We start from the raw sequence: 57,671 nt of genomic DNA on the forward strand, positions 1-57,671 counted from the left end.
AGATCTTCCGGCGTGAACGGGCGCTCGTTCCAGATGTCGTAGTAGAAACCTTCCTCGATTACCGGGCCAATCACCATCTTGGCCTCGGGGAACAGCTGCTTGACCGCATGGCCAACCAGATGCGCACAGGAATGACGGATGATCTCGACGCCCTCCTCGTCCCTGGGCGTGATGATTTGCAGTTTCGCATCGTGTTCGATCCGGTCGCTGGCATCGACCAGTTTTCCATCGACCTTGCCGGCCACGGTGGCCTTGGCCAGTCCGGCGCCAATCGACGCTGCGACTTCCTGCACGCTTACGGCGCTTTCGAACTGTCGAATGCTGCCATCTGGAAGAGTGATATTGATCATGGGATTCTGGTCTCCGGAAACGCAAAAGGCGCCGAAGCGCCTTTTATTTCATGCATTGCTTCGCGTCAGGTTCAATCAGTGGGCTGAGGTTCGCGTCATGGTGATCGTGTTCGTTTGAACTACGGCTCCGAGTGGGTACGACAGAACGTCTGATTCTAGTAACGCGGGTTTCCGTACCACATGCGAAAAAGCCGACATGTCTTTTTCGCTTCGCCGGTCTTTCCCTCGTAACCGGCTACGGTTGGTGGGCGCGACAGGGATCGAACCTGTGACCCCTACCATGTCAAGGTAGTGCTCTACCGCTGAGCTACGCGCCCCTGAATGCGGGGGCGCGCAGACTAACCGACTCTGCGGCGGTGCACAAGTCGGGACTGCCTGGTCGGGTGAAATTGGTTGGGCTCGCCAGTCATTCCCTGCAGCCAGAGGATCCGGCGACTGGCCCCGATCGGGAGTGGGGAATGGGGAGTGCCTGCTGTTCTGGCTATGGAAAGGCAAGACAAGCTGTACAGGAGCGGTTGAAGGCCGAAAAGGCGAGTTCTAGCCACGCGCCGCTTTTACGATTCCCGATTCCCAATTCCCGATTCCCAATTCCCAATACCCTATTCCCTATTCCCTACTCCCTACTCCCCACCCTTCACCCCAACAACCCCTGCTCCCTGAGCCGGTGGAGCTGGTCGCGGGCGCGTGCCGCTTCTTCGAACTCGAGGTCCTGGGCGTGCTTGTACATCTGCGCTTCAAGCTTCCTGATGCGCTGCGCGATCTGCTCCGTGGACAGCGTGCTGTATTCGGCCGCTTCCTCGGCGGCGCGACGCGATTCGGCCGAAATCTTGCCCCAGCGGTCGCGCTTTCCACCGCGACTGGACTCAGCCCGCGCACCTTCCATGATATCGGTGATCTTCTTGCTCACGCCCTTGGGCGTAATGCCATGCTCGAGGTTGTATTCGACCTGTTTGGCCCGGCGCCGGTCGGTTTCGTCAATCGCGACCTGCATCGAGCGGGTAACCCGATCTGCGTACAGGATGGCCTTCCCGCGCAAATTGCGCGCCGCGCGGCCAATGGTCTGGATCAGGGATCCCGAAGAGCGCAGGAAGCCCTCCTTGTCGGCATCGAGGATCGCCACCAGCGAAACCTCGGGCATGTCCAGGCCTTCGCGCAGCAGGTTGATGCCAACCAGCACGTCGAACTGGCCCAGGCGCAGGTCACGCAGGATTTCGACGCGTTCGACCGTCTCGATATCCGAGTGCAGGTAACGCACACGAATGCCGTGCTCTCCCAGGTACTCGGTCAGGTTTTCAGCCATGCGCTTGGTCAGCGTCGTCACCAGCACACGGTCGCCCATGGCGATGCGAGCGTTGCATTCAGAGAGCAGATCATCGACCTGGGTGCGTACTGGCCGAATCTCGACCTCGGGGTCGATCAAGCCGGTGGGTCGCACGACCAACTCGATGACGCTGCCTTCCGATTTCTCGATTTCATACGCGCCCGGAGTCGCCGACACGAAGATGCTGCGCGGCGCACGGGCCTCCCACTCCTCGAATCGAAGCGGTCGGTTGTCCAGCGCCGACGGCAGACGGAAGCCGTACTCGACAAGATTTTCCTTGCGCGAGCGATCACCCTTGTACATTCCACCCAGCTGCGGAATGGTCACATGCGATTCGTCTACCACGAGCAGCGCATCCGGCGGCAGATAGTCGAACAGGGTCGGTGGAGGCTCGCCCGGTGCGGCGCCGGTCAGATGACGCGAATAGTTTTCGATGCCCTGGCAATAGCCGATCTCGGCCATCATCTCGATATCGAACTGGGTGCGTTGCTGCAGACGCTGCGCCTCGAGCAGCTTGTTCGCCGCATACAGTTGCTCAAGACGCTCCTTGAGCTCGACCTTGATCGTCTCCACCGCATTGAGCGTGGCCGCTCGCGTGGTGGCGTAGTGGGTTTTCGGATACACCGTGTAGCGCGGCACCTTGCGCAGTACCTCACCAGTCAGCGGATCGAAAATGGACAGATTCTCGATATCGCCATCGAACAGCTCGATGCGCAGGGCCTCGGTTTCCGATTCGGCCGGAAACACATCGATCACCTCGCCGCGCACGCGATAGGAGCCTCGGCGCAGCTCCATGTCATTGCGCGTGTACTGCAGTTCGGTCAGGTGACGGATCAGCTTGCGCTGGTCGGTATGCTCGCCGCGCGCCAGGATCAGGCGCATCTGCAGATAATCCTCCGGCTTGCCGAGACCGTAGATCGCAGAAACCGTGGCGACAATCAGGGCATCGGAGCGCGACAACAGGGTCTTGGTCGCAGAAAGGCGCATCTGCTCGATGTGATCGTTGATCGAGGCGTCTTTCTCGATATAGGTATCCGACGAAGCCACGTAGGCCTCGGGCTGGTAGTAATCGTAGTAGCTGACGAAGTACTCGACCGCATTGTGCGGAAAGAACTCCTTGAACTCGCCGTAGAGCTGCGCAGCCAGGGTCTTGTTCGGCGCCATCACCAGGGTCGGTCGCTGGACCTGCTGGATCACGTTGGCAATCGTGTAGGTCTTGCCCGATCCGGTCACCCCAAGCAGGGTCTGCCGGGCCAACCCCGCCTCGAACCCGGACACCAGGCGCTCAATCGCCTGCGGCTGGTCGCCGGCAGGGCGGTAGGGCGATTCAAGCTGGAAGCGATCGGTCATTGAGTCAGGAATCGGGAATCGGGAATCGGGAATCGTTGAACACGATACCAACCGTGAGGAGATCGTGCCGCGCCATGACATTTCAAGACTCGAACTCGGCTCCTGGCGAGCCTGGCCTACGTCGACAATCGACTTTTTCCTACAAGCCTCCACGGTAAATGACCATCGTCGCCGATCCGGAGTCTGCCTAGCATTTCAGCACCCCGTCCTCCTCGGAGCTGCCATGCACATTCAACCCAGGCCAGCCGCTGGCGTCACCCTGATCGAGTTGGTCACTGTCATCTCCATCATTGCCGTCCTCTCCGTGATTGCCATGCCGGCACTGGGTAGCCTGAAGCAGGCAGGTGCCTCGCGATCAGCACGCAGCGCCTTGTCGGTGGCCATCAATCAGGCCCGCATCAGCGCAGCCATGCGCAGGCAGCAAGTCGTTGTCTGCCCATCGGCGGACCAGGCATCCTGCGACCGCAACCTGCGCTGGCATCATGGCTGGCTGGTTTTCCTGGATGGCAATCGCAATGGCGAGCACGAGGCCGATGAGGAAATCATTGCCCTGAACCAGGCACAGCCAACCGGCATCGCCATACTCGGGAGCCGTGGTCGCCACCGCATCCGCTACCAGCCCGACGGCACCTCTGACGGCAGCAACCTGACCCTGACCATCTGCGACGGTCGTGGCACCGGCGCCGCGCGCAGCCTGATCCTGAACAACTCCGGTCGTCTGCGCAGCGGCGTTCCTTCGCCCGATCAGGCTGCGGCAGCCTGCTCGGCGATTGGCAGCTAGCTGTCCTGCAAACCAGATTGGGCTTGACGATCCACCGCGATCCCGCGAAAATGCGCGGCTCCGCCCGAATAGCTCAGCTGGTTAGAGCACTTGACTGTTAATCAGGGGGTCGCTGGTTCGAGTCCAGCTTCGGGCGCCATCATTCTCGAAGAGCCGCGAGCGATCGCGGCTTTTTTTTGGAATCTGAACAGCTGTAATGAGTTGGTCGAACCGCGGTGTCATTGTCAACCTGGCGGCGAAGACGTCGCAAGGCTCTGCCAAAGTCGTCAGCAAGGACGTTCGAGCTCAGGAATTATTGACCTGATTCCCGCAAAATGCGCATCAAGGGGAACCGACCATCAAGGCGACCTGCCCACGCCTCTTCAATCAAAACTGTTGCGAAATAGGGTGGTGTTGATGATCGCACTGGAAAGAAACTCGAAGAGCCTGGGACTAAAAATATCCGGCGAACCATCATCGTTGAGATCGGCTATGACCATGTTCTCGCCGCCATGGGCCCCAGAAATCGCCCCCATATCCGTGAACCTTCCGCTGCCAATTGCATTGAATACGTGGATGCCATCAAATCCTGCGGCAACAATCTGAATCTGACCATTTCCATATAGGTCTCCAGCCTCAATTGATGAGGTGTGCGAAGCCACTGGAAACGAAACCACTCGTTCAAAGCCACCCACGCTATTGCCATAAAAAACGTCGACTCTTGGAATCGACCTGTCCAGCAGCGCGACATCCAAACGTCCATCCAAATTGAAATCATCGACGGCCAAGGAGGAGTGCGAGCCATTCGTCCCAACGTAATCAGGCGGGAGAAACGTTCCATCACCGACACCCTTCAGCAATGCGAATGTCGCAAACGTAGAAAATGCAGATACAACTACATCTAATACTTTGTCACCATCTACGTCCTTGATCGCAATGCCCCACGGCAGAAAATTTGGCAATGAATAGTCCATTCGGGCCGCAAATGTTCCGTCGCCCATACCCAAGAAAACAGAAAGGGCCTCGCCACCGGTACTGATGGCGACAATATCAGAACTGTCATCGCCATTGAGATCCGCTGCCTTCACGACGTTGGGATATGCGCCAACTTCGTACTCAACCGGCTCTGCGAAGGTTCCATCGCCATTTCCCAGCAGCACTGACACTATATCGGTGGGATCATCGGACACGCTGCTGATCACCAAGTCCAGATTCCCGTCGGCATTGAAGTCGCCAGAAGCAATTCCTCGCGGCTCTTTGTTGAGGGCAATTTGCGACATCGGAATAAAGTTGCCATCGCCGATACCTAGAAGTATTGAAACCTCCCCCTTGACTGCGGCATTTGTAACAGCAATATCAATCCCGTCGGCTCCATCAAAGTCGCCAACGACACATCCCCATGGGGCGATGCCAGCGTCAAACTCCGGGCCGAGGACGAATGGCAATCCCGCGTGTGCACGCGTTTGCAACAATGTCAGCGAGATGCCAAGCGCACAAGAAAGAAGTCTAACCATGAGTGTAGCTCCCTCCGAAATGATCAATCCTTGAGGCGAGTATAGGTCACCTCCAATGCTCCCAAGAAATTGATTGAGAATTATGTATTGGTGTTTTTTCGGTTACATCAGCTTTGGACGCGGACCAAGAACGAGATGCGTTTCAGGCACAGGATCAGCCTAGCCTCGCCGAGAGCGCACAGCACACCTCGCCTGCATCCCTTTGCTAGAGCCAAGTTGGCAATGAGCGGTCTGCCTCCACGGTCACCACTAGGCGACGGCCCACTCGCTGCGACGTCAAGCAATGCAACTCGGACGAAGCAATTCCCAATCGGACAGTCCAAATCTGACTTCACTGCCAACCAGTAGATGGCTTGTCACTCTCGGAAGAGCTTGGCCGGCCCCCTTTCACAGGTTCGATCTATCAGGACTGCCCGAGTTTGACAGGCATGGAACTTCTTTCTTCGTTCGCAAGTCACTCCAAAACGCGCGAGAAATGGCACATGCATGACCAAAGTAACCCTCATGACCTTTGCCGCATCCAATAAGGTTGGTGGCCGGCGCATGCTGGGGCTGGAGCGGAGGAAATGCCATGCGACTGATCCAAGCATCGATACGAAATCCGATCGCCATCGGAGTGGTGGTCCTGCTGATTTGCGTGTTTGGATTCATGAGCCTGGGCAACCTGCCCCTGCAACTGTTTCCGGATATCGAGCGCCCCAACATCTCGATCTTCACGGGTTGGCGTGCGGCCTCGCCGGAGGAAGCCGAGGCCGAGCTGCTCGAGCCGCAGGAACAGGTCCTGCAGGGATTGCCCGGTGTCGAGGAAATCGAGGGCAACGCCAACAACGGCGGCAGTTTCATCAATCTGACCTTTGCGGTCGGCACCGACATGAACGCGGCCCTGGTCGAAGTCATCGGGCGCATGAACCGCGTTCGCTCCCAGCCCCAGGACGCCGATCGCCCGATCATCCAGCTCGGCGGCGGACAGAATGATTCCAACGACTCGCTGTCATGGTTTTTCGTCCAGTTGCTGCCGGGCACCGAAGGGCCCGTGGAAATCCATCGGCGCTACATCGAGGACGTCGTCAAACCGCGCATAGAGGCGGTTCCGGGTGTCGCCTCGGTCAATGTCAACGCGGGGCCGAATGACGACATCCGGATCACCGTGGACCTCGCAAAGGCAGCAGCCCTTGGTGTCAGCATCCCGGACATCGCGCAAAGCGCCACGCGCGCCACGGATGTTTCCGCAGGCCGAGTCGGTGTGGGTCGCCAGCAATACACCCTGCGTTTTACCGGCCGCTACAAACCGGAAGACCTCGGCGAGCTGGTGCTGGCCTGGCGCGATGGCAAGCCGGTCAAGCTGGGTGATGTCGCAACCATCGAGAAGCGACCACCCGAGCAGCAATTCTTCGTCTACCAGAACGGCAATCCGGCAATCGGCCTGCAGGTGCTGCGCTCTCCGGGAGCCAACGTGCTCGGCACCCTCGAACAGGTCAAGGAAGTGGTTGCCGAGCTGCGCGAGGGCACGCTGAAGGAACATGGGCTCGGCATCGAACAGAGCTATGACTCCTCGCTGTTCATCCATCGTGCCGTCAACCTGCTCACCGAAAATCTGATCATCGGCGCCTTGCTCGCTCTGGGCTGCGTGTTCTGGTTCATGCGCGACTGGCGTGCGACCCTGCTGATCGCGCTCGCAATTCCGGTTTGCCTGCTGGCCACCTTCGGCGCACTCGACGCCGGCGGACGCACGCTCAATGTCATCTCGCTGGCGGGACTCGCGTTTGCGGTAGGCATGGTTGTCGAAGGAGCCATCATCGTCTCCGGCAACATCATTCGCCTCAAGGAAAGCGGCATGACCCCGGTCGAGGCCGCGATGAACGGCACGAAAGAGGTCGTTCCGGCCCTGATCGCATCGACCGTCACCACGATCGCCGTGTTCCTGCCGGTGTTGTTCCTCGCCGATGTGGAAGGTCAGATCTTTGCCGATCTCGCGCTGACCATCTCGATCGCGGTGACGCTTTCGATCATCGTCGCCATTACTGTGCTACCCGCAGCCGCAGGTGGCTGGCTGAAGGCCAAGAAGCTCAAGTCCGGCTACGGCGACGGCTGGCCACGATTGACCAACCTGCTGCTGCGCTGGACCAACAGTCGGCCCAGGCAGATTGGCTGGGTCCTGGGCTTGCTGGTCCTGCCTCTCGCAGCCTGCTGGGTGTTCCTGCCGAAACTCGACTACCTGCCACCGGTCAAGCGCGCTGCCATCGACGTGTTTTTCAGCTTCCCGCCGGGCATGAGTCCGGAAGTCGTCAATCGTGAGATCGGCAACGAGCTGATTGCGCGGCTGCAACCGTACATGGACGGCAAGAAGCAGCCGCAACTGAAGAACTACTACCTCTGGCTGTGGCCCGGCGGCGGCACCATTGGTGCGCGCGTCGTCGAAGAGGATCGCATTGGTGAACTCGAGACGATCATGCGCGACGAGATCATCAAGGGTTTCCCGGATACGCGCGCCTTCGCGACCGAGGGCGAGTTGTTCGGAGGCGTCGGTGGCTCGGCGCGTTCGGTGGCCATCCACCTGCAAAGCGATGACACCCGCTCGCTCGAGCGCGTCGCCGAGGAAGGACGCAAGCTGCTTGAAGAAAAGTTTCCGGGAGCGAACGTCCAGGCGAACCCGAACGCCGACAACACGACGATGGACTTGCATGCCATTCCGAACGATCGGCGCATCGCCGAAGCCGGCTGGGATCGTGCCGCCGTGGGCACGATCGTGCGCACGCTCGGTGATGGCGCCTGGCTCGGCGAATACTTCGACGGTCAGAATCGGCTGCCGATCATCCTGCGCGCGGATGGACGCGAGACGGTCGAAGAGCTGGCCGAGGCGCCGCTTGTGACACCGAACGGTCAGATCGTATCCCTGGGTGAATTGATTTCCCTGGAAAAGACACCAGGGCCTGGCGCCATTCGCCGGCTTGATCACCGCAGGACCGTGACCCTGACCATGGATCCACCGCAAACCCTGTCGCTGGAAGACGCCCTGGCAACGCTCAACAGCGAAGTCGTTCCGGTGCTCACGAAAATGATGCCCAATGGCGGCAGCATCCGACTGGCAGGCAGCGCAAATCGCCTGCAGGAAATTACCGCAACGATGGTCAAGAACTTCGCCCTCGCGCTGTTCGTACTGTTCCTGCTGATGGCAGCGATGTTCCGCTCCCTGCGCGATTCGCTGGTCGTCGTGCTCACCGTTCCCGTCGCCCTTGTCGGTGGCGTGATCGGCTTGCGCATACTTGGCGTCATCGCCTTCCAGCCGCTCGATCTTCTGACCATGATCGGCTTCATCATGATGGTCGGCATCATCGTCAATCATTCGATCCTGCTGGTGGACCGGACCCGTGTCGCCCAGGATCAGGGCTTCAATCTGGAAGACTCGATCGGCCAGGCGCTCAACCAGCGACTGCGCGCGATTGTTGCGAGCACGCTGACGGGAGCCCTCGGCGCCCTTCCCATGGCGGTCAATCCCGGCCCGGGCAGCGTGATCTATCGCGGACTCGCAGCCGTGATCGTTGGCGGCATCGTGGTCTCGATGGTGTTTTCGTTGCTGCTGCTTCCCAGCCTGATGCGCCTGATGGCCGGATGGCGCAAGGCACCCGCTGAAGCGTCCGCACCTGCCGACTCCCGCTCTGTTCCACGCGCCGCCTGAACCCAGGCCAGGATCCCCCATGAATACTCGATCATTGATCATCGCTCTCTCAGCCTCCATTGCGCTGTTCTCCTCCACGATGCAGGCTCGTGCCCAGGGCCCTGCCCCGCCCGCACCTGTCGTTGAGGTCGTCAGCGTCGAACTCACGCCGATCGCCCCCCAGCGCTGGGTGCCCGGCAGTGTGGTCAGCCGCGACGATGCACGCCTGGCCACGAGTGCCAGCGGACGCCTGGAGTTCGTCGCCGAAGTCGGAACCCGGCTCAAGGCCGGCGAACTTGTTGCACAGCTGGAAGACCAGGCCGCAAAACTGCGTCTCGAGGACGCGCAAAGCGAAGTCGCACGGATCAAGGCTCAGGGCGAACTGGCGAGACGCCAGCGCGAGCGTCTGAAAGCGCTGGTATCCAGCAACAGTATCGCGGCCAACCAGCTTGATGAAGCCGAGGCTCAGGTAGCCCAGCTCGATGCGCAATTGCGCCAGGCAGAAGTACGCGTGCGCAGCGCTCGCTACGACCTCAAGCAGACCAGGGTTGTGGCGCCATTCCCCGGCATCGTCACCGAACGCCTTGCCCAGCGCGGCGAGTTTGCCGCCACCGGCACCGCAATCGTGCATCTGGTCAATGTCACGAATCTCGAGGCCAGCGTGCAGGCTCCGCTGGCCATGTCTGCCTTGGTCAAGCCGGGCATGGAATTGTCCGTGCGCGATGGCGACAAGACCTACAAGGAACGCATTCGTGCCGTGATTGCGGTGGGCGACGATCGATCACGCCAGTTCGAGATTCGCATCGCCATGACCAGTCCCGTACTGGTGGGCAATGCGGTGGAAGTCGCCCTTCCCGAACGCGAGGCGGAGAACACCCTGGCCGTGCCTCGCGACGCCCTGGTCGAACGCCCCAACGGCACCTACGTCGTGCGCGTCTCGGACGATGGCAGCAGCGAACGGATCGAGGTAACGATCGGAGCCAGCGACGGTTTCTTCACGGCGGTCGACGGTGATCTGTCCGCCGGCGACAGAATCGTCGTGCGTGGTGCAGAACGGCTCGGTGACGGCCAGAAAGTTCGCGTGGCGTCGTCATCCGGCGGCGCAAGCAGCCCGACAGCAGCATCGGCGCGCTGAAGCGGAGCGGCAATCCGTCCCGGACAGGTCAGATCGTAATCAGTCGGCAGCGATGATCCGGTAACACGGCTCGTAGGCGGCGCCGCCGGGCAGTTTCATGCGCTCCTGAGCGACGAAGCTGGCCAGCAGTTCATCCAGTGCCCGCATGATCTGGTCGTCGCCGCGAATAAGGAACGGACCGTGCTCTTCGATGGCGCGCATGCCCTCGATCTTCACGTTGCCTGCGACGATCCCCGAAAAGGCGCGGCGCAAATCGGCGGCAAAGTCGTGTTGAGCCTGATCACGATTGAGGTTCAGCCCTGCCATGGCCTCGTGAGACGGTCGGAACGGGCGCTGCAAGTCTTCATCGATGCTCAACGCCCAGTTGAAGAAAAAGGCATCCTTGTTCTCCAGGCGATACTCGCGAACCTCCTCGATGCCCTTCGCGATTTCGCGTGCAACCCGTTCCGGATCATCGATGATGATCTGGTAATTGCGTGATACCTCGTCGCCGAGGGCGAGGCGCAGGAAACGGTCAATCTGCTCGAAATACGCGGCAGACTGGCGTGGTCCGGTGAAAACCAGCGGGAAAGGAATGCCGGCATTGGCAGGATGCAGCAGGATGCCGAGCAGGTAGAGGATCTCTTCGGCGGTACCGACACCCCCCGGAAAGACGATGATCGCATGCGCCGTCCGCACGAACGCCTCAAGCCGCTTCTCGATGTCCGGCATGATGATGAGGTTGTTGACGATCGGATTGGGCGACTCCGCGGCGATGATGCCGGGCTCGGTAATGCCGATATAGCAGTTCTTGCGTCTGCGCTGCTTCGCATGGGCGATAGTGGCGCCCTTCATGGGCCCCTTCATGGCGCCAGGACCACATCCGGTGCAGATATCCATGCCGCGCAAGCCCAACTGATAGCCGACCAGCTTGGTGTAGTCGTATTCCTTTCGCGAGATCGAATGCCCTCCCCAGCAGACCACGAGGTTGGGATCCACGTCGGCGCGCAGCACGCGTGCGTTGCGCAGGATGTCGAAGACTGCGTGGGTGATGCCCTCGGATGTCTCGAGATCGAAACTGCCGGCTTCGACCTGGGTCGATACGTAGACGATGTCGCGCACGACGGCAAAAAGCAGTTCGCTGATGCCGCGGATGATCTCGCCATCGACGAAGGCGTGAGCCGGCGCATTGATCAGCTCCAGGCGCACACCGCGATCCTGCTGCACGACCTGGATATCAAAATCAGAGTACAACTCGATCGCCGCGCGCGGATCGTCCTTGGCCTGCCCCTGACTGAGCACGGCCAGTGCGCAACGACGCAGCAGCAGATGCAGGCCACCGGCGCTGGCATCGCGCAGTCGCGCCACTTCCTGGCGAGACAGGACATCAAGTCCGGCAGTGGGCGCAATCCGCGCGTTGACCGTGGCTACGGGAAGTGGCTGAAGCTCTGGGTGTTTCATCAATTTCGCCTGCTCTATCCATGAAGTTGTTTCGCAAGCCGTGGCAAGCCTGCGGCCGACTAGCATCCGCGAAGCGTGGCGATCCGGTCAACACGCAGGCTTCTGCAGCACGCACAAAAAAACCGGCGCCCCCTTGGGACGCCGGCTTGATTTCGACTCAACCGCTCCGATGACTCAGAACGTGTAGCGCACCGTAACCAGTACCGACCAGCGCGACTCGGCCTGGTTGTCCTGCAGCGGCAGGTCAGTCGGGGTGATCAGGTTGTAGACGTACTTGCCGGTATTCGGATCGACGCCGGCAAAGTTGGCCAGCGACTGCCTGTATCCGCCGGTACGATTGTTGAACGGAGCGCTGTAGATCTGCCCCCAGTTCTTGTTCAACAGGTTGCCGACATTGAAGATGTCGAAGCGGATCTCACCCTTGTTGCCTTCGAAGAAGCCCGGGATCTCCTGGCGGAAACTCATGTCGAGCTGGTTGATCCACGGCGACGAATTCGCATTGCGCTTGACCACATCACCCCGATGATCGCTCAGGTCCTCGTTGCCATCGATGGCCGCGAAGAACGTATCGATCTGGGCTTGCGTCGTTCCCGGCGTGTACAGCACGTCATTCTGGTCCAGCGGCACGTAGAACAGGTCGTTGCCGCTGATGCCGTCGCCGTTGGCATCGTTGTTGAACGTCCAGCTGTAGGGCTGACCGGTGTAGCCGTTGAATACGCCCGAGATGCTCGTCACGTAGTCACCGAAGAAGCGGTGCTGCCAGGTCAGGGCGGTCAGGAAGCGGGCTTCAATGTCGTAGTTGGAGCGCTCGGCGATATCCTCGTTCGGATTGAACGTGGCGTTGTTCTGGAAGTTGCTGTAGGCCTGGCTGGAGGTACCCGGATTCACCTCGGTGGCGCGGCCGAAGGTCAACGATGCCGAGCCGAACCAGGTATCCGAATAGGACTTCTGCAACGACAGGGTCAGGTATTGCGCCTTGCCGTTGCTTGTGTTGGTCAGCAGGGTCGACGCACCGCTGAACTCGGGGTTCGCACCGAAGCGCTGGTTGCTGGTATAGCCGCTCGGGTTGTTGGCGCCGACCGGATTGCCATTGCTGCCAATCCATAGATCCGGGGAGTTGTTGCCCCAGTAGTTGATGCGGCCGTCCGGCAACAGGCCGTTGCCCGGGCCGAGGTTGATCGCTTCGTAGCGGATCGCGTTCTCGACGTCCACATAGGCGAACTCGATCGTTCCGACCAGATCCCACCATGGCAGCTCGCGATCAAAGCCGAGGCTGAACTTCATCGCGGTCGGCAGGTTGAAGTCGGGATCGACGACGTCGACCGTCTGCTGTCCGCCACTTGCACCGCAGTTGCTCGGCGGCTGCTGGGTGAACGGGTCCGGATTGAAGCCGCTGCCAGGACCGCAGAAGTAGGTATCCAGGGTCAGGCCATTGTTGGTGTACGGATTGCCCAGCCAGACGCCAGGAGTCACGCCCTCGGTGATGCCGAAGCCACCGCGCAGCTGGGTCAGGCGTTCGGTCTCGAAGTTGTAGTTGAACGAAACACGCGGCTCGATCACGCCATTGCCGTTGACCGTACCCTGGTTGCTGTAGCCGAACGCCTCCTCGAACGACGCGTTGTAGACCGGCTTGCCAGAGACCAGCGGAATGTCATAGCGCAGGCCGTATTGCAGCGAGAAGTTCGGCGTGACCTGCCAGGTGTCCTGCACGAACAGGCCCCACTGGTCGAGACGATAGGCAGCGGCGATGCTGTTGATGTCGCCGTTCGACGGCAGATACAGGGTGAAGCCCGAGAAATCGCCTGCGGCAAAATCGTCGATGCTGGCGAAGTTGTAGGCACCGAACTGGGTGCGTCCGAACAGATTGAAAATCTCGTCGCGTTGAAAGTCCGCACCGGCCTTGATGGTGTGGTCGCCCAGGTACCAGTTGCCGGCGAAGAAACCGGAGTAGGTATCGACGTCCAGCACGTTGTAGTGGCGGAACTGCTCTTCGCCGAGGTTCACGCCGACATTGGAATTGTCGGGTCCGAGACGCACGTTGATCTGCGGCTGCTGGGCAATTACGGTCGGCGTCGAGTTGTAGTTCGAGTAGGAGAACGAGCCTTCGGTGGAGAACGTATCCGTCCAGTCGCTGTACAGGTTCAGCACGTAGCTTTCAAAGTCGCGTGACTGCGTGTACCAGTAGCTCGAGAGTGACAGCGTGCGCGAATTGAAACCACCGAGCACAGGCTGGTCGCTCTTGGTCTTGTTGTAGCGGAAACTGGCGCGATGCTGGTCGCTGATGTTCCAGTCGAGCTTGGCGAGATACAGCTTGCTGACCTGGTTGGCATCGGAAGCCTCGAGATTACCCGGCGTCAATCCGTAGCCATTCGCGATATCGATGATCTGGTTCAGCTCGTCCTGCGTGATGTCGACTTCATTGCTAGCGCCGGAACCAAGCGGGCCGTAGTCCGGTGCCGGTGCCAGCACTTCGTTTTCCTCGTAGCTGAGGAAGAAGAACAGCTTGTCCTTGACAATCGGACCGCCAAGGGTAGCGCCGAAGATCTTCTTTGCACTGTAGCCGGAGAATTCACTCGGCTCGTCGCTGGTCAGGTCCTTGGCATTCGTGTAGGCGTAGTAGGCATTGCCGTGGAACTCGTTCGTACCCGACTTGGTCACGATGTTGATATTGGCGCCAACGGCACGCTTGTTGGTCACATCGAGATTCGCCGTCGACAGGTTGTACTCTTCGACCGCATCGTAGGATATGGGCTGGTTCAGCGCCGGCAGACCGTTGGCTTCGAGGCCGAAGACATCGTTGGTGGCGACGCCATCGATCGTGATGTTGTTGTAGCGGCTGTTCTGGCCCAGGGCAGAAATCTCGCCACGCCCCTTGTTGGTGATGTTGATGTTCGGATCAAGGCGCGCGATGTCCTGAATGGAACGGCCTGGATTCGGCAGTACTTCGAGTTCGCGCTGCGAAATGTTCGTGCTCAGACCCATGTTGCTTGGCTGGAAGATCGCGCCAGCGGCATCCGCGGTAACGGTGATGCCCTCAAGGGTGGGCGCACCCTCGGAGCTGACCACCAGGTCCAGCGTGGTTTCCTGGGACAGGCGCAGATAGACATCGCCCTGGTCGGCGGCGACGCCGCTATCGGTTGATGCGCGCAACTCGAACGGGCCACCGACGCGCAGGCCCTGTGCGCTGTAGCGACCTTCGGCATCCGTTACCACGGTCCGCGTGGTGCCGGACGGAATGTGCACGATTTCGACGGTTGCGCCGGCGACCGGCATGCCATTCGAATCGAGGATCCTTCCGCTGAGAGACGACGAGGTGTTCTGCGCGTAGGCACCGGACATGGCAAACAGCGAAGAAAGCATCAGCGGCAGGAGCCGCTTCGACAGTCGCTTGTTCATTACTACCTTCCTATTGATGATTTGAACTGGATTTGGGCAGGTGCAGCCATCCCGCAGGCGCGCGATGACGAGAAAATCGGGAATACCCCTGGTGTGGTACTAAAACGATTCGGTCAATTCGACTACCCAACGCCGGGCAAGCCGCCGAACACCGTGATCTGTTAACGGGAGTTTAACCTGAGTTTGTGACAGATTTCTAACGAAATCGACGCCAATTGAGCGTCCTTTTGCCGCGCTGCGGCCAGCTCGGGCCGAGCGCGAAATCGGCCTGCGGGGAGCCCCCGCCGGGCGGCACGGGCTTGCACAGACTTTCACCCTGAACGATCAGCCCGATACGAGCACTACTTACCATTCAGGATGAAGTTCGGGAATCCCCGCTGGCAGCCGCTGGGCTGTAGGGGCAGATTGCTAGCCGGCCAGCCTCACGTAGGCCACCGCGCCGTCGAGGAACATCTGCACCGAGAGCGCGACCAGCAGCATGCCCATCAGGCGCTCAAGTGCCACCAGGACACTGTGGCCGAGCCAGCGATACAGATAGGTCGAAGATACGAGCAGCACCGAAGTTGCCAGCCAGGCCAGGAACAGGGCGATACTCCAGTCGACGGTCCGTCCCGGATTGCTGTTGGCGAGGAGCATGACGGCGGCCATGGTCGAAGGTCCCGCGACAGCGGGAATCGCCATGGGGACAATGAACGGTTCGCTGTCGATGTCGCCGCCGAAAATGCCGTCCTTGGGCGGAAAAATCATGCGGATACCGATCAGGAAGAGCACGATGCCGCCGGCGATGCTGACCGACTCCGCCTTCAGTTGCAGGGCGCTGAGCAGATACTTGCCACCGAACAGGAATACGAACAGCACGACCAGCGCGATCAGCAGTTCACGGATCAGGACCAGGCGTCTGCGTTCGGGCGCGACATTCTTGAGTATGCTGAGGAACAACGGAATGTTGCCCAATGGATCCATGATCAGGAACAGCAGGATCCCGGCCGATAACGTGCTCATGAAGAGATTCCGTCGTTGAGGGGACGCAGGTCCAGGGTGTGACCGCGCAGCGCCGTGGCAGCGGGGCTGAGCAGATAGGCTGCAGCGCTTCCCGAGGCGTCCGGCGGCTCCCGCTCCAGTGTGTTCTCGCCGAAGTACGCCATTCTGCGCAACGCCGTTCGCATGGGTGCCGGAAGCAGGCCATGCACGCGCACCGGACCACTCTCGGTTTCCTCATGGGCAATGGAGGCCAACGCAGCGAGACCAGACTTGGCGACGCCGTAGCCACCCCAGTAGGCCTTGCTCACCCGATCCATGTCATCCAGTACGAATACGATGGCCGCATCGGAACTCGCGCGCATCAACGGCAGGCACGCCTGGGTCAATGCATACGGGGCCGTCAAACCGACTTGCAGGGTCCGCAGCCAGCCATCGGGCTTGACCTGGTCCAGCGGCATCAGTCCGTTGAAATGGACCGCCGCGTGGATGATGCCGTCAAGCCGCCCACACTGGAGACGCACGGATTCGGCAAGTCCGGCGTAGTCATCCGGTGCGGCACCTTCGAGATTGATCGGATAGATCGCAGGTTCGGGGACTTCGAGCGCAACCAGCTCGTCGTACAGACCCTCGAGCGCGCGCACCTTGCGACCTGCCAGCACCACCGTCGCGCCGGCACGCGCGCATGCCAGGGCACTGGCGCGGCCAAGGCCGCCGGTGGCCCCTGTTACCAGAACAACGCGCTCGCGCAAGGCGCCTGAATCGGGAACCGGATCTGCGAATCGGATCAACGGCAGCATCGCGCTGGCCCGGTCGGTACATGAGCATGCGCATCGATCGCGCGGGACACCGGGTTCGTGCAGCTTCGTGCAACCGATCCGGCGTCGGGCTCCATCGTCGAACGAGCGGGTTGCCGTGTGGATGCAGGGCGCGAGCGTGCGCGTGCGGTTTTCATGGGAGTTCCGGGTTACGCCTTGTGGAGTTCGCGGACCATGCGCTCGAGCTCGCCACTCTCGAACAACTCGAGCGCGATATCGCAGCCACCGATAAATTCGCCGGCGATGAAAAGCTGCGGAAAGGTCGGCCAGTTCGAGTAGCGGGGCAGATTGGCGCGAACTTCCGGATCCTCCAGCACGTTGACGGAAACAAACGGCGCGCCGAGGCTCTTCAGGGCCTTGGCGGTCCTGCTCGAAAATCCGCACATCGGAAACTGGGGTGTGCCCTTCATGAACAGGACGATAGGGGCGGAGTCGACGGTGGACTTGATGCGCTCGATGATTTCCATGGGGCTCTCGGATGCTGCGATGTTGCACAAGGCCGACGGCCATGGCGGACCGCCCATTTTAGCAGCCCGTTCTGTTTCTGGTTCAGTTGGTGCGCTCCGGATTCGACAACGCCCGCTACGTGATGCGGCCATTGCGAAGTCCGTCTGCGCGCTGACCGGCTTCACCTAAACGACTGTATTTCTTGGAAACAGCGGGTATTCGCAACGCCCTCCAGCTGCGCCACGAGACGTGCCAGGACAACCAGTCCTCGCTGCGCGTTGCAGCTCGAAAGGCAGACCGTGCGGATCTCCCGACGGTTGTGCCGCATGTTCAGCCTTGCCTTGATATCCTGCCCGGCCAACAGAATCTGTTGTCGGGAACGACAACAATTCATGTTCCATGCCATCAAACCCTGCGATCATTCGCAGTCAGGCTCAACCAGAAATTCCACCCACCAACGGCTAAGGAGAACCCAATGGCTATCGAGCTTCCCGCACTTCCATGGGCCCGAGACGCACTCGCACCGCATATCTCGGCCGAGACAATCGATTTCCATTATGGCAAGCACCACCAGGCCTATGTAACCAACCTCAATAACCAGATCGCCGGCACAGAGTTCGAAAAACTGGAGCTTGAGGAAATCATTCGCAAGGCGTCCGGAGGCATGTTCAACAATGCCGCCCAGATCTGGAACCACACCTTCTACTGGAACTGTCTGGCCCCGAATGCCGGCGGCGAACCCGAGGGCAAGTTGGCGGATGCCATCAACAAGGCATTTGGCAGTTTCGCCAAGTTCAAGGAAGAGTTCACCAAGACATCCGTCGGAACGTTCGGCTCAGGCTGGGGCTGGCTCGTTCAGCGCCCGGATGGCTCGCTCGCTCTGGCCAGCACGTCCAACGCCGCCACACCGTTGACCGGCTCCGACCGTGCCCTGCTCACCTGCGACGTCTGGGAGCACGCCTACTACATCGATTACCGCAACGCGCGCCCGAAGTACCTCGAGGCGTTCTGGAATCTGGTCAACTGGAAATTCGTCGAGAGCCAGATGGCTTAGTGCGCGGGAATCGCGTGCCCTTCAAATGAGATCGAATGGGCGGGTCTCGGACCCGCCTGCTCTTCGGTAGCTTTCGAGATGCCGAACAGGAGCGGATGGGTCCGGAGCCCTATTGCTGCGAAAGACCGGCCTTCGGGCATGGATCTCGATCACATGCCACGCGCTGTCGCTTCATTGCTTGCCGCAAGCGCAGCGATGACCGGTGCCACGTGATCTTCGCGATCCAGGGCGCGGCCAATGCGTTGCAGTCGCTGGATCAGTTCTTCATTGCTATCGGCACAGATCGTGGCATGCCCAACCTTGCGTCCTTCGCGCGGCGATTTTCCGTAGTCATGCCAGTGCGCGCGGGCTTCTGCCAGGATCGGCGTCGCGTCCGGCAGTTCGCCGACCCAGTTGAGCATGGCGGCCGGCCCGAGTGCCTCGGTGTCGCCCAGCGGCAGGCCAATCACGGCGCGAACGTGGTTTTCGAACTGACTGCAAGCCGTGCCTTCAATGGTCCAGTGCCCCGAGTTGTGCACGCGGGGCGCCATTTCGTTGCCAAGCAGTCGACCTTCGCAGAAAAAAAGCTCCAGCGCGAACACGCCGACATAGTCGAGGCGCTCGGCGAGTGCGCGGGCCCGCGCCACGGCGCGTCGCTCGATGTCCTCGTCAACCTTGATGGGTGCGAAACTTGCCGAGAGGATGCCATCCCGGTGCCAATTGCGCGTAAGCGGATAGTGGCGGAATTCGCCACTGCGCGAGCGTACGGCGATCACCGACATCTCGCTGTCGAACGGCACGAATGCCTCGAGAATCAGGGGCACGCTGCCGAGCGCCTCCCAGGCCGACTCGATGTCCGAATGCTGCTTCAGGATGGCCTGCCCCTTGCCGTCGTAGCCAAGGCGGCGCGTCTTGAGAACGGCAGGCAGCCCCGTCTTCGCGACGGCAGCACGCAAATCGTCGATGCTGTCCACTGCGGCAAACACCGGCGTTTCCAGGCCGATCTCGCCAAACAGGTTTTTTTCGAGCAGGCGATCCTGGGCCACGGACAACGCGGCGGGGTTCGGAAACACGCGAGTGTGCGATGTCAGCCACTCTGCGGTTTCCGAAGGAACATTCTCGAAGTCGAATGTGGCGACATCAATCTGGCTGGCGAATTTTTCGAGCGCGTCAAAATCGCGCCAGTCGGCCTTCAGCAAGGGGGCGACGTGGGACGCGCACGCATCAGGTGCGCTGTCGACGACCAGAAATCGATGCCCTAGCGGCGCTCCGGCGATAGCCAGCATGCGCGCCAGTTGCCCGCCGCCGAGGATTCCAATTGTTGCCATGCCTAGTCCTTGCGTGGATCGGGATGCGCGAGCACCTTGTCGGTCTGCTCGCGACGGAAACTGTCAATGCGTGTGGCAAGATCCGGATCGCTGTTGGCCAGCATCGAAGCCGCACACAATGCCGCATTGATTGCGCCAGCCCTTCCAATGGCAAACGTGGCCACCGGAATACCGGCCGGCATCTGCACAATCGAAAGCAGGGAATCCATGCCGTTGAGAGCCTTCGACTGGACTGGAACGCCAAGCACCGGAATGCGCGTCTTCGCGGCGAGCATGCCGGGCAGGTGCGCCGCGCCACCGGCACCTGCGATGATCGCGCAAAGCCCGCGACCGACTGCTGCCTGCGCGTATTCGAACATCTGGTCCGGCGTCCGATGTGCCGATACCACACGAACTTCGTGAGGGATCCCCAACTGCTCCAGCGTTTCCACGGCGTGACCCATGGTTTCCCAGTCGGACCGGGAACCCATTACCACACCTATTCGAGGACTCTTGGCCTTGTCGATCATGGTCGTTGCGCTGGAAAATCGCTATTGTACGCATATTGCCGCGCACTTTCGGCCACCTTTCCGGTCGGCCCGACCCACCGCGCGCACCGGAACCCAAGCAATGGACAAACACCTGCTCGACATTCTTTGCTGCCCTCAGTCGAAGACACCCGTTCGCGCGGCCCGTCGCGACGAAATCGAGGCTCTCAATCGCGCCGTCGCGGGTGGCGCGCTCGTCAACGTTGCCGGAAAGGCGGTTCTGACTTCGTTTCCCGATGCCTTGATTACACGCGACGGCAAGACGGTCTATCGCGTCGAGGATGACATCCCTGTCATGCTGGCCGATGAAGCCGTTTCAACCCTGCAATTGACTGATTTTCCGGGCCGGGAATCCTGACCCGGGCGGACCCTGGCGAGGGGCGTCGGTCTGACGCCCCGGATCGGAATTCCGCTTCGACTGGCTGGCCGATACCGCGCAATCCGCGCTGCCTCCCTTGCCCCTGACTGACGGCCGTTTCGCAGCCGGGAAAATTCCAACACCAGGGCTGCCTGACCGACCCTGCGAATTGTGAAGTGCGTCACACTCGCGCATCTTCATGCACATGAAGCTGGAGCGAGCATGAGGCAAGCTGTCATCCTGATAACGGCCGGCGCCTGCGCTGCCGAGTGAGGTCCCATGTCCACACCTGAAGACAAGCCCAGCAAGGTCATCGAACTGAAGCAGCGCCATGGCGGTGCGGCAGGGTCTGACGAACGCCTGGGAGAACTCCTGAAGCTGGTCCGGGGAATCGCGCTGAAGCGCGTCAACGGGCTGGTCAGCACACTGTTTGAAAACGTCGATGACGCCCTCTTTCATCTGGCAGAACGCGCAGAAAGCAATGCCGTCCAGGTCCAGTTCTTCGATGGCATGCGCGAAGTCCGCAAGAAGCGGCAATTGGTGGAGCGGAAATTTCAGGAGCAACTGTCCCAGATATTCAACGAATTCGCCGACGGCAAGCTGAAACCGGTGCGACCCGAGGTCGCAAACCCGTCCAGCGGCGGCCTTTCCCTCGTTGATGACCAGGAGCTGGAAGACTCCCTGGCCGTTTCAAGCATGGTTGCGAAGGCCGAAAACCGCCTCTCGCGCACCCTGCATCTGGTCAACCAGCGCCTGGCCGTAATCATCGGTGGCGCTGCCGTGGAAGATGCCAACAACCCGATTGGTCCCGCTCCGCTGTGTCAGGCGTTTCGCGTCGCAGTGCGCGAGTTCGAGTTGAACGTGCAGGTGAAGCTGATCATCTACAAGCTGTTCGATCGCTACGTGATGAGCGGCCTCGAACCCCTCTACGAGGAAGTCAACACGGAATTGATCCGGGCCGGGGTCCTTCCGCAAATTCGTCACCAGCTTCCACAATCGGGACGTCCGCGAAGCAGTGGTCCTGCGCGCGCTGCACAAGGCATGGATCCTTCGGGACACGGTGCCGGCGAGCAGGATGGCTACGCCGGATCCGGCTACCCGGGTGGTTCGTACGACCCCGTCGCCGCCGAGCTGCAGGCCGAGCTCTACAGCACCTTGCGCAACCTGCTGGCCAATCGCAGGCATTCATCGGATCACCTCGTCGGTGGCGACGGCTCGGGCTACTCCGGCGCGGGCGGCGGCCAGATGGCGCCCAATCTCAGCCCGACGGATCTGCTCAGTGCATTGTCGATCCTGCAGAACCAGAGCCAGACCAACCAGATCCATGCCGAGAGTGTTGCCGATGCAGCCAAGGCGGTTCAGCAGATCAAGCAGGAACTGCTCGACCAGGCACACCGGCTCGGCGGTACGGACAGCAGTGGTTACAGCGTTTCTTCTGCGGACGAAGACACCATCGATCTGGTCGGCATGCTGTTCGAGTTCATCCTCCAGGATCGCAATCTTCCGCCGCAGATACAGGCGCTGATCGGTCGCCTGCAAATTCCGTATCTGAAGATCGCGATTCTCGACAAGCATCTGTTCGCCCAGAAGACACATCCGGCGCGGCGCCTGCTCGACGCGATGGCTGAAGCCGGCAAGAGCTGGTCGGCGGAATCCGATGTCGACAACAAGCTGCATGATCGAATCAAGGCCATCGTCGAAACCGTGCTGTCCGACTTCGATGACGATCTCTCGGTCATAGAACACGAGCTCGCAGGATTCGAACAATTCCTGCATCAGCACAAGCGACGCGCCGAACTGGCCGAACAACGTGCAGCGGAAGTGACCCGAGGCCGAGAGAAACTGCATACGGCTCGCCGGGACGCCGCGCGTGAAATTCTCAGCCGGATCGGCAACCGGGAGCTTGCACCGGTCATCCACAACGTCCTGTCGCGGCCGTGGGCGAATTATCTGGTGCTGACCGATTTGCGCCATGGCAGCGGCTCCGACGAATGGAAAAATGCGCTGCGTTTTGCCGACGAGTTTGTCTGGAGTTCGCTGCCAAAGAAGACGGAAGCAGAAAAGACGCGCCTGCGCTCACTGTTGCCCCAGCTTGAAAAGGCGTTGAAACATGGCCTGGGAACGGTTGCCTACCATGAAGGCGATGTGCGGGCACTGATGCAGGAGCTCTCGCAGTTCTACCAGAAGCTGCTCAATGGCGAATCCTTCGAGCTAAAGACCGCCGAGGAAGTCATCGCGGACAATGCGGCGGTTGACGAGTCCTCGGAGCAACCGGAATCGACTCCATCGACGCAGAGTCCGGTTGAGGAAATCGTCCTCTCTTCCGGCTCGGTCGAGCCCGAAGCCAGCGAAACGGTTGACGAGGAAGACGAGTTCATCGAGTCCGCCCGACAGATGAAGGTGGGCAACTGGATCGAATTTGTCGACGAGGAAGGCAACCGGGAACGTGCCAAGCTTTCCTGGATCAGTCCGATCAGCTCGAGGTACCTTTTCGTCAATCGCCGCGGCCTGAAGGTTTGCGACAAGAGCGTCACCTCGCTTGCCGTTGAACTACGACGGGGATCGGCGATTCTGCTCGAGGAAGTGCCATTGTTCGATCGCGCCCTGGACGCCATCGTCGAGAAGCTTCGACAGACTCATTCCGGAGGCGAAGCATCGGCGGCACCGCCAGCATCTGCGTGATGCGGGTGGACCCTGGGCCCTTGCCTCGTTATGCGTGTCCGGCATCTTCCGCCCGGGAATTCCGGAAGGCGACGCGGCGGGCAGCCATGGCATGCCTGTCGTTGCCATCGACTCCTGATTCGACCCTTGTATAGTATGGGATTGACGCTATTCACGATTCTCCCGTCAGCGCGCGCTGGTTGCCGCTGCCACCTCTTGCAGACATGGTCGAAAGGCATGCTTTCCGGAATCCGACCTGCTTCGTGATGACTGAGTGCCGCAACCCTGCAGTGACATGCCTCGATCCGGTCATGGCTCGCCGACCCATTGCCCCCGATTTTCCGAATTGACCCTCCCGCGAATGAAAATGAACCCCGCCGATCCAGAGATTGTGCTTACCGATGTGCGACGCGCGCTGTCCGAAGATATCGGCAGTGGCGATGTGACTGCTGATCTGTTGCCGAAGGACTACCTGGCCCGCGCTCGCGTCCTGACCCGTGAATCCGCCGTCATCTGCGGTCAGGACTGGTTTGCCGCCTGCTTCTCCGAAATCGATCCCCGGACCGAAGTGGAATGGTTGATCGAGGAGGGCTCGGCTGTCGCGCCCGGACAGTTGTTGTGTCATGTCAGCGGGCCCGTGCGGGCACTGGTAACCGGCGAACGCAGCGCCCTGAATTTCCTGCAAACCCTGTCCGCCACGGCTACGGTGACTGCGCAGTACGTGGAAGCGATCAGAGGCACGCGAACTCGCATTCTGGATACGCGCAAGACTCTGCCCGGCCTTCGTCATGCGCAGAAGTACGCGGTGCGAATCGGCGGTGGTTACAACCACCGCATAGGTCTGCACGACGCTGTGTTGATCAAGGAGAACCATATCGCGGCGGCCGGCTCGCTGGCTTCGGCGGTGGCCACGGCGCGGCGATTGCACCCATCCATCATGGTTGAAGTCGAAGTCGAGAACTTCAGCGAGTTGCGCGAAGCCCTGCTTGCAGGTGTCGATCGCATCATGCTCGACGAATTCGAACTGGATGAACTGGTCCAGGCAGTGGCAGAAGTGGATGGACGCGTTCCACTGGAAGTTTCGGGCGGAGTCGGCATGGAGAGGGTTCGTGCGATTGCAGAAACCGGTGTCGACTTCATTTCGATCGGCGCACTGACCAAGCATGTGCGCGCAATCGACCTTTCCATGCGAATCGAACTGGATTCTTCCACCTGAAAGGCGCTGTCCAGGCGGTCAGCGCTTTCGGTCCGCTCCGTTTTTCAGAACTTGCCCAGATACTTCATCACCCCGACGCCGATGGCAGCCAGAGCGACCACGGCGCCAATCACCCACCATATTGCCGCTCCACCGGAATCCTTGCCGGTCTCGACGACTTCCTCGACCGGATTGGCGCTTGCTGCCGGAGGCTGGCTTCCCGGAGCAAGCAGCAGAAACCTGACCGTGTCGAGTCTAAGTTCATCACCCGGCTTGAGCATGCCCGTATGCACGCGCTTGTCGTTGATCCAGGTGCCGTTGGCTGATCCGAGGTCCTCGACCATGACCCCTTCGGCAGTGACCTGAAGTCGTGCGTGATGGCGGGAAATCTCCTCGGCCTGAATGGGAATGCCGCAATCGCTTTGACGGCCGATGGTCATGGTTCCCATCAGCGCGAAATTTCGCCCGAAAGTGGTACCGGACACGCCTCGCAGCATGAACTTCGGCAAGGCCATGCGAACGCGCGTCCGTCCATCCCCTTCATCGACTGGCTCGACCTTTGGCGGCGGAGCAGCGGCGACCGGCTTGTCCAGCGCAACAACCCGGCATCCGATCCGTCCGAACAGGAGCAGATCGCCGGGCTTCAGCGGGCTTTCCTGGGCGATCTGTCGGCCATTGAGTACGGTGGCTACGCTCTGGTCGCGAATGCGTACCGTTGCCTTGCCATTGCGTACCTCGACATCACAGTGATTCACGGCCACCCCTGGCGCCACAAGGACGACCTGGCAGTCGCTGCCGGAACCGATCTCGGTGATCCCCTCACCCAGATCCACCGCGGCGTGTTCACCATTCGGGAATATCAACTTCATCGCATCTCCCTCCGTGCGCTGTGGCTACGGACTATTTGTCAATTTCGCGAACCAGACGAAAGCCAAGACTATTCAGCGCGACGTCTTCTGCATAACTGTCACTCTCCATCATGCCATCCTTTTCGGTCGACGAAAGCCAGCCACGTCCTCGCAATCCATGCTCGCGGCATCCGGCGGTCAAAACCGCCGTCTTGCCGCAGGCAGACACCCACTCGCGCACATTGCCGTCGATATCGAAAACCCCCGCCGTGGCCGGGAAGCGGCCCACCGGCGCTGTGTCTGCGAATCCATCGCTGCAATCGGAGCCGCTACGCGAATCGTAGGCCCGCTTGTATGCCTCATCGGCCAGATTGGCGGTCTTGCAGGATCCCGCAGGTGCGCTGCGCGCCACCTGGTCCCACTCAGCAGGCGTCGGCAGCCTGTAGCGCTTGCCGGTTTGCTCACTGATCCAGGCCGCGTACGCCTGGGCCTGGTCAAAACTGACGCAGACAACGGGATGGCTGTCGTCCTGGCTGATTCCGGGATTCTGCCATCCGCGTTTGCGTGAAGAGCGGAAGATTGACTCCCGATCACGACAACTGGGCTCCTTGCCAGCGAACTGGCGTTGTCCGCCCGCTCGCCACCATGCTGAGAATTCGCCTCTTGTGGTTTCCCTGCGGGCGAAAGCGAGACTGCTGGTGATGATCACCAACTCGGGGCCGGCCCGGCTTCCCATCGGGTCACTGAAAACGAATCCCGGTTTGCCGATCCTGTCGACCGCTTTCAGGCCGTCGCGAGCGGTCTTGTTGCCCGGATCCAGTTGAATCACCTTTTCGAACGCCGATCGCGCCGCGGTCGCGTCCATCGCCTTGACCGCACTGTTTGCAGATTCCAGGAACTTGTCGACTTCCGTCTGCCTGCGTGCCTTTGCCGCGGCTGCCGCTTCCGCACCTTCCGGTATCGAACCAGCGACTTCGACGGCCTTGTCGATGAACCCGTTGAACTCCTCGATGTTTCCTTCTGCCCAGGAAGCATCTGCGAGAACCAGGTAAGCCTGTGCCGTGGCGACTATGCCCTCCTTCGCAGCCGTCGACTCAGGGTTGATTCTCAACGCCAGCGTGAATCGCTCGAACGCATTCGTTCGCGGTGGATTGGTCAGTCGTTGTGCGGCCAGATCGATTTTCCCCAGCCGGTTCAATTCAACGACAGGGTCCTTGACCGTGGGCAGCGAGGCCATGTCGAGTTCATCGATCGCAAACGTCGAGTCGGAGTCCGCCAGGTCCGTGCCGGAATTCTCCGGCGATTCCGGACCGCTTCCTGCAGGAGGCGGGAATTTCGCGTCCGCTGGCGGGATCTGGGCCGGCGGCCTGTCGTTGGTGCCCGAACCCGTGCCGGCCGAGGCCGTCGTTGTCGAAGTCGAATCCTGGGAACGCAAGGAGAACAACGCGTAGCCCGCGGAACCGATCAGCAACACGCCGACAGCCGCCAACGCCCAGGGCAACCAGGACCGCGCGGAAGCCCTTTCGACAGCCTCGGGGGCGGCCGCCTTGGCGAGCGACTCCTCCATGGTTGGCAACACGCCGATTCGGGTAGGTGCCTCATCGGCAGCCAGCGCGGAGGTCAGGGCTTCACGCTGGATGACCCGGGTGGGCGCCTCGGCACCGGTCGACGCCGCTGTGCCGGCACGCGGCTGGATCGCATTCAGCGCAGCGATGAATTCCTCGGCGTTCTGATAGCGCTCGGCAGGGTCCTTGGCCAGGGCCTTGTCGATGAGGCCCTGCCAATGGGCCTGCGACTCGGGCAAACGGGGGATCGGCTCGAAGACGTGCGCATACGAGACCGCAAAACCGTCGGCCCCTTCATAGGGCGGCTTGCCGGTCAAACCGAACCAGGTCAGAACACCGAGGCCGTACAGGTCCGAGCGTTCGTCCACGTCGCTGCCACGAGCCTGCTCCGGGCTCATGTAGTGGCTGGTTCCGATTGAAATGCCAGCGCTGGTAATGCGTGCCGCCTGGCTGAACGCTCGCGCGATTCCGAAGTCGGTCAGCAGCGGCGTGTCATTGACGTCGAAAAGAATGTTTCCCGGAGCCACATCCCGATGCACATAGCCTCGCTGATGCGCATAGCCCAGCGCATTGGCGACTCCTTCGAGAACTCGAACCAGGTCCTTCTCGGTGAGTCCCATGCGCACGCGCTGGGCGAAATCTCCGCCGGAAAGATACTGCATGGAAAAGTAGTTCAGCTGCGCCTGGGTGACGCCGACGTCGTATACCTGGACGATGTTCGGGTGTGCCAGCGAGGCCAGCATTCGCGCTTCCTGCATGAAGCGCTTGGAGAAAGTGGGATCGGCGGCCAATGTCGGCGACATCACCTTGAGCGCCACTTCGCGGTCGAGCGAAGTCTGCAAGGCCAAATAGACACTGGCCATTCCTCCGACGCCCACCTCGCGCCGGATCACGTAACCTGGAATATCTAGTGCAATCACGGCAGCTCCCCTACCTTTCGCCAGCGATTGTAACCAATCGTGGACGACAGACCGCTACTCTGTGGCCAGATTGCCTTTGGACCGCAAGCCAGCGTGGGCTCCGATCGACCCGCCGATACGGAAATCGGGCCCCTTTCCTGCAGCCCGAGTGCCATGGAAATCACTTGCCCGGGGGCTGTATCGCCAGCAAACTCGGCGGCATGAATGGAACCCTGCTCCTGCTGCTCATGGCCGGCGTCGTTGTCGCTCTCTGGCTTGATGCCCTGAGTGCGCGAGAACTGGCCGGTCGGCGCAGTCTGCAGCTCTGCGAGGAGGCGGGCCTGCAATTGCTTGACCAGAGCGTCGTCCTGCAACGAATCTGGCTGGAACGCGTCAACGGACGGCTCGTGTTCAGCCGCAAGTATCGATTCGACGTCAGTTTCGACGGCACTGATCGGCATCGCGGCAGCATCAGCATGAGCGGCAGAAGAGTCATCAACTTCGCCCTGCCCCAGCGCGAACCCACCTGACCGGACTGGCAAACCCTTCAGGATTGAAGGCAAGCGTGCACAGCTCCTGCTTCTACCCACTCCCCACTCCCCAGTCCCCATTTCGGTCGACCGAGTGAAACGAGGGAGACAAGCCTACTTGACTACGCGCAGGCGAGGCCGGGCCGGCGGCTCCTCAGGCGCAGGAGGTTCGGGTTGCGGGGAATCCTCGGCGGCGAACATCATTCCCTGGCCATTTTCCTGTGCATAGATGGCCAGCACGGCTGAAACCGGCACCTCGATCGAGTGGCTGACTCCACCGAATCGGGCCATGAAACTGACCATGTCCAGACCGATCTCGAGGTGGGCAACCGCGCGCGCCGCGACGCTGAGAACGACGCGACCGTCCTTGATCGAGGCCGGGGGTACTCGCACGCCCGGGGCGTTGGCCTCGACGAGCAGGTAGGGGGTCAGGCCGTTGTCATTGATCCAGTCGTGAATCGCCCGCAACAAATAGGGCCGATTCGAACTCATTGCTGTTTCTGTCACCGGAAAACCTCATGGTCGCAGTGCACGCTCTTCGGGCGTCATGCTGCGGGTAAATACCTGACTTCGAAAGATTCGTTCGCCGTAGTCGATGATCGGCTGGGCATCGCGCGGCAGATTGACCCCCAGCGAGTGAAAGCGCCAGATCAGTGGCGCGAAAGCGCAATCGGCCAGGCTGATCTCGGGGCTCAGGAAGAACTTGGACGCCTTGAATGCGCCCGCATTGCTGGCCAATTCGTCGCGGAGTGCCTTGCGCGCGGCATCTGCACCCTTGCCGTTCTCCTCGATTTCGTCGACCAGGGTTAGCCAGTCATTCTCGAGGCGCACCATGGCCAGGCGAAGCCGGGCTCTGGAAAGCGGGTCCACCGGCATCAGCGGCGGATGCGGATAGCGCTCGTCCAGGTATTCACAGATAACGCTGGTGTCGTACAGGACCAGGTCGCGGTCGACCAGGGTAGGCACCGAGTTGTACGGATTCAGCTCGATCAGATCCTCAGGCGGGTTGTCCAGATCGACGACGACATGGTCGTAGCTGACTCCCTTGGCCGACAGCACCAGGCGCACCCGGTGGCAATGCACGCAATCCCGTGCGGAAAACAGAGTTAGCACTGCCCGCGAACGCTGACTCAAGGCCATGTCGGAACACCTCCCCTGGCGGGTGGGACACCCGCTTGACCATGAAAACCGGGCTATACCCGGTAATGCTCGATTCGGGACACTCTACTACGCTGCAACGAAAGCGCATAGATCGGCCTCGGGGCAAGCCCGAAATATCGATTCAAGCAACTGATATCAAAGGGGAATTCACAACCTGCCCTGCTCATGCGGACAGGCTCTGGCAGCGACCGTCAAACGGCATTGGCGAGTCAGGCTGCAGGAGTCCGGAGAGATCCCGCGGCAGCTTGCCGAACTCGAGCCCCCGCCCGGACCGTTCTCGGGCCCGGGCGGCAGGAAAAGGCAGACGGCGACTGACCGGGCGCCCGGAATGCGCAACTCCGGGCCGGATCCTCAGTGCACGTCTTTCCAGTATTCCTGCTTGAGGAAATACGCCAGCAGCGTGAACAGGGTCAGGAACAACAACACCCAGATGCCCACCGACGTGCGCTTCAAAGCGGCCGGTTCGGCCGTGTACTCGAGGAAATTGGTGATGTCCCGAGCGACCTTGTTGAATTCCTCGCTGCTCATGCTGCCAGCCTGATGCAGCTCGAACTTCTCGAAGTGAGCGGGTTGATCGCCGTGCGCAGGGGCGAAGCTCGCCGTCTGCAGTCCCTGAAGCTCCCACAGCGGATTCGGCATCGAGGCATTCGGGAACACGGTGTTGTTCCAGCCCAGCGGCCGACTCGGATCAAGATAGAACGACTTCAGATAGTTGTAGATGTAATCCACACCCTTGGCCCGCGCCATCAGCGAAAGATCCGGCGGAGCCGCGCCAAACCACTGCTTCCCGTCGGCCGGATTCATCTTTGCCGGAACCCGCTCGCCGAAATTGACCCCGCTGAAATTGAAGTTCTGCATGACCTGGTCTTCGGTGAGCTTCAGGTCTTCGGCGATACGCGAGAAGCGCATCAGGTTCAGCGAGTGACAACCGGAACAGTAGTTGAAATAAAGCTTTGCACCGTTCTGCAGTGAACCGATATCGGACAGGCTGTTGTTGGCCGGGGCGAGGCCTTCAGCCGATGAGGCCATCGCCGCAGGCGCGCCGATCAGCATCATGCCAATGACGATCGAGCCCAGCAGATTTCGTGTCGTGCGCATGATTGCCTCAGTCATGGCTGGTCACCCGTTCCGGGACCGGCTTGGTCTTCTCGAAGCCGAACGCGGTATAGACCCAGAGGAATATGAAGAAGCCGAAGTACGAAACCGTCAGCACGCGACCGATGATGGTCTCGACCGGATCGGTTCCGGGGCCTGCTCCGATCTTGCCGAGCCAGACAAAGCAGATGGCAAGCACGAACAGACCCACGCGGAACCCGGTGCCGCGGTAGCGCCAGGATTTGACCTTGCCCCGATCCAGCCAGGGCAGCAGGAACAGGATCGCGATCGCACCAAACATCGTCAGCACACCGGCCAGCTTGTTCGGTACCACGCGCAACATCGCGTAGAACGGCGTGTAGTACCAGGTCGGCTTGATGTGCTCCGGCGTGACCAGGCGGTTGGCCTCGATGAAATTGTCGTGCTCGAGGAACAGGCCGCCAAAGGTCGGCGCAAAGAAAATGATGAAGGCGCAGATCAGCAGGAAACAGCCCGTGTAGAAAAGATCCTTGACCGTGAAATACGGATGGAACGGAACACCATCGGCCGGTGCGTTGGCAGACCAGCGGTTGCCCTTCGGGCCCTTCTTGATCTCGACGCCATCCGGGTTGTTCGATCCGACTTCGTGCAGGGCGAAGACATGCAGCACGACCAGCAGCAGCAGGACCAGCGGCAGGGCGATGACATGCAGGGCAAAGAAGCGGTTCAGGGTGGCATCGGATGGCAGGTAGTCACCCATGATCCATTCGGTGAGGATGTCGCCGACGTAGGGGATCGCCCCGAACAGCGAAATGATCACCTTGGCACCCCAGAACGACATCTGGCCCCAGGGCAGCACGTAACCCATGAAGGCCTCGGCCATGAGAACCAGATAGATCAGCATGCCAAGCAGCCAGACCAGTTCGCGTGGCTTCTTGTACGAGCCGTACATGACGCCGCGGAACATGTGGATGTAGACGACCACGAAGAACGCGGATGCACCGGTCGAGTGCATGTAGCGGATCAGCCAGCCCCACTCGACGTCGCGCATGATGTATTCGACCGAGGCGAAGGCTTCCGCCGCGCTCGGCTTGAAAAACATCGTGAGGAAGATGCCGGTGACGATCTGGTTGACCAGCACCACCATCGACAACACGCCGAAGATGTACCAGATATTGAAGTTTTTCGGAGCGTAGTACTCCGTCATGTGCTTGCGATAGAACGGCAGGAACGACGGAGCACGGTCGTTGAACCAGTCCTGCACGCCGGATGCTGCCTGGGTCAGTCGATTGGCCATTAGGCTGCCCCCTCGCTGATGCCGATCATGATGTGGTTGTCATCAACATAGTAGTAGGGCGGAACGACCAGGTTGGTCGGCGCCGGCACGCCATCGAAAACGCGGCCGGCCATGTCGAAACGCGACTTGTGGCAGGGGCAGAAGAAACCGCCCTTCCAGTCCGCATCGAAAGGTTCGGGCGTCAATTCCGGATACAGCTTGGGAGCACAGCCGAGATGCGTGCACAGGCCGACGATGACGAGAGTCTCGGGCTTGAGCGAACGGTATTCATTCTGCGCGAACGCAGGCTGCTGGTCGCCGTTCTCCGACTTCGGGTCCTTGAGCCGCGGATCCAGCGAGGGCAGCACGTCAAGCTGCTCCTGGGTGCGGCGAATGATCCAGATCGGCTGCCCGCGCCATTCGTACATGACCATCTGGCCGACTTCGAGCTTGCTGATGTCGGCTTCCACCGGTGCACCAGCCGTCTTCGCCCGTGCACTTGGCTGCCAGGATTTGATGAAAGGTATGGCCGCAACCGCAACTCCAACGCCGCCGACGACTGCTGTCGTTGCGGTCAGGAATCTGCGGCGGCCCTTGTCGACGCCGTCATTTGCCATCCGGCACTCCACGAGATGCTTGCTGAAAAACGGAAAGGAAACAGAATTTGAAGCGGGCCTGCCGCACAATCCCGCTAGTTTAACGAAGCACCCCGAAGCGCACAATCAATGGCTGCGCGACACGATGTCCAGTGGTCTGCACCCCTTGTCCTGCCAGCGCAGGCCCTTGCAGATCGGACCATCGGCACTGGCGCGATTGATCGAAAGGCACCGAAAGTGCTTCCATGTAGGGCTGACAGCCAATCTCTGGTTCCAGCCAGGCTGCTTTCGCCGCCTCCAACAGACGCCGCCGAGGCCCGATTACCATGCAACGCGCCACTGCCCGAACCCTGTCCTTCATTCTGCGCTTTGCCGTGCTCGGGCTTGCGATTGCGTTTGTCCTGACTCTTTTCGCACCGAATCTGGTCGACCGCCTTCGTGGTTCGGCGCCCGCTCAACCCGATGCTGCGCCCGCGCCAGTCGCAGGGCGCTATTCCGAGGGTCCGGTGTCCTATGCCGATGCCGTGACCCGGGCCGCACCGGCCGTGGTGAACATCTACGCCAACAAGATGACCACGGTTCGCCAGTATCGGATCGTCCCCGATCCAGTGACCAAGCGTCTGTTCGGGGCCATTGCAGCCGGCCCGTCCTACAAGAAGCAGGAGCAAAGCCTCGGCTCCGGGGTCATCTTCAGCGCGGATGGCTATGTCCTGACCAACAATCACGTGATCAGCGGCGCCGACGACATCCAGGTGATGCTGTTCGACGGCCGCGTCGCCCAGGCAAGCCTGATCGGTGCCGACGCGGATACCGACCTGGCCGTGCTCAAGATCGACGCCGACAACCTCCCGACCATCGCAGTGGCCGACCGCGGCGATGTCAACGTGGGTGACGTCGTGCTCGCCATCGGCAACCCGTTTGGTGTCGGCAAGACCGTCACCATGGGCATCGTCAGCGCAACCAGCCGCCAGTTGCGCCTGTCCGCCTACGAGGAATTCATCCAGACCGATGCCGCGATCAATTTCGGCAACTCCGGTGGCGCCCTGGTCAACGCACTGGGCGAACTGGTTGGCATAAACACCGCGGTGTATCGCAATTCGGGTGGCGACGGTCGATCCTCGACCGGGGCACAGAACGCCGAGGGCATCGGCTTCGCAATCCCGGTGGCAACGGCAAAGGTCGTTCTTGACCAGATTATCAGCCATGGCATGGTCATCCGCGGCTGGATCGGCGCCGAGTACGCGGATCCCGCGATGACCAGCCAGGCCGATCCGGGAGCCTCGGCGCCGCAACGCGGTGTGGTCGTGCTGGAAGTGCTGCCTGGAGGACCCGCCGACAAAGCCGGTGTACGCAATGGCGACGTGCTGATGGGCATCGATGGCGAGGACATCGTCAATCAGGCGTTCCTGCGCAGCCATGAGGCGACCCTGCCGCCTGGCAAGGTCGTTCGCCTCGACGTGCTCCGCAACGGCATACCGTTTTCGGTTGAACTGACCCTGATGCAGCGTCCGGCCAACTACGTGGCAGGCATCTGACTCAATTGCACGCAGACACGCGTCGTGATGCTCCCGTAGGGGTGGGTCTCAGACCCACCCTCTGTTTGGAATTTCGAGCACAGGCGAGAAGCGGGCGGGTCTGAAACCCGTCCCTACGATTCGCATCTGCGATCCGCCTCCACGACTCTCTCGACGCAGGTTGGATTCCGAATATCAGATTGCGGGGTTTCGCTCAAAGCGCCTTCTTGTAGCGATCGCGCAAGGTGGCGACACGCTCGACATAGACCTGGGTCTCTGCGTAAGGCGGTACGTCGGCATATTTCTGCACTGCACCCGGACCGGCATTGTAGGCCGCCGTGGCGAGGCGCTCGTCGCCGTTGAAGTTCTTCAGCATCATGGCCAGATATTGCGCGCCGCCACGGATGTTCTGGGAAACATCGAAGGCATCGACGACGCCAAGGTCATTGGCCGTGCCGGGCATCAGCTGCATGAGCCCTTGTGCGCCCTTGGCAGAGATGGCCATGGGATTGAAGGCGGATTCCGCGTGGATCACGGCACGCAGCAGAGCCGCATCGACACCGTAGTCGGCCGAAGCCGATGCGACCTCCTCCTTGAACGCTTCGAGATTCAGCGCAGTCCTGGAGAAATTGATGGTCGAATTGACGTCGCAGGCCACGCAGGTCGCGATATAAGTGAACAAGACCGCAAAACGCCCGTCCTTCGGCCGCACATTGGTGTATTCGGTGATTCCGCTGCTGCGCTCGACCCGGTACACGGCACCGCGCAATACTTTCGGTGCCGGCTTCGAGGTGCCGGCACCGGTCATTACCCTGGCCACCGGTTTGGTTTCGGCCTCCACGGTCGCGGTTTCTGCCACTTTGTCGGGTTTCGGCGCCGAAGCGACCAGCAACGCCGTCGAGCTGACCCCACTCCCGGTCGCGCGAACGTCGGGCTTTTCCTGGTAGTCGACCGAACGCCTTGCCTGCGCACTCCTGGGCGCGGGTTTGGCGGACGCGTAGCTGCCAATGGCCTTGCACGCGGTGAACGAGGACTTCTTGTTGGTATAGGCCACGCTGCCACCCGGCCCCTCGCACTTGTACAAGGTGTCGGCATGCGCAAGCGCCGGGATCATCAACATGATCGAGGCAATCACGCCAAGCACTTGATTTGTCGAAATTTGTCGCATGATCGCCATTCAACCACATCCACCCGCCCGATACCGGAATAGCGGTGGCCAACGAAATTTGCCCTGAAACACGTCACCATCCTGCTGGCGGGCATCAAGTCCAGTGCGTAAACTACTGGGTTTACTGAGAATTCTCCAGATCCAATGAGCGGAAAGCTGTACATCAAGACCCACGGTTGCCAGATGAACGAGTATGACTCGACCAAGATGGCCGACATTCTCGGGGCCGCCCACGGGCTCGAATTGACCGAGGACGAAGGCGAAGCCGACGTGATCCTGATCAATACCTGCTCGATTCGCGAAAAGGCACAGGAGAAGGTTTTCAGTCAGCTCGGGCGCTGGAAGGACCTCAAGAAACACAAGGAGTCCGTCGTCATCGGCGTCGGCGGCTGCGTCGCCAGCCAGGAAGGTGAAGCCATCGTCAAGCGTGCGCCCCACGTAGACCTGGTGTTCGGACCACAGACCCTGCACCGGCTGCCCGAGATGATCGAGGCCCGACGCAGCAGCGGCAAGCCCCAGGTCGATATCAGCTTCCCCGAGATCGAGAAATTCGACCGTCTGCCCGAACCGCGTGCGGAAGGCCCGAGTGCCTTTGTCTCCATCATGGAAGGCTGTTCCAAATACTGCAGTTTCTGTGTCGTGCCGTATACGCGCGGCGAGGAGATCAGTCGTCCGTTCGACGATGTGCTCGCGGAAGTGGCAATGCTTGCGGAGCAGGGTGTACGCGAGATCAACCTGCTCGGGCAAAATGTCAATGCCTACCGCGGCACGATGTTCGATGGAGGCATCGCCGACCTCGGCTTGCTGATCCAGGCTGTTGCGCAGGTCGATGGCATCGGACGAATCCGTTTCACGACCTCGCACCCGATGGAATTCAGCGATTCGCTGATCGAGGCCTATGCCAGCGTTCCCGAGCTTGCCAATTTTCTGCATTTGCCGGTGCAATCCGGTTCGGATCGCATTCTCTCGGCCATGAAGCGCGGATACACCGCTCTCGAGTACAAGCAGCGCATCCGCAAACTGCGCGCCGTGCGACCCGACATCTGCGTCTCCTCCGATTTCATCGTAGGCTTTCCGGGCGAAACCGATGCGGATTTCGAAAAGACCATGAAGCTGATCGACGACGTCGGCTTCGATCAGAGCTTCAGTTTCATTTTTTCCTCACGTCCCGGCACGCCGGCTGCAAATCTCGAAGACGAAACCCCGGATGCGGTGAAACGCGAACGCCTGGCCCGACTGCAGGCCGTCCTCAACGAAAACGCGCGAAAAATCAACGAAGCCATGCTCGGAACGATCCAGCGCGTACTGGTCGAGGGCCCCAGTCGGCGAGACCCGAACGAGATTACCGGGCGTACCGAGAACATGCGCAAGGTGAATTTCGCCGGCCATGCGCGCATGACCGGACAGTTTGTCGATGTTCTCATCACCGAGGTGATGGCCAACTCGCTGCGTGGACGCCTGAAGCTGACCGAGGACGAACAGGCCGCCTGATCCGGACTCGATGCCGGCCCCTTTTCCGCGCGCCCAACTCGCTGCTGCGCCGCCGACTTGCACCAGGCAGGTCGGTGCCGGAACGGCAGCGGCCCGCACTTCCAGCATGACACCCGGGCGAAAGCGAATGGCAACCCGTCCCGTTCGCGCGAGCTGCGCGCGGCAAACCGGACCACGAACGCCGCAGGCAGAGCCGGTAACCTTCGGCGCGGAGCTTCTGCCTGATCAAGACCCGGATTCACGAGGTCCTCCAGCGCACCGTGCGGTGCACTGGACGACTCAAGCTGCTCCGACCGACCCGGAACGGGCAGTGGTCAGCCCGGAAACGCGATCGATCTCATCCGCCCCTGGTCCTCTCGATCCAGTCGTCAATCACGCGTTCGACCAGCGAAAGCGGAAGCGCGCCGTGGGTCAGCACTTCGTCGTGGAAGGCGCTGAGCGAGAACTTGTCGCCGAGCTCGCGCTTGGCCTTCTCGCGCAGTTCGAGAATCTTGATCATTCCGGCCTTGTAAGCCAGCGCCTGGCCGGGAGCTACGAAATAGCGCTCGATTTCGGCGGTGACGTCACCTTCGCCCATGCCGGTGTTTTCGAGCATGTACTGGATCGCCTGCTCGCGTGTCCAGCGCTTGTAGTGGATGCCACTGTCGACGACCAGACGAACCGCGCGCATCATTTCGTCTCGCAGGCGACCGAGGTTGTCGAGCGGATCGTCCTCGAAGCCCATTTCCCAGGCCAGTCGTTCGGCATAGAGTGCCCAGCCTTCGGAATAGGCCGTGAAGGGCAGCACGCGGCGGAAGAAGGGTACGCCCTGCAACTCCTGCGCGATCGTTATCTGGAAATGATGGCCGGGAATGCCTTCATGATAGGACAGCGTTCGCATGGCGAACTTCGGAGTTTCGCCAGGATCGCGCATGTTGGCGTAGAACACGCCGGGGCGTGAGCCATCGAAGGCGCCACTCTGGTAGTACGCACCGGGTGCCGATTTTTCCGAGAATTCGGGGATCGGCTTGACCTCGACGCCGAGTTTTGGCCGTCGATTGAACGTGTCGCCGAGGTTGTCGTTGATATCGTCGAGGATGGCCTGGTATTCGGCGATCATGGCCGCCTTGCCCTCCGGCGTATTCGGATACATCTGCTCGGGCTGATGCGCCAGTTGTTGCACGCGTTCTCCCACGCTTCCCTCGACCAGCCCCTGCGCAACCAGAATCGCATCCATTTCGGCGCTGATTCGGGCCACCTCGGCAAGACCGAGCTCATGCACCTGTTCCGGCGTCATGTCGGTGGTCGTGTGACTGCGCACGGCCCAGGCGTAGTACGCGTCGCCATCCGGCAGGCTCCATGCGCCACGATTCTCGGTCGCCTTGGCCTGCAATCCGGTGAAGTAGGCGATCATTTCCCGATAGGCGGGATAGACACTTGTCTCGATGGACGACTCAACCGAGGCCAGCAAGCTGTCTTTCTCGGCCTGGTCGATCTTTTCGGCATCGAGCTTGCCGAGCTTTTCCGCGAAGCTCGTGTAGAGCATGTTTTCGGAGGCCGGCATTTCGATGAAGCCGTTCATCTGGTCCAGCACCTTGTCGACCGTGAACTTTGGCGGAATCACGCCCTTTTCCTCGCGCAGCTTCAGCCCCTCCAGCACCTGGGAAAAGTGCTTCGGAAACTGATCCAGACGCTTGACGTAGTTTTCAGCATCGGATGCGTTGTTGACCTGGTGGGTCTGCGCCATGAAGTTGGGCAGGCTGGATTGCACGCCGAACATTTGGTTGACCGGGAAATCGTTGTAGCGGAAGCGGTCACCCTCGACCTGATCGGCGAGAAAGAATTCCAGTGCGTCGTAGGACAGCTTGCCTTCGGCATCGAGCGAGTCGCGGTCATAGCGTCGCAGCATGTCGAGATCGGCTTTGATCATTGCCGACATTTCGTCGCCATGCGCGACAGACGCATCGTCGAGCTTGCCGCTGTAGAAGTCCGCCCAGGGCGGCAGAATGCGCATGCTGCTGAGCATCTGGGGACTCTGAAGCGCAAACTGGCCGAATACGCGACCGTAGAACCAGTCGATCTTGTAGGGCTTGAAATACCAGACGTGCACGAACAGCAGCGCAAGTACGACAACCAGCACCAGGATCAGACGAAAAAACCACTTGAAGAACGTTCTCACGGGCCCATCCCCTCGAGGCAAACAGGCACCCAGCGTAGCAGCCATCACGGACCGGACAGCATGGCCAGAAGTAACGCCCCGTGCGGCGCAAGCCGGGCGACGCCGGAGCCCTTGTTGTGCCGGTTCCTCCCGGCATCCAATTGTGTCGCTTTATACGCTGTTGCCGACAGAGCCCCGGGGCGCGTATGTTGAGGGTGCAAGCCGCCTGCCCCGGATGTTTCGCCTGGATCAGTACTGCCATGAACTACCGTCACGCCTTCCACGCCGGCAATTTTGCTGATGTCTTCAAGCATTCGATCCTGGTCGGGCTGGTTGAGGCGCTGAAGGCGAAACAGACGCCGTTCGGATTCATGGATACGCATGCCGGGCGCGGCCGCTACCAGCTCGACGGTAGTGAAGCCAAGCGCACCGGCGAATCGGCCAACGGCATTCATCGCTTGCTCGGCGCAACCAGGGCGCCGACACTGGTCCATGTCTACGTCAATCTTGTTCGTTCGCTCAACGCCGGACACGAGGAGCTGAGCGTCTATCCAGGCTCGCCACTGATTGCCAGCCTGCTCATGCGGGAAATTGACCGTGGCACCCTGTGTGAACTCCAGCCTGAAGAGTGTTCGGCCCTGAAATCGGTCTTCCGCGGGGATGCGCGCTTTTCCGTACATGAGCGCGACGGCTATGCTGCCATGAATGCACTGCTGCCACTCAAGGAGCGGCGCGGGCTGGTCTTGATCGACCCGCCTTTCGAGGCTCAGGACGACGAATTTCGAATCATCGAGAAGGCACTGGCCGATGCTTCGAAACGCTGGCCAGGCGGAATATATGCCATCTGGTATCCGATCAAGTTGCGCCAGCAGGTTCAGCCCTTCCATCGCTGGCTGGCCAGGAGCGCATTCGACAAAGTCCTGATCGCCGAGTTGTTGTTGCACCCGGACAATTCCGCCTTGCGCCTCAACGGATGCGGAATGGCCCTCATCAATCCGCCGTGGAAATTCGATCGTCAGCTGGAAGAACTTCTGCCCGCCCTGCAGGAGCTGTTGTCGCAAAGCCGGTTCGGACAACACCGAGTGGAGTGGCTGAAGCAGGACTGACGCTCGCCGATCCTTCTGGAATCGCGCTCGACGCGATGCGTGACCCCTGCACGTCACTGGGGGAAAATGGCGATGGAATCCCTTCCCTGGATTGCAATCATGCGTTCTCGGCGAGTTGCACGTTCTGTTCTGGCTCTGGCGGCACTGCTCGCACTCATGACCGGCTGCGCCACTCCGGTTTTCCAGCATCTCGAAAACACGATCGCCATCACCCCTGTCGACGTGCAGCAGGCTGCGGAACGATTCAAGGGCGCCGAGGTCCTCTGGGGTGGACGCATCGTCTCGATCGAGCACCTCGAGAGCAGCACACGCGTGGAAATCGTCGCCTATCCACTCAACCGGGCGCAGCAACCTGCTCCCGAAGCAGGCAGCGTCGGACGCTTCGTGCTGCTCGTGCCCGGAATTGCAGAACCCCCGAACTACGCACCTGGACGCCACCTCACGGCACAGGGCGTGATTTCAGGACTATGGCAAGCCCGGACGAATGATCGGAAGTATCTCTTTCCCGTCGTGCAAGCCACGGCTGTCAATATCTGGCCCTGGGGATTCATGCTCGATAGCCAGCCGCAGATCAGCATCGGCATTGGCGTTGGAACGCAAATCCACTGAGCCAGGTCTGATCAGGCGAAACACCTTCGCGCCCCTGTCTGCGTGCTGATCGCGGCGTCGGGAGATGGTCGGATTATTCCGGGTTTTTCTCTTCGTGATCCGAATTGTCCGGCTCGAAGAAGCTGAAGCGCACGGCGGGGAAGCGAGCGCGGAATTCCCGTTCGACCTTGTTGATGTCCCCGATCATTGCCAACGCCGACACGCTCTCCTGCATTCGTGCCTTGACCGACACCATGACGTCGTTGCCCAGCTGCAATGTCAGCAGGTTGTAGACCTCGGCAATCTCGGCACGTTGTTCCAGGAATGCCCGCATCTCGCTCCTGATCGTGGAATCGACACTCTGCCCGATCAGCATCGCCTTGACCTCGATCGAGATGAATACGGCAACGATGATCAACAGCGCACCGATGGCCAGCGTGCCGATCGCATCCCAGATCGGGTTGCCGGTCCACATCGCAAGACCGACAGCGAACAGCGCAAAGGTGAGGCCGAGCAAGGCGGCCAGATCCTCGCCGAATATCACCACAAGCTCAGCCTGCCGGCTTTGCCGGAACCATTGCCACAACGAACGGTTTCCGCGGGCCTTGTTGACTTCAATCATGCAGGCACGCATGGAGATGGACTCCACGATGATGCCGAACGCAAGCACGCCAACCGCTATCCATGGCGACTTCAAGGGCTCGTCCGAACTGAGCTTGTGAATGCCTTCGTAGAGCGAAAACATGCCCCCGACACTGAACAGCATCAGCGCCACGAGGAATGACCAGAAATAGACCGCCTTGCCATAGCCGAGAGGATAGTCGGGGCTCGGCGGCCGCTTCGCCTGGCGGATTCCGAGCAGCAGGAGCAGCTGATTTCCGCAATCAGCCAGCGAATGAACAGCCTCGGCCAGCATCGCGCCGGATCCCGTGATCAGTGCCGCCACAAGCTTGGCGACAAAGATGGAGAAATTGGCACCCAGTGCGAAGAAGATCGCTCGAAGTGAATTGCCTTGGCCTGCCATGAGCTGTCCCGGATAGGTAATCGATTGCAGCCGGCAGTCTACCAATCAGCCGCGGCACTTTGCGCCCTGTTCCGTGGTGCTGAATTCAAGGCAGTGTGACCCCGAGCGCACGCTGGGTCTTCCTCGGCAATCCGGCGCGCACGAGCTCATAGGACTGGCGCACGTGGTTGGACAACTCGATTTCGCTGAATTCTCCGGGCTCGTTGATGCTGACCCAGTAGGCCCGCGCCATGTAGGGCGCCGTCGTTATTCCAGGCCTGTCGGTCATCTCGAGGAATCGATCCGGACCCACCTTGAAGCTGAGCCGGCCTCGCTCCGGACCGAGCATGCACATGATCGCAAACATCTTGCCGGAAACGCTCCAGACAAGATCCACTTCCCACTTGATGGATCGGGTCGCTCCGGGCCAGTTGGCGCACAGTTCATCGAGCTGCTCGGAAGTCATCCCCATGGATTCGGTCATTATGTCTTGCCTATGCTGTAGTGCCGACCCCGCACACCGATTTCGGGAGGCACTCGGGTCTGCTCGAATAGATCGTAGGCTGGCTTGAGTTCCATCCAGAATTCAAACCACGGCGCGTTTCGCCAAGCCTCGATCCGCTCCGCATCCAGGCGAAACGGGAATGCATGCACCTCGATGGCACGTTGGCCACCTTCGAGAGCAGCCGCTGCCATCGAGTAGATTTCCTCGATGCCTGCATCGCCCATCGCGTAGCAGCCGACCGAAACGCAGTTTCCATGCACCATCAGGAAGTCGCCCGTTCGCCCATGCAATCGATCATAGGTGTTCGGATAGCCGAGATCGAAAGCCAGATGATAGCGACTGTTCGGGTTCAGTTGTCCGGCAGCTACGCTATAGAAGCCTTCAGGTGCCTGCTTGTCGCCCTGGCGAAGCTTCGGACCGGGGCCGCCCGAATACGCGCAAATCGGATAGCTTCGGAAAAGGACGAATTTGCCCGTGTCACTCTCGACCCAGAGTTCGAGCTGTTTCTCCTGCTTGAAGATGCGCATGAAAACAGGGTCGCCGAATAGCAAGCCCAGCTCGGACAGTTCCCGATCGAGCTTCGGGCGCACACGCAATGCAGCTTGCTGCGCTCGACTCGAGCCAATGAGGCCGGTTTCCTGCATGGCGGATCGTCCCGTCGAAACATTCGGAATTGAAACCAAGGCACAGGCGAACGCGATGGAAAGCACTGCAGTGAAAAGGTGTCGATGGTGCATTTCAAAGGTGGATCCCTGTCCCTTCCGATAAACGGCTGGCACGCGTTGAAGCATTGGAGATCGCCGCACCTGCAGCCTCCCCGCCGCGCAAGGCTGAAGCAGCCTCTTGAACGCGTTGCGTCCACGCTTCAGCGCTCCATCTTAGTCCATATGACTCGTGCTCCCGACACGCCTGGGTCAACGAAACCCCGAGGCCATGAACACGGCCGCTGGCAGCGTCGTCCTGTCCTGGCAACGGGCACCCCTGGCTCCTGTTGAACTCGAGAACGACGAGCCTGAGCGTGCAAGACACGGCTCCATCCAACCCGTGGTTCGCTGGATCGGGCCGTTCGCTACCCGATCCTTCTTTGATGCGGTGGCGGGATGATAAAATGCGCTCTCGAATTCAGGGGAATTTCGGAATGGCATTCAATCTGGTCGACAGAAAATTCTGGCCGGGCCTGGTCCTCGCTGCCACTTTCCTGCTTTGCAGCACTGCGGCCGTCGCCCAACAATCCGTCGCCCGCCAGTGGAATGAGCAGTTGCTTGAGGCCATTCGTCACGATCTGGCCAGACCCACCGTGCATGCACGCAACCTGTTTCACGTTTCCGCAGCCATGTGGGACGCGTGGGCGGCTTACGACAGCGTGGCCGACGGATGGCTCGTCCGCGAAAAACTGACTGCCGACGACATTCAGGCGGCGCGCCGAGAGGCTATTTCCCATGCCGCCTATCGCCTGCTCAGCTGGCGATTCGCCAACTCCCCTGGCGCAGCCGTCAGCCTGGCGTCGTTCACCACCCGGATGCAACTTCTTGGCTACGACCCGGCCGACCTGGGCACTGCAGGCGATTCGCCCGCAGCACTGGGCAATCGAATTGCAGCGGCCTACATCAGCTTCGGACTCAGCGATGGCGCCAACGAGGCCAACGGTTACGCGAACCGGCACTACACCTCGGTCAACCCGCCGCTTATTCCGCCCCTGCCCGGCAATCCGGAAATCATCGACCCGAATCGCTACCAGCCTTTGGCCCTCGAATTCTTCATTGACCAGGGGGGCAATGTCATTCCCGGTGGTTTTCCGGAATTTCTCAGCCCCGAGTGGGGCCAGGTCGTGCCGTTTTCCCTCGGCCCTCAGGACCTGACCATTCACACCCGGGACGGATTCGACTACTGGCTGTTCCACGATCCCGGCCCGCCACCACAGATCGGCAGTCCGAGTGGCACAGCCTACCAGGCAAGCTTCGAGCAGGTGGTGCGCTGGAGCGGCCTGCTTGACCCGACCGTTGGCACCACGATCGACATCAGCCCCGCCTCCCGGGGCAACAATACGCTGGGCACCAACGATGGTCACGGGTATGCGCTGAATCCGGTAACCGGCTTGCCCTACGTGCCGGAGATCGTTCCTGCCGGCGACTACTATCGCGTTCTTGCCGAATTCTGGGCTGACGGCCCCGCTTCCGAGACGCCGCCAGGACATTGGTTCACGATTGCGAACGGAGTCTCCGACCATCCACTGACTGTCAAGCGCCTGGGTGGCGAAGGTCCGGTTCTTGACGACCTGGAATGGGACGTCAAGCTTTACCTGGCGCTCGGCGGCGCGATGCACGACGTTGCCGTTTCATCCTGGGGTGTAAAGGGCTGGTACGACTTCATCCGTCCGATCTCCGCAATTCGCTACATGGCCGATCTCGGTCAGAGTACAGACCCCAATCTGCCTTCGTACAATCCCGACGGCATTCACCTGTATCCGGGCGAAATCGAGTTGCTGACGCCCGAATCCATCGCCCCTGGCGAGCGGCACGCGCACCTGGCAGGGCCGGGCAACAGCAATCTCGGCAAGATCGCCGTATTTGCCTGGCGCGGACCCGACTACATCGCCAATCCCGCCACCGACACCGCAGGTGTTGGCTGGATTCTTGCGGAAAACTGGTGGCCCTATCAGCGCCCCACCTTCGTAACGCCGCCGTTCGCAGGCTACGTCTCCGGGCACAGTACCTACAGCAGGGCCGCGGCGACCGTGATGGCCGGATTTACCGGTGATGAATTCTTTCCCGGCGGGCTGGCGGAATTCGAGGCCCCGCAGAACGAGTTTCTCGTCTTTGAAGAGGGCCCAAGCGTCGATATCACCTTGCAGTGGGCCAAATACGCGGATGCCGCCGACGAATGCAGCCTGTCCCGGATCTATGGCGGTATCCACCCGCCTGCCGACGACATTCCCGGCCGGTTGATGGGAGCCGCGATAGGTCCCGAAGCCCTTGATCGGGCGATCCGCCATTTCCAGGGCACAGCGCCGCCCTCAGTCGGGGTTCCTGCGCCTGTCAGGGAATTGCCTTCGAGATCGGCGGTCAGCCTGCTGGTGCTGTTCTCCGGCATGATCCTGCTCGGCTTGTGGGCCGTGCGTCGCCGTCGCTGCATGGACGGCGCCAGCGCCACCGAGCGGTCCAGCGCAAGGCTTTGATCCCGGAAGACCTGATCCTGCCCGCTCGCATCAATCCGGAGCATGGCGAAATTTTCCCGCCTTGCGACGCAGGCCTGGTGCCTGGCGCGTGATCCGGGTGCTCGTCTTTGCCGGTCAAGCCGGGATTGCAGACGACCGATTCAATCCCGGTAGTTCTCGTAGGATTTCTCCTCTACCAGGGTCGAACCGAGTTTTTCGTTGATCTCGCGCTTGTAGGCGGCACGGTCATCATTGCGGAAATAGACTGCTCTCGCGAGCTCGACGAAGTCCTTGTCGAATGACCGGGCCTTTTCCTTCACGCGAATCTGGTCTTCGATGTCCCAGAGCGCCTCGTTGACCGATTTCAGCTTGGAACGCTCCACGCTGATATCCGTTGCCGCGAGTGGATCGGCCGCCCAGGTGCTGTTGAGCAGCTCGAGCTCCCTGCGAACATTGGCCAGTTTTTCCGCATTGCCGATTCGCTCGGACTTGATCTCGAGAATCGTGATCTTGTCGATCAACTCGCCGTAGGATACGGGTACGGAAATCTGGCTCATGGTCATGGGATCCTGCTGAAAGACGAGCATGGTAGGACGGATTGGCGACAAATCGTAGCCCTGGTCCAGCTCTTGTCGAACGGGCTGGCAGGGACATTCAATCGAAAGGCCGGCGTCCAGCCAGGCAACAGGAATCCATGGATCATGCGTGAAACCACGTTGCCGATACTGAAAGCGATAGCGTTTGTCCGCTCGCCGTATTCGCAGCGGATCGAGGCACCTCATCAAGCCACGATCGTGCAGGGCACGGAAACGGGAAAGACGGAAGAAGCCCTGATCGAATTCGTCGCCGACCTGCCCGCCGCTGCCTATCGTGACCTCGAAGGATTCGAGCGAATCTGGCTTCTATTTGCCTTTCATCGCAGCGAGGGCTGGACTGCAGAAGTTCGCCCTCCTCGCGGTGGCGGCAAACGCAGCGTCCTGGCGACGCGTTCACCGCATCGGCCGAATGCCATCGGACTTTCCGCAGTCAGGCTGCTTGCCGTCGAAACGGGGATCCTGCGGGTCAGTGGCATCGACCTGCTCGATGGCACTCCCATCATCGACATCAAGCCCTATGTGCCCTATGCCGATGCGTTTCCGGCCTCGCAAGCAGGATGGATCGACGCCATCGATGCCCGTCACGGCATCCATTCCGCACCGGGACCGCGCAAGCCGCGCAAGACTTCGCCCGGGAGCTGAAGCGGACTTTCGTTCTCCCTCGCAGATATCCCGAGGCCGCAACCCGGGCGAGCGCCAGTTTGCGGAAGGAGCTACTTGCCAGTTCGCACCCGCCCTGCGAATTCGGAAAGTTCCGGCACAAAAAAAGCCCGGCTTTCGCCGGGCTTTCTCTTGTTACTCGACCGAGGTCGGTATTACTTCTGCTGCCACTCGGCACCCACCACGATCTCGGTGCGGCGGTTGCGCGCACGTCCTTCCTTGGTGTCATTGGTGTCGATCGGATTGTTCTCGCCATCACCGCGGACTGCGACGATCTGGTTCGAACCAACACCGTGCGAGGTCAGATAGTCATTGACGATCTGTGCGCGGCGCTCCGAAAGGCCCTGATTGTAGGCTTCGCTACCGATCGAGTCGGTATTGCCGACCAGCTCAACCATGACGCTCGGGTTGCGGCTGAGAACGTCAACGGCCTGATCCAGGATGGCGATCGAGTCAGCCGTCGGCTCCTGCAGGGTCGGACCGATGTCGGACTCGTTCGAACGCGGACGGTCAAACTTGAAGTTGACGCCACGCAGATCGATGACGACAGCGACTTCTTCCGGCTCTTCAGCTGCCGGCGGCGGCGGCGGCGGCGGCGGAGCTGCCGGCGGCGGCGGCGGCGGCGGCGGCTCGGAACCACCGAAGCCGATGGTCAGGCCGACGGCGACGATGCCGTCCACGAAGTGGTTGTAGTCGCCAGCAACGATACCGTTGTTGTCGACCTGGCCACGCAGGCTGTTGTTGTCCTTGTCGTAGCGGGCGAAGATTTCGCCGCGCAGAGCCATGCGGTCATTGAAGTTGTACTGCACGCCACCACCCGCGACCAGCGCCGGATCCCAGCCACTCTCCTGAACCGTGCCGGAGTATGCGGCATGACGAACGAAGCCGAATCCACCAAGCAGGTACGGGCGCCATGCGGAACCCTGATCACCAAAGAAGTAGCGACCGGTGACGGTCAGCTGCACGCTTTCCCACTGACGACCGCGACGATAGTCGGTAGGACCATCCTTGAAGTCGGCATTGTTGATTGCGTATTCGACATCAACGGCGTAATTCGGATTCACCCACCAGCCGATACCGATACCCGAGTACAGCGAGGAATCAGTACCACGGTCACTGTCCGGAAAATCTGTGCCAAGGCGCGGAGCGAGGTACCAGCTTCCATCCTGCGCGCTCGCAGTGGAGATACCGCCACCAACCAACGCCACAGCGATCAGAGCGCTTAAGGCTTTGTGTTTCATCATTGCAAGTTCCTCTTTTTGTTAGACCACAACTCGAACGCCACGGTGTGAAGCAGGACGCAGACACCCTGTTGCTGCGTATCTTACGACGAATCAATCACGGAAATACAGGATTTTAACAATTTGTCTGACATCGACCCCGCTCGATGGATTTCTGGCAAATCCCTTTTCGTTCAGGTACTTGCACAGAAAAAGCCCCTGAACGGCATGTTAAGGCAAAAACTAATTGATCGCAAACAGGTCCAGCAGCTGGTTGATGGGCATGTTTTCGAAGCCTTTCGGGTCGCGGCTGGCGGCCAGAATTGTAGCGACATTGCGCTCCGGGAGCTGAGCAGCGATGGCATTTTCGAACTTTTTCAGCAGGACCGGAATACCCTCCGCGCGCCGCTTGCGGTGGCCGATCGGGTAGTCGATCGAAACTTTCTGCGTGCTCGAGCCATCCTTGAAGAATACCTGCAAGGAATTGCCGATATAGCGCTTGTCGGGATCGAAGTAGTCCCTGGTGAATTGCGGGTTCTCCCTGACCTCCATCTTGCTGCGCATGGCATCGATTCTCGGGTCGGCCGCAACATCATCGTTGTAGTCGCTGGCGATCAGCCGACCGAATATCAGCGGCACGGCCACCATGTACTGGATGCAATGATCGCGGTCTGCATAGTTCGCCAATGGGCCGGTCTTGTCGATGATGCGGACCCCTGCCTCCTGGGTCTCGATCTCGATACGCTCTATGTCGTCGATTCGCGGGCCCACTTGCGGATGCAACTGCATGGCGCATTCGACGGCTGTCTGCGCGTGGAACTCGGCTGGATAGCTGATCTTGAACAGCACGTTTTCCATGACATAGCTGCCAAAGGGCCGTTCGAACTCGAATGCCTTGCCCTTGAAGGCAATGTCATAGAAACCCCAGGTCCTGGCGGTCAGTGCGGACGGATAACCGACCACGTTCTTGTCGACCGCATTGAAGGCATGGATAACCGCTCGGCGGCAGGCATCACCGGCCGCCCAGCTCTTGCGCGGGCCGGTATTCGGAGCATGTCGGTAGGTGCGCAAGACACCGTTGTCGATCCAGCTGTGCGAAACCGCGTTGATGATCTGCTCTTTGCTGCCGCCGAGCATGGCTGTGGCAACGGCCGTGGAGGCCAACCGGACCAGGATCACGTGATCCAGCCCGACCCGGTTGAAACTGTTCTTCAAGGCATAGCACCCCTGAATCTCATGCGCCTTGATGGCCCAGGTCAGGACGTCACGCACGCTCATCGGCTTGCCGCCTTCGCGCTCGGCCTTGCGTGAAAGATAGTCGGCCACGGCGAGGATCGCGCCGAGGTTGTCGGAGGGATGACCCCATTCCGCCGCCAGCCAGGTGTCGTTGAAATCGAGCCAGCGGATCTGCGTGCCGATCGCGAATGCCGCCTGGACCGGATCCAGCTCATGGCTGGTTCCCGGAACGCGGACGCCGCCCGGGAGTACTGCGCCCGGCACGATCGGGCCGAGGTGCTTGACGCAGTCCGGAAATTTCATCGCCAGCATTGAGGTCGCCAGCGAGTCGAGCAGCATGTTGCGAGCCGTATCGTAGGCTTCCGTCGAATCAATCACGTAGTCGGCGACGTAATTGGCGATATCGACCATCGGCTGGTCGGGTTCGGGCCTGGCGGCCGAGCGAATGTCGTGTCCGGACATGAGGGGTTTCCGTTGGATGTGGTTGGAAGATCCGCGACCGAATCTGGGCTCGATCGCGCAGCCGCATATTGTGCCAGATGCAGTCTCGACTCGCCCGGCGTGCGGTCTGGCTGATCGAAACTCTCTTGGACCGTTTCCGGCTCACAGGCAGAATGCCGCTTCCATTTCCGGAACAGCCCCGTGCCCGACACAAGCATCCTGGACAGAATTTGCGAGCTGAGCCGATTTGACGACGATTCGGCAGCGGCACTGCGCTCGCTGCACACGCATTTCGCGCACACCCTTGATCAGTGCTCGGTGGCGCTTGTGCTGGTACGCGGCCTGCCCTTCGGGCTATGCCGTCTGGCCGGCTCGATTGCGCCCGACGGGCGCGAACATGTGCCAAACACCGACCCGTTCGGCGTGGCTGCCGAACTGCCCCTGTTCGACGATGCCGTTGCGAACCGTCTGTTGGCCGACATCAACCCGCGTAGAATCCAGCTCACGGCCGCTGAACAGACCCTGCCGTTCCCGCAAGCTCTGTTCGGCGCCACGACCCTGCTCGGCATTCCGACCGTCAACAACGGCGAAGTTGCGCACTGGGTGATTTTTGGCAGCGCCAATCCCGAACAGTTCGCGCTGGTGGACCTCGACAAGCTGCTGATCGAAGTGAATCTTGCCGCCAGTCTGCTCGTGCGCCCGCTTTCGACTCGCGCCTTGCGCGATGAAAGCGCGCGCCAGCGCCAGGCCATCGAAGGCCTTGCCGATGTGCAGAAGCAGTTGTTGCCCGACGACCCGAAGATTCTGGGTCTCAGCTACGCCATCCACTGGCAACCGGCCGACACGGCAGCGGGCGACTACTACGACATGGCCAACCTGACCCATCGTGCACCGGCGGATTTCCAGCGCGACAAGCATGACGTCTGGGTAGTCACTCTCGCCGATGTCTCCGGACACGGAGCGGCGGCAGCGATGGAGGCCGTCCAGTTCGACGCGATCATGCGCACTTACAAGGGTAGCGAGGAAGCCGGGCCGGCCGGAGCGCTCACCTATGCCAATCGCCACTTTTTCTCGCGCCGCATTCGGCACCACTTCCTCACTGCCGTTGCCGTGCTCTACCGACCCGATATTCGACGCGCGACCTACGTTTCGGCAGGACACCCGCCAATCTTGCATCGGCAGGGAAACGCCGTCATCGAGCATGGTGCCGAGACGCAGATTCCGCTCGGTGTGCTGCGCGACCATGAGTGGGTCAACCACCAGTTCGAGCTGGCCCTGGGAGACATCCTCGTGCTCTATACGGACGGCATCATCGAAGCCCGCAATGGTCGCGGCGAACCCTTTGGCACCGAGCGTCTGAAATCGCTGGTGGCGGCTGGTCCAAGTGATCCCCGATTGCTCCTGGTAAGCCTGCGAACGGCGCTGTTCGAATATCAGGGCGGCGAAATAGGCAGCGACGACCAGACCCTGATCGTGTTCCGGATCACCGCCTGATCATGAGAGCCCGTGATCGCATCGGACACGGGTCCGGCAATCATTGGACTTGCCGACTGACGCGCATGCAGGCATCTTGAACGATCGTTTGAATCCGGTAGGACCTGATGGACTATCCACACCTGTTCGCCCCGCTTGATCTCGGCTTCACGAGCCTGCCCAACCGCGTCCTGATGGGCTCGATGCACACGGGCCTCGAAGACAAGGCCAGGAACTACGATCGCCTGGCCGTCTATTTCGCCGAGCGCGCACGCGGCGGCGTGGGTCTCATGGTGACGGGTGGAATTGCGCCGAACCTGGAGGGCTGGCTCAAGCCTTTCGATGGCCGCCTGACCATGCCCTGGCATGTCGCACGACACCGCAAGATCACTGAGGCGACGCATGCCGAGGGCGGACGCATCTGCATGCAGATCCTGCATGGCGGACGCTATTCCTATCATCCGCTTTCCGTCGGCGCATCGAAGATCAAGTCGCCGATTACGCCGTTCGCGCCACGCGCACTGTCCACGCGCGGCGTCGAGCGCACGATCGGCGATTTCGCCGACTGCGCGAAACTGGCCCAGGATGCCGGCTACGACGGCGTCGAAATCATGGGCTCGGAAGGCTACCTGATCAACCAGTTCATCACTGCACGAACCAATACGCGTGAGGATGAATGGGGCGGCAGCCCCGAGAAGCGCATGCGCTTCCCGATCGAGATCGTGCGTCGCACGCGCGCCGCGGTCGGGCGCGACTTCATCATCATCTACCGCCTGTCCATGCTTGACCTGGTCGACAACGCGCAGAGCTGGCACGAGATCGTGACCCTGGCCAAGGCGATCGAAGCGGCCGGGGCGACGCTGATCAATACCGGAATCGGCTGGCATGAAGCCCGTGTTCCAACCATCGTCACCTCGGTTCCGCGCGCCGCATTCGTGGGCGTGACTGCCAAACTCAAGCGCGAGGTGTCCCTGCCCCTGATCACGACCAACAGGATCAACATGCCTGATGTCGCCGAGCGGATCCTCGCTCGCGGCGATGCCGACATGGTTTCGATGGCACGCCCGCTGCTGGCCGATCCGGAATGGGTGAACAAGGCGCGCAAAAGCAAGGCTGACCGTATCAACACCTGCATCGCCTGCAATCAGGCCTGTCTCGATCATGTCTTCGAGAATCGCCACGCAACCTGTCTGGTCAATCCGCGTGCCTGCAACGAAACCGAATTGCTGATCACGCCCACGACAACGCCGAAACGGTTCGCCGTTGTCGGTGCAGGTCCGGCCGGCCTTGCCGCCGCAACGACCCTGGCCGAACGCGGGCATGCGGTGACCCTGTTCGACCAGGCCGAAGAAATCGGCGGGCAGTTCAACATGGCCAAACGGGTCCCCGGGAAAGAGGAGTTCCACGAAACCCTGCGCTACTTCCGCAACCGCATTGCCGATACCGGCGTCGAGCTGCGCCTGGCTACGCGGGCCAGTGCAGACTCTCTCGGCGCGTCCGGCTTCGATGCGGTCATCGTTGCCACCGGCGTCACCCCACGCACGTTGCGCATTCCGGGCAGCGATCATCCGCGCGTCCTGAGCTATCTCGACGTGCTGCGCGACAACAAGCCCGTGGGACAGCGCGTTGCCATCATCGGTGCCGGCGGCATCGGCTTCGATGTTGGGGAGTTCCTCGTCGAGGACGCACCGTCGCCTACGACCGATGTGGAACGCTGGACGACTGAATGGGGCGTCGATCTCGACATTGAGCACCGGGGCGGACTTGTCCAGGCAAGGCCTGAGAAACCCGAACGCCAGGTCTGGCTGCTGCAAAGAACCGAAGGCCGGCTCGGCGCACGCCTGAACAAGACGACGGGATGGGTCCACCGGGCCACGCTCAAGGCCAAGCGCGTGCAGATGCTTGGGGGAGTCAGCTACGAACGCTTCGACGATGCGGGCCTGCACATCACGGTCGCTGGAAAGCCTCAGTTGCTCGAGGTCGACAACGTGGTCGTCTGCGCCGGCCAGGAGCCGAATCGCAGCCTGGTTGACGAACTGACCGGTGCCGGTATTGCGACGCATGTGATCGGCGGTGCCGATGTTGCCGCCGAACTCGATGCCAAGCGCGCCATCGATCAGGGCACACGACTCGCTGCCACACTCTGATCAATCCTGAACAGCGTTCTGTGCTTCAATCCGGAAATGTCGACTGAGTCGCGTTTTGTCTGTCGACATTGACACGAATTGTTCCAGGCCCAGCTTCTAGAGTGGTCCGGACACGTCCTGGAGAGAGTCGCATGCACGCATTTCCGCTGAAGCCCCTCGCAGTCAAGACCTGCTTCGCCACCTTGTTTGTCATGATCTCCGGGCTGCCGGCGATCGCCGCTGTCGGCAGCTGGAGCAGCGCCGGCCCGTACGGCGGATCGAACTACTCGCTTTCAGTCTATGAGCCCGGGCCCAGCACGCTGATTGCGACCGGCCGCGGCGGAATATTCCGCAGCCTCAGTTCGGGAACGAGCTGGCAGCGCATCGAGGTCGGCCTTCCCGAAGCCGTCTACGCGCAGGGCATCGCTGTCGGCACCTCGGCGCCGGTTCTCTACCTGTCGAGCTTCTACCAGCTGTTTCGTTCAGGCAATGGAGGCGACCTCTGGGTACCGCTGAGCACACCGCTGCCCCCTGACAACTACATCTACGACGTATCCCTGCGCCGCGGAACCAGCAACAGCATCGCCATCGCCACTTCGCTCGGCGCCTATGTCTCGACCAATGGCGGCAGCACCTGGATCGGACCGGGCGCCGGAGGCACCACTGTCCAGTTCAGCAAGATCGTGTTTGCTGCCGATGGATCGTTGTACATGGGTGTTCAGTACGCCGATGCATCGGCCTTTGGCGGCGCGACCTTGCTGAAGAGTACTGACGGTGGCGCTAGCTGGGCGCCGTTGGCAAACCAGCCTCCGGGACTGTTCGGGGTCAGCGTTCTGGTTGTTTCACCGGTGGATCCGCAGCGCATCCATGTCGGTGATGGATCCAGTGCCGCCACCAGCAGCAATGGAGGAGCGAGCTGGTCGGCGCTGTCCCTGCCGTCGGCAGGAGCGGGTTGCGGCAACTTCCGTGCAATGGCCGCGCATCCCGCGGACGCGCAGGCTCTGTTCGTTGCCTGCAGCAACAACGGCGTGCACTTCACCGCTGATGTGAGTGCGCCTGGCTGGATCTCCTGGACAGCCGCCAATGGCCTCAGCGTGAATGGAACCGACCCGGTCCAGGCGGGCGCGCTGGCCATCCACCCCGGCTATCCCGGCACCGCAACGCTCTGGGCAGGAACGGTGGATGGCGGCCTGTTCCGGACCACCAATGGGGGAACCAACTGGAGCACGATCAACAACGGCTACGAATCGGTCAACATACGCGCCCTGGCCACGCATCCAGTCGATACGAATCCCGCCGGTGCCGTCGTCCTTGCCGGTCTTGGCGACTCCTTCACTACGACCAACGCGATCTACAAGTCTTCCAATGGCGGCAGTGCCTGGGCGCCCTCACTGACAGGCCTGAACGCCGAACAGATCCGTTCGATCGCGATCGACCCGACCACGGTCGACAACGATATTCTGACCGCGGAGAATTTCACGGTCTACGCAGCCGGACGCTCGGAGCGCATTCCGACGAATGCGAACAAGGACGGTGGCATCTACAAGAGCACTGATGCCGGCAACACCTGGACCACGATCGACAATGGCATCGCCCTGATAGCCGGCCAACCCGACATGGGTACCGTGCGCAGCATTGCACCCGATCCAAGATCCTGCGCTGCGCCTCCTGCATCGGGTCCCTGCCCGATCGGCAGCGGCCCGCTGCAGACCCTCTTCGCTGCCGGTGGCGGCCGCCCGAATCTCAGCGCTCCCGGTCTGCCCTACAACTCCGCTCGCATCTACAAGAGCACCAATGCCGGCGGCCTCTGGACGCCATCGGAGACCGGCTTGCCGCTGCCACAGGACCTCGGCCCGACGGGCGCCTTCAACTACGCGTGGATGGGCGGCATCGTTCCACTCGTGTTCGATCCGACTGACACGCAGACCATCTACATCGGCAGCTTTCTTTCCTGGGACTCCACGGCCAGCGGCGCAAGCGAACCCACCCTGCCCAATGGCGTATTCAAGTCCACGGATGGCGGCGCGAGCTGGGTCCACTCCAGCAACGGATTGCCGCATGTCCTCTCACCGGCCAGCTCCCATTACGACGTGCTGGCGCTGGCCATCAACCCGGTGAACCCGCAGATCCTGTATGCCGGGGTCATCAACTTCTATGCGCCGACGACCATCGGCCGCATCTACAAGAGCGTCGACGGGGGTGCCAACTGGAGCGAATCAAGCACCGGCATCGCAGGTCAGGATGTGCGTGCCCTGTTCATCGACCCGATGGACCCGACCGGAGACACGGTCTATGCAGGCACGGGCGGCGATGGCGCCAATCCGGGCGGCGTCTATGTGACAACAAACGGCGGGGCCAGCTGGAACTCGATCAGCATCGGACTGCCGGCCGACTCCGCCACGTCGCTGGCAATGCCGGCGCGCGCACCCGGCGCACCTGCTCGCGTGCTGATCGGAACCAACGCCGGCGTCTGGGATTACACCGCAGCGGCCGACCCGGATCTTGATGGTTCGCCGTCCGCCGTCGAGAACGGCGTGCTAGCCGGAGACGGCAATGACGACGGCATACCGGACGCCAACCAGACTTCCGTCGCATCGATCTCCGCACCCGGCAGTCTCGCCGACCCGGGAACCCAGGCGAGCAATGGCAGCATCGTCCAGACAACGATCGAGATCGTGCCGGTATCGGGCGGCTGCAGCCAGCTCAACGACAGCGCCAGCCTGCAGGCCGATCTTTATCCGCCGGATCCGGCTGGAGCGCCAGACAGCCATTCTCCCTGGGGACTGGTCAGCTTCTCGCTGCCCAACTGCAGCCTTGCCAAGGTGCGGGTGACGTTCCACGGCGCCAATTTCGATTCGAACTGGAAATGGCGCAACTACGGCCCGCGCATCCCGGGAGACGCAACAACGTTCGGATGGTATTCGTTCGCCGGCGCGCAGCGCATTGATGCAGAAACCTGGGAGCTGACCGTGGACGCCGCTTTGCAAGGCAACTATCGCAACGATCCCAACGACATCCTGTTCGTCGGCGGACCGGGCAATCTTCCGGACACCGTGTTCGAAAACGGATTCGAATGACGCACTACTCGAAACTTGAAAAGCCGCGGCTCCCCGCGGCTTTTTTCTTCTGCGTCGGACTGATCTTGAACCCAGGCTTCTGCAGATTGATCGCTAGCGATCCTCGATGGGTACGAACTTGAGATCTTCCGGACCGGTGTAGTTCGCACTGGGCCGGATGATCTTGCCGTCGATACGCTGCTCGATCACGTGGGCGCTCCAGCCCGCGGTGCGCGAGATCACGAACAACGGCGTGAACATGGCGGTCGGCACGCCCATCATGTGGTAGCTGACCGCGCTGAACCAGTCGAGGTTGGGAAACATCTTCTTGATCTCCCACATCGTCGATTCGAGGCGTTCGGCGATGTCGAACATCTTCATGTTCTTCTGCTCGGCCGACAGCTCGCGGGCGACTTCCTTGATGACCACGTTGCGCGGATCGCTGACCGTATAGACCGGATGGCCGAAACCGATCACGACTTCCTTGCGGCCGACGCGTTCGCGGATGTCCGCTTCGGCCTGGTCGGGCGTGTCGTAGCGCTTCTGGATCTCGAAGGCGACCTCGTTGGCACCACCATGCTTGGGTCCGCGCAAGGCGCCAATGCCGCCGGCGATGCTGGAATACATGTCGCTGCCGGTTCCGGCGATCACGCGCGATGCGAATGTCGAAGCATTGAATTCGTGCTCGGCGTAAAGGATCAGCGAGGTATGCATGGCGCGCGTCCACAGCGCGCTCGGCGCCTTTCCATGCAGCAGGTGCAGGAAATGGCCGCCAATCGAATCATCGTCGGTCTCGACGTCGATCCGCTTTCCGTTGACGGCAAAGTGGTACCAGTAAAGCAGGATCGAACCCAGTGACGCCATCAGGCGATCGGCGATGTCGCGCGCCCCCGGATGATTGTGGTCATCCTTCTCGGGCATGACGCAGCCTAGAACCGAAACGCCGGTGCGCATGACGTCCATCGGATGCGCCGATGCCGGAATCTGCTCGAGCGCGGCCTTGAGCGAGGCGGGAATGCCGCGCAGCGACTTGAGCTTGCTCTTGTACGCAGCCAGTTCAGCGCGGGTTGGCAAGGTGCCGTGCACGAGCAGATGCGCAATTTCCTCGAATTCGCAGGTCGTGGCGACATCGAGGATGTCATAGCCACGATAGTGAAGATCGTTGCCGGTCTTGCCTACCGTGCACAGCGCCGTATTGCCGGCAGCGACTCCGGACAGTGCTACCGACTTCTTGGGCTTGAATGGGGTCGCTGATTCGCTCATGGCTTTCTCCATTGGGACCCGTGCAACGGCGCGGCGGGTCGTTGAGTTGTTCCGGTCAATCCCTGAAGGATTCGCTTTCTGGCAGTGCCGGACATTGATCGATTTCGGAATCGCCGGGGAGTCGATCCGGCTCACGACCGGATTGCAGCCAGCACTCGCCCAGCGTCGAGCAATAGCAGATCTCGCTTTGCACGCGGCTGGCCATGCCGTCGCGAAAGACTTTCCAGCCAGAGGTATCTGCCACGGAGATCGCAAGCACACGCTCGCCCGGGCTTATCACGGTATTGCTGACCGTAGACACCACGTAGCCCTCGGCAGTCATACCGAGTGCCCCCAGGACTTCCGCCCAGCTGCGCACTGGCTTGCCGTCGACCCAGACGCGCAGCGAGCGCACGATGGCGGGCCCGACTCCCTTGTTGTGCACACCGATGGCCTGGTCCGGATCGTAAAACCCGATCAGCAGGTTCGGCCAGACTTCGGCGCGGACCTGCTGACGCTGGAGATAGGCGGTGTATCCCGATACCAGAAGCGCCAGCACGCCGATAAACACCGCCACCATGGCCGTAACGGCATCCCAGTTCCTTTGCCGAGGCTGCGCTCGGGGCATTTCCACCGAGCGGACCCGATCCGTTTCGTTGCCGGCGTCGCTCATCCGCTCCACCCCGGCGATCGATCGTTGCTGATCATGGCGACAAGGTTGTCGATCACATCCTCACGCG

General features: G+C 61.0%; 45 protein-coding genes and 2 tRNA genes. 19 read left to right on the plus strand and 28 right to left on the minus strand.

All coding sequences use genetic code 11. The annotated features are described in order from the left end of the window. The 3 genes from R3F00_RS08550 to uvrB all read right to left on the minus strand — a co-directional run. Positions 1-350 (minus strand): TGS domain-containing protein (locus tag R3F00_RS08550; RefSeq protein WP_371281362.1); only part of this gene is annotated, 350 nt, incomplete at its 3' end. 242 nt (positions 351-592) lie between these two features. Further along, positions 593-667: transfer RNA gene (locus R3F00_RS08555), tRNA-Val, on the minus strand. Positions 668-984: 317 nt separating this feature from the next. Then, positions 985-3,021 (minus strand): excinuclease ABC subunit UvrB, encoded by a 2,037-nt coding sequence (gene uvrB / locus R3F00_RS08560; protein ID WP_371281363.1) that lies wholly within the window; start codon positions 3,019-3,021, stop codon positions 985-987. 223 nt (positions 3,022-3,244) lie between these two features. On the opposite strand from uvrB, the gene R3F00_RS08565 reads away from it, so the two are divergent. After that, a complete protein-coding gene (locus R3F00_RS08565) occupies positions 3,245-3,802 on the plus strand; it encodes a GspH/FimT family pseudopilin (RefSeq protein WP_371281364.1) in 558 nt (185 codons plus the stop codon). A gap of 62 nt (positions 3,803-3,864) precedes the next feature. Beyond that, positions 3,865-3,941, plus strand: a tRNA-Asn gene (locus R3F00_RS08570). 223 nt (positions 3,942-4,164) lie between these two features. Here R3F00_RS08570 and R3F00_RS08575 read toward each other — a convergent pair. Further along, positions 4,165-5,295 carry an FG-GAP repeat domain-containing protein gene (locus R3F00_RS08575; protein WP_371281365.1) on the minus strand — a complete coding sequence of 377 codons (1,131 nt, stop codon included), beginning with the start codon at positions 5,293-5,295 and terminating at the stop codon, positions 4,165-4,167. 571 nt (positions 5,296-5,866) lie between these two features. Between R3F00_RS08575 and R3F00_RS08580 the strand changes: the two genes are divergently transcribed. Together R3F00_RS08580 and R3F00_RS08585 are read left to right on the plus strand one after the other, a co-directional pair. Further along, positions 5,867-8,971, plus strand: a complete 3,105-nt coding sequence (locus R3F00_RS08580) for an efflux RND transporter permease subunit (RefSeq protein WP_371281366.1) — start codon at positions 5,867-5,869, stop codon at positions 8,969-8,971. Between the two features lie 19 nt (positions 8,972-8,990). Further along, positions 8,991-10,085: an efflux RND transporter periplasmic adaptor subunit gene (locus tag R3F00_RS08585; protein WP_371281367.1), complete on the plus strand. Its 1,095-nt coding sequence runs from the start codon at positions 8,991-8,993 to the stop codon at positions 10,083-10,085. Positions 10,086-10,124: 39 nt separating this feature from the next. Here R3F00_RS08585 and ppnN read toward each other — a convergent pair whose 3' ends face one another. From ppnN to grxD, 5 genes are all read right to left on the minus strand, one after another. Beyond that, positions 10,125-11,525 carry a nucleotide 5'-monophosphate nucleosidase PpnN gene (gene ppnN, locus R3F00_RS08590; protein WP_371281369.1) on the minus strand — a complete coding sequence of 467 codons (1,401 nt, stop codon included), beginning with the start codon at positions 11,523-11,525 and terminating at the stop codon, positions 10,125-10,127. Between the two features lie 174 nt (positions 11,526-11,699). Continuing rightward, the gene (locus R3F00_RS08595; RefSeq protein WP_371281370.1) at positions 11,700-14,921 is read right to left on the minus strand and encodes a carboxypeptidase regulatory-like domain-containing protein; all 3,222 of its coding nucleotides are present in this window, start codon (positions 14,919-14,921) and stop codon (positions 11,700-11,702) included. Positions 14,922-15,329: 408 nt separating this feature from the next. Then, complete coding sequence (locus tag R3F00_RS08600; RefSeq protein ID WP_371281371.1) at positions 15,330-15,923, minus strand: YhgN family NAAT transporter; 594 nt, start codon at positions 15,921-15,923, stop codon at positions 15,330-15,332. Then, positions 15,920-16,699: an SDR family NAD(P)-dependent oxidoreductase gene (locus R3F00_RS08605; RefSeq protein WP_371281372.1), complete on the minus strand. Its 780-nt coding sequence runs from the start codon at positions 16,697-16,699 to the stop codon at positions 15,920-15,922. The genes R3F00_RS08600 and R3F00_RS08605 overlap by 4 nt, the downstream gene beginning before the upstream one ends. A gap of 167 nt (positions 16,700-16,866) precedes the next feature. Continuing rightward, entirely contained in the window at positions 16,867-17,184 is a 318-nt protein-coding gene (grxD, locus tag R3F00_RS08610; protein WP_371281373.1) for a Grx4 family monothiol glutaredoxin, read from the minus strand. Between the two features lie 455 nt (positions 17,185-17,639). Here grxD and R3F00_RS08615 point away from each other — a divergent pair, with 455 nt between their 5' ends. Further along, positions 17,640-18,218: a Fe-Mn family superoxide dismutase gene (locus R3F00_RS08615; RefSeq protein WP_371281375.1), complete on the plus strand. Its 579-nt coding sequence runs from the start codon at positions 17,640-17,642 to the stop codon at positions 18,216-18,218. Positions 18,219-18,367: 149 nt separating this feature from the next. Here the strand turns inward: R3F00_RS08615 and R3F00_RS08620 are convergent, their stop codons facing one another. Beyond that, on the minus strand, positions 18,368-19,525 hold the full coding sequence (locus R3F00_RS08620) for a 5-(carboxyamino)imidazole ribonucleotide synthase (RefSeq protein WP_371281376.1): 1,158 nt from the start codon (positions 19,523-19,525) through the stop codon (positions 18,368-18,370). Positions 19,526-19,527: 2 nt separating this feature from the next. Continuing rightward, positions 19,528-20,034 carry a 5-(carboxyamino)imidazole ribonucleotide mutase gene (gene purE, locus R3F00_RS08625; protein WP_371281377.1) on the minus strand — a complete coding sequence of 169 codons (507 nt, stop codon included), beginning with the start codon at positions 20,032-20,034 and terminating at the stop codon, positions 19,528-19,530. Between the two features lie 100 nt (positions 20,035-20,134). Here purE and R3F00_RS08630 point away from each other — a divergent pair, with 100 nt between their 5' ends. The 3 genes from R3F00_RS08630 (at position 20,135) to nadC (ending at position 24,287) form a co-directional block, all read left to right on the plus strand. Then, entirely contained in the window at positions 20,135-20,410 is a 276-nt protein-coding gene (locus tag R3F00_RS08630) for a Trm112 family protein (RefSeq protein ID WP_371281378.1), read from the plus strand. Positions 20,411-20,689: 279 nt separating this feature from the next. Further along, complete coding sequence (locus R3F00_RS08635) at positions 20,690-23,092, plus strand: DUF1631 domain-containing protein (protein ID WP_371281379.1); 2,403 nt, start codon at positions 20,690-20,692, stop codon at positions 23,090-23,092. A gap of 346 nt (positions 23,093-23,438) precedes the next feature. Continuing rightward, the gene (gene nadC / locus R3F00_RS08640; protein ID WP_371281380.1) at positions 23,439-24,287 is read left to right on the plus strand and encodes a carboxylating nicotinate-nucleotide diphosphorylase; all 849 of its coding nucleotides are present in this window, start codon (positions 23,439-23,441) and stop codon (positions 24,285-24,287) included. A gap of 44 nt (positions 24,288-24,331) precedes the next feature. Here the strand turns inward: nadC and R3F00_RS08645 are convergent, their stop codons facing one another. Beyond that, on the minus strand, positions 24,332-25,135 hold the full coding sequence (locus R3F00_RS08645; RefSeq protein ID WP_371281381.1) for an FHA domain-containing protein: 804 nt from the start codon (positions 25,133-25,135) through the stop codon (positions 24,332-24,334). A gap of 31 nt (positions 25,136-25,166) precedes the next feature. After that, the gene (locus R3F00_RS08650; RefSeq protein ID WP_371281382.1) at positions 25,167-27,599 is read right to left on the minus strand and encodes a protein kinase; all 2,433 of its coding nucleotides are present in this window, start codon (positions 27,597-27,599) and stop codon (positions 25,167-25,169) included. Between the two features lie 164 nt (positions 27,600-27,763). Here R3F00_RS08650 and R3F00_RS08655 point away from each other — a divergent pair, with 164 nt between their 5' ends. After that, positions 27,764-28,108, plus strand: coding sequence for a DUF3301 domain-containing protein (locus R3F00_RS08655; RefSeq protein WP_371281383.1), 345 nt, complete (start codon positions 27,764-27,766; stop codon positions 28,106-28,108). Between the two features lie 114 nt (positions 28,109-28,222). Here R3F00_RS08655 and R3F00_RS08660 read toward each other — a convergent pair whose 3' ends face one another. The 5 genes from R3F00_RS08660 to petA form a co-directional block, all read right to left on the minus strand. Next, the gene (locus tag R3F00_RS08660; protein ID WP_371281384.1) at positions 28,223-28,600 is read right to left on the minus strand and encodes a ClpXP protease specificity-enhancing factor; all 378 of its coding nucleotides are present in this window, start codon (positions 28,598-28,600) and stop codon (positions 28,223-28,225) included. Between the two features lie 24 nt (positions 28,601-28,624). Continuing rightward, positions 28,625-29,248 carry a glutathione S-transferase N-terminal domain-containing protein gene (locus R3F00_RS08665; protein ID WP_371281385.1) on the minus strand — a complete coding sequence of 208 codons (624 nt, stop codon included), beginning with the start codon at positions 29,246-29,248 and terminating at the stop codon, positions 28,625-28,627. Positions 29,249-29,620: 372 nt separating this feature from the next. Then, positions 29,621-30,382 carry a cytochrome c1 gene (locus R3F00_RS08670; protein WP_371281386.1) on the minus strand — a complete coding sequence of 254 codons (762 nt, stop codon included), beginning with the start codon at positions 30,380-30,382 and terminating at the stop codon, positions 29,621-29,623. Beyond that, positions 30,375-31,640 carry a cytochrome bc complex cytochrome b subunit gene (locus R3F00_RS08675; protein WP_371281387.1) on the minus strand — a complete coding sequence of 422 codons (1,266 nt, stop codon included), beginning with the start codon at positions 31,638-31,640 and terminating at the stop codon, positions 30,375-30,377. The genes R3F00_RS08670 and R3F00_RS08675 overlap by 8 nt, the downstream gene beginning before the upstream one ends. Continuing rightward, positions 31,640-32,236, minus strand: a complete 597-nt coding sequence (gene petA / locus R3F00_RS08680; protein WP_371281388.1) for a ubiquinol-cytochrome c reductase iron-sulfur subunit — start codon at positions 32,234-32,236, stop codon at positions 31,640-31,642. Before petA ends, R3F00_RS08675 begins: the two co-directional genes overlap by 1 nt. A 305-nt stretch (positions 32,237-32,541) precedes the next feature. On the opposite strand from petA, the gene R3F00_RS08685 reads away from it, so the two are divergent. Then, positions 32,542-33,750, plus strand: coding sequence for a S1C family serine protease (locus R3F00_RS08685; RefSeq protein ID WP_371281389.1), 1,209 nt, complete (start codon positions 32,542-32,544; stop codon positions 33,748-33,750). A 193-nt stretch (positions 33,751-33,943) separates the two neighbouring features. On the opposite strand, the gene R3F00_RS08690 is transcribed toward R3F00_RS08685, so the two are convergent. Next, a complete protein-coding gene (locus tag R3F00_RS08690; protein WP_371281390.1) occupies positions 33,944-34,897 on the minus strand; it encodes a lytic transglycosylase domain-containing protein in 954 nt (317 codons plus the stop codon). A 144-nt stretch (positions 34,898-35,041) separates the two neighbouring features. Between R3F00_RS08690 and miaB the strand changes: the two genes are divergently transcribed. Further along, a complete protein-coding gene (gene miaB, locus R3F00_RS08695) occupies positions 35,042-36,388 on the plus strand; it encodes a tRNA (N6-isopentenyl adenosine(37)-C2)-methylthiotransferase MiaB (protein WP_371281391.1) in 1,347 nt (448 codons plus the stop codon). 337 nt (positions 36,389-36,725) lie between these two features. On the opposite strand, the gene R3F00_RS08700 is transcribed toward miaB, so the two are convergent. Beyond that, a complete protein-coding gene (locus R3F00_RS08700; RefSeq protein ID WP_371281392.1) occupies positions 36,726-38,546 on the minus strand; it encodes a DUF885 family protein in 1,821 nt (606 codons plus the stop codon). A 239-nt stretch (positions 38,547-38,785) separates the two neighbouring features. On the opposite strand from R3F00_RS08700, the gene R3F00_RS08705 reads away from it, so the two are divergent. Further along, positions 38,786-39,631, plus strand: coding sequence for a 23S rRNA (adenine(2030)-N(6))-methyltransferase RlmJ (locus tag R3F00_RS08705; RefSeq protein ID WP_371281393.1), 846 nt, complete (start codon positions 38,786-38,788; stop codon positions 39,629-39,631). A gap of 99 nt (positions 39,632-39,730) precedes the next feature. After that, a complete protein-coding gene (locus R3F00_RS08710; RefSeq protein ID WP_371281394.1) occupies positions 39,731-40,240 on the plus strand; it encodes a Slp family lipoprotein in 510 nt (169 codons plus the stop codon). Between the two features lie 73 nt (positions 40,241-40,313). Here the strand turns inward: R3F00_RS08710 and R3F00_RS08715 are convergent, their stop codons facing one another. The 3 genes from R3F00_RS08715 to R3F00_RS08725 all read right to left on the minus strand — a co-directional run bounded on the left by R3F00_RS08715 (position 40,314) and on the right by R3F00_RS08725 (position 42,371). Continuing rightward, positions 40,314-41,243 carry a cation diffusion facilitator family transporter gene (locus tag R3F00_RS08715; protein ID WP_371281395.1) on the minus strand — a complete coding sequence of 310 codons (930 nt, stop codon included), beginning with the start codon at positions 41,241-41,243 and terminating at the stop codon, positions 40,314-40,316. Positions 41,244-41,328: 85 nt separating this feature from the next. Continuing rightward, the gene (locus R3F00_RS08720; protein ID WP_371281396.1) at positions 41,329-41,706 is read right to left on the minus strand and encodes an MmcQ/YjbR family DNA-binding protein; all 378 of its coding nucleotides are present in this window, start codon (positions 41,704-41,706) and stop codon (positions 41,329-41,331) included. Beyond that, positions 41,706-42,371 (minus strand): murein L,D-transpeptidase family protein, encoded by a 666-nt coding sequence (locus tag R3F00_RS08725; RefSeq protein WP_371281397.1) that lies wholly within the window; start codon positions 42,369-42,371, stop codon positions 41,706-41,708. Before R3F00_RS08725 ends, R3F00_RS08720 begins: the two co-directional genes overlap by 1 nt. Positions 42,372-42,660: 289 nt before the next feature. On the opposite strand from R3F00_RS08725, the gene R3F00_RS08730 reads away from it, so the two are divergent. Both R3F00_RS08730 and R3F00_RS08735 read left to right on the plus strand, forming a co-directional pair. Continuing rightward, positions 42,661-42,831 (plus strand): hypothetical protein, encoded by a 171-nt coding sequence (locus tag R3F00_RS08730; RefSeq protein ID WP_371281398.1) that lies wholly within the window; start codon positions 42,661-42,663, stop codon positions 42,829-42,831. Between the two features lie 34 nt (positions 42,832-42,865). Then, positions 42,866-44,902: a vanadium-dependent haloperoxidase gene (locus R3F00_RS08735; protein ID WP_371281399.1), complete on the plus strand. Its 2,037-nt coding sequence runs from the start codon at positions 42,866-42,868 to the stop codon at positions 44,900-44,902. Positions 44,903-45,042: 140 nt separating this feature from the next. Here the strand turns inward: R3F00_RS08735 and R3F00_RS08740 are convergent, their stop codons facing one another. Next, positions 45,043-45,438: a DUF6165 family protein gene (locus R3F00_RS08740; protein WP_371281400.1), complete on the minus strand. Its 396-nt coding sequence runs from the start codon at positions 45,436-45,438 to the stop codon at positions 45,043-45,045. 144 nt (positions 45,439-45,582) lie between these two features. Here R3F00_RS08740 and tsaA point away from each other — a divergent pair, with 144 nt between their 5' ends. Continuing rightward, entirely contained in the window at positions 45,583-46,119 is a 537-nt protein-coding gene (gene tsaA / locus R3F00_RS08745) for a tRNA (N6-threonylcarbamoyladenosine(37)-N6)-methyltransferase TrmO (RefSeq protein ID WP_371281401.1), read from the plus strand. Between the two features lie 173 nt (positions 46,120-46,292). Here the strand turns inward: tsaA and R3F00_RS08750 are convergent, their stop codons facing one another. Both R3F00_RS08750 and R3F00_RS08755 read right to left on the minus strand, forming a co-directional pair. Beyond that, positions 46,293-47,378: an OmpA family protein gene (locus R3F00_RS08750; RefSeq protein ID WP_371281402.1), complete on the minus strand. Its 1,086-nt coding sequence runs from the start codon at positions 47,376-47,378 to the stop codon at positions 46,293-46,295. A gap of 222 nt (positions 47,379-47,600) precedes the next feature. Then, a complete protein-coding gene (locus R3F00_RS08755; protein ID WP_371281403.1) occupies positions 47,601-49,055 on the minus strand; it encodes a bifunctional 2-methylcitrate dehydratase/aconitate hydratase in 1,455 nt (484 codons plus the stop codon). Between the two features lie 180 nt (positions 49,056-49,235). On the opposite strand from R3F00_RS08755, the gene R3F00_RS08760 reads away from it, so the two are divergent. From R3F00_RS08760 to R3F00_RS08770, 3 genes are all read left to right on the plus strand, one after another. Beyond that, a complete protein-coding gene (locus tag R3F00_RS08760; protein ID WP_371281404.1) occupies positions 49,236-50,528 on the plus strand; it encodes a PP2C family protein-serine/threonine phosphatase in 1,293 nt (430 codons plus the stop codon). A 107-nt stretch (positions 50,529-50,635) separates the two neighbouring features. Further along, positions 50,636-52,654: an FAD-dependent oxidoreductase gene (locus tag R3F00_RS08765; RefSeq protein ID WP_371281405.1), complete on the plus strand. Its 2,019-nt coding sequence runs from the start codon at positions 50,636-50,638 to the stop codon at positions 52,652-52,654. 131 nt (positions 52,655-52,785) lie between these two features. Further along, a complete protein-coding gene (locus tag R3F00_RS08770; protein ID WP_371281406.1) occupies positions 52,786-55,710 on the plus strand; it encodes a WD40/YVTN/BNR-like repeat-containing protein in 2,925 nt (974 codons plus the stop codon). A 93-nt stretch (positions 55,711-55,803) separates the two neighbouring features. On the opposite strand, the gene prpC is transcribed toward R3F00_RS08770, so the two are convergent. Both prpC and R3F00_RS08780 read right to left on the minus strand, forming a co-directional pair. Further along, positions 55,804-56,952, minus strand: a complete 1,149-nt coding sequence (gene prpC / locus R3F00_RS08775; RefSeq protein ID WP_371281407.1) for a 2-methylcitrate synthase — start codon at positions 56,950-56,952, stop codon at positions 55,804-55,806. Between the two features lie 55 nt (positions 56,953-57,007). Further along, a complete protein-coding gene (locus R3F00_RS08780) occupies positions 57,008-57,604 on the minus strand; it encodes a hypothetical protein (protein ID WP_371281408.1) in 597 nt (198 codons plus the stop codon). Positions 57,605-57,671 lie beyond the last annotated feature (67 nt).

This window comes from Dokdonella sp. (genome assembly GCF_041395345.1).
GTDB lineage: Bacteria > Pseudomonadota > Gammaproteobacteria > Xanthomonadales > Rhodanobacteraceae > Dokdonella.

Coding starts and splice junctions, on each gene's coding strand:
- R3F00_RS08565 (WP_371281364.1), top strand. CDS start 3,245: ATGCACATTCAACCCAGGCCAGCCGCTGGCGTCACCCTGATCGAGTTG.
- R3F00_RS08735 (WP_371281399.1), top strand. CDS start 42,866: ATGGCATTCAATCTGGTCGACAGAAAATTCTGGCCGGGCCTGGTCCTC.
- R3F00_RS08770 (WP_371281406.1), top strand. CDS start 52,786: ATGCACGCATTTCCGCTGAAGCCCCTCGCAGTCAAGACCTGCTTCGCC.
- R3F00_RS08585 (WP_371281367.1), top strand. CDS start 8,991: ATGAATACTCGATCATTGATCATCGCTCTCTCAGCCTCCATTGCGCTG.
- R3F00_RS08730 (WP_371281398.1), top strand. CDS start 42,661: ATGAACACGGCCGCTGGCAGCGTCGTCCTGTCCTGGCAACGGGCACCC.
- R3F00_RS08780 (WP_371281408.1), bottom strand. CDS start 57,604: ATGAGCGACGCCGGCAACGAAACGGATCGGGTCCGCTCGGTGGAAATG.
- R3F00_RS08690 (WP_371281390.1), bottom strand. CDS start 34,897: ATGCGACAAATTTCGACAAATCAAGTGCTTGGCGTGATTGCCTCGATC.
- R3F00_RS08575 (WP_371281365.1), bottom strand. CDS start 5,295: ATGGTTAGACTTCTTTCTTGTGCGCTTGGCATCTCGCTGACATTGTTG.
- R3F00_RS08600 (WP_371281371.1), bottom strand. CDS start 15,923: ATGAGCACGTTATCGGCCGGGATCCTGCTGTTCCTGATCATGGATCCA.
- R3F00_RS08580 (WP_371281366.1), top strand. CDS start 5,867: ATGCGACTGATCCAAGCATCGATACGAAATCCGATCGCCATCGGAGTG.
- R3F00_RS08670 (WP_371281386.1), bottom strand. CDS start 30,382: ATGACTGAGGCAATCATGCGCACGACACGAAATCTGCTGGGCTCGATC.
- uvrB (WP_371281363.1), bottom strand. CDS start 3,021: ATGACCGATCGCTTCCAGCTTGAATCGCCCTACCGCCCTGCCGGCGAC.
- R3F00_RS08635 (WP_371281379.1), top strand. CDS start 20,690: ATGTCCACACCTGAAGACAAGCCCAGCAAGGTCATCGAACTGAAGCAG.
- R3F00_RS08765 (WP_371281405.1), top strand. CDS start 50,636: ATGGACTATCCACACCTGTTCGCCCCGCTTGATCTCGGCTTCACGAGC.
- R3F00_RS08615 (WP_371281375.1), top strand. CDS start 17,640: ATGGCTATCGAGCTTCCCGCACTTCCATGGGCCCGAGACGCACTCGCA.
- R3F00_RS08685 (WP_371281389.1), top strand. CDS start 32,542: ATGCAACGCGCCACTGCCCGAACCCTGTCCTTCATTCTGCGCTTTGCC.
- R3F00_RS08665 (WP_371281385.1), bottom strand. CDS start 29,248: ATGGCCTTGAGTCAGCGTTCGCGGGCAGTGCTAACTCTGTTTTCCGCA.
- R3F00_RS08755 (WP_371281403.1), bottom strand. CDS start 49,055: ATGTCCGGACACGACATTCGCTCGGCCGCCAGGCCCGAACCCGACCAG.
- R3F00_RS08715 (WP_371281395.1), bottom strand. CDS start 41,243: ATGGCAGGCCAAGGCAATTCACTTCGAGCGATCTTCTTCGCACTGGGT.
- tsaA (WP_371281401.1), top strand. CDS start 45,583: ATGCGTGAAACCACGTTGCCGATACTGAAAGCGATAGCGTTTGTCCGC.
- nadC (WP_371281380.1), top strand. CDS start 23,439: ATGAACCCCGCCGATCCAGAGATTGTGCTTACCGATGTGCGACGCGCG.
- petA (WP_371281388.1), bottom strand. CDS start 32,236: ATGGCAAATGACGGCGTCGACAAGGGCCGCCGCAGATTCCTGACCGCA.
- grxD (WP_371281373.1), bottom strand. CDS start 17,184: ATGGAAATCATCGAGCGCATCAAGTCCACCGTCGACTCCGCCCCTATC.
- R3F00_RS08710 (WP_371281394.1), top strand. CDS start 39,731: ATGCGTTCTCGGCGAGTTGCACGTTCTGTTCTGGCTCTGGCGGCACTG.
- R3F00_RS08750 (WP_371281402.1), bottom strand. CDS start 47,378: ATGAAACACAAAGCCTTAAGCGCTCTGATCGCTGTGGCGTTGGTTGGT.
- miaB (WP_371281391.1), top strand. CDS start 35,042: ATGAGCGGAAAGCTGTACATCAAGACCCACGGTTGCCAGATGAACGAG.
- R3F00_RS08645 (WP_371281381.1), bottom strand. CDS start 25,135: ATGAAGTTGATATTCCCGAATGGTGAACACGCCGCGGTGGATCTGGGT.
- R3F00_RS08605 (WP_371281372.1), bottom strand. CDS start 16,699: ATGCTGCCGTTGATCCGATTCGCAGATCCGGTTCCCGATTCAGGCGCC.
- R3F00_RS08630 (WP_371281378.1), top strand. CDS start 20,135: ATGGACAAACACCTGCTCGACATTCTTTGCTGCCCTCAGTCGAAGACA.
- R3F00_RS08725 (WP_371281397.1), bottom strand. CDS start 42,371: ATGCAGGAAACCGGCCTCATTGGCTCGAGTCGAGCGCAGCAAGCTGCA.
- R3F00_RS08720 (WP_371281396.1), bottom strand. CDS start 41,706: ATGACCGAATCCATGGGGATGACTTCCGAGCAGCTCGATGAACTGTGC.
- R3F00_RS08740 (WP_371281400.1), bottom strand. CDS start 45,438: ATGAGCCAGATTTCCGTACCCGTATCCTACGGCGAGTTGATCGACAAG.
- R3F00_RS08705 (WP_371281393.1), top strand. CDS start 38,786: ATGAACTACCGTCACGCCTTCCACGCCGGCAATTTTGCTGATGTCTTC.
- prpC (WP_371281407.1), bottom strand. CDS start 56,952: ATGAGCGAATCAGCGACCCCATTCAAGCCCAAGAAGTCGGTAGCACTG.
- R3F00_RS08660 (WP_371281384.1), bottom strand. CDS start 28,600: ATGAGTTCGAATCGGCCCTATTTGTTGCGGGCGATTCACGACTGGATC.
- ppnN (WP_371281369.1), bottom strand. CDS start 11,525: ATGAAACACCCAGAGCTTCAGCCACTTCCCGTAGCCACGGTCAACGCG.
- R3F00_RS08675 (WP_371281387.1), bottom strand. CDS start 31,640: ATGGCCAATCGACTGACCCAGGCAGCATCCGGCGTGCAGGACTGGTTC.
- purE (WP_371281377.1), bottom strand. CDS start 20,034: ATGATCGACAAGGCCAAGAGTCCTCGAATAGGTGTGGTAATGGGTTCC.
- R3F00_RS08620 (WP_371281376.1), bottom strand. CDS start 19,525: ATGGCAACAATTGGAATCCTCGGCGGCGGGCAACTGGCGCGCATGCTG.
- R3F00_RS08595 (WP_371281370.1), bottom strand. CDS start 14,921: ATGAACAAGCGACTGTCGAAGCGGCTCCTGCCGCTGATGCTTTCTTCG.